39 protein-coding genes, 3 tRNA genes and 2 pseudogenes are annotated in these 57671 nt (G+C 72.0%); 21 read left to right on the forward strand and 23 right to left on the reverse strand.

All coding sequences use genetic code 11. From position 1 onward, the window contains the following. Positions 1-119 precede the first annotated feature (119 nt). The 6 genes from ABD340_RS38945 to ABD340_RS38970 all read left to right on the forward strand — a co-directional run bounded on the left by ABD340_RS38945 (position 120) and on the right by ABD340_RS38970 (position 14935). The gene (locus ABD340_RS38945; RefSeq protein ID WP_344596106.1) at positions 120-10961 is read left to right on the forward strand and encodes an amino acid adenylation domain-containing protein; all 10842 of its coding nucleotides are present in this window, start codon (positions 120-122) and stop codon (positions 10959-10961) included. A 45-nt stretch (positions 10962-11006) separates the two neighbouring features. Next, the gene (locus ABD340_RS38950) at positions 11007-11192 is read left to right on the forward strand and encodes a hypothetical protein (RefSeq protein WP_344596108.1); all 186 of its coding nucleotides are present in this window, start codon (positions 11007-11009) and stop codon (positions 11190-11192) included. Between the two features lie 88 nt (positions 11193-11280). After that, positions 11281-12213: an ATP-binding cassette domain-containing protein gene (locus ABD340_RS38955; RefSeq protein WP_344596110.1), complete on the forward strand. Its 933-nt coding sequence runs from the start codon at positions 11281-11283 to the stop codon at positions 12211-12213. Then, positions 12210-13751: an ABC transporter permease gene (locus ABD340_RS38960; RefSeq protein WP_344596112.1), complete on the forward strand. Its 1542-nt coding sequence runs from the start codon at positions 12210-12212 to the stop codon at positions 13749-13751. The genes ABD340_RS38955 and ABD340_RS38960 overlap by 4 nt, the downstream gene beginning before the upstream one ends. After that, positions 13748-14524: an ABC transporter permease gene (locus tag ABD340_RS38965; RefSeq protein WP_344596113.1), complete on the forward strand. Its 777-nt coding sequence runs from the start codon at positions 13748-13750 to the stop codon at positions 14522-14524. Before ABD340_RS38960 ends, ABD340_RS38965 begins: the two co-directional genes overlap by 4 nt. Before the next feature lie 261 nt (positions 14525-14785). Further along, the gene (locus tag ABD340_RS38970) at positions 14786-14935 is read left to right on the forward strand and encodes a hypothetical protein (protein ID WP_344596115.1); all 150 of its coding nucleotides are present in this window, start codon (positions 14786-14788) and stop codon (positions 14933-14935) included. Positions 14936-15599: 664 nt separating this feature from the next. Here ABD340_RS38970 and ABD340_RS38975 read toward each other — a convergent pair. Further along, a complete protein-coding gene (locus tag ABD340_RS38975) occupies positions 15600-15776 on the reverse strand; it encodes a hypothetical protein (protein WP_344596116.1) in 177 nt (58 codons plus the stop codon). Between the two features lie 174 nt (positions 15777-15950). On the opposite strand from ABD340_RS38975, the gene ABD340_RS38980 reads away from it, so the two are divergent. Then, the gene (locus ABD340_RS38980; protein WP_344596117.1) at positions 15951-16778 is read left to right on the forward strand and encodes a hypothetical protein; all 828 of its coding nucleotides are present in this window, start codon (positions 15951-15953) and stop codon (positions 16776-16778) included. A 48-nt stretch (positions 16779-16826) separates the two neighbouring features. Here the strand turns inward: ABD340_RS38980 and ABD340_RS48205 are convergent. The 4 genes and pseudogenes from ABD340_RS48205 to ABD340_RS39000 form a co-directional block, all read right to left on the reverse strand. Next, positions 16827-17147 (reverse strand): annotated as a pseudogene (locus ABD340_RS48205) (transposase); the annotation flags it as partial. Positions 17148-17230: 83 nt separating this feature from the next. Beyond that, positions 17231-19192, reverse strand: a complete 1962-nt coding sequence (locus ABD340_RS38990; RefSeq protein WP_344596118.1) for a hypothetical protein — start codon at positions 19190-19192, stop codon at positions 17231-17233. Continuing rightward, positions 19189-20349 (reverse strand): 5'-methylthioadenosine/S-adenosylhomocysteine nucleosidase, encoded by a 1161-nt coding sequence (locus tag ABD340_RS38995; protein WP_344596119.1) that lies wholly within the window; start codon positions 20347-20349, stop codon positions 19189-19191. The genes ABD340_RS38990 and ABD340_RS38995 overlap by 4 nt, the downstream gene beginning before the upstream one ends. Further along, on the reverse strand, positions 20346-21047 hold the full coding sequence (locus tag ABD340_RS39000) for an NUDIX hydrolase (protein ID WP_344596120.1): 702 nt from the start codon (positions 21045-21047) through the stop codon (positions 20346-20348). The genes ABD340_RS38995 and ABD340_RS39000 overlap by 4 nt, the downstream gene beginning before the upstream one ends. A 493-nt stretch (positions 21048-21540) precedes the next feature. Here ABD340_RS39000 and ABD340_RS39005 point away from each other — a divergent pair, with 493 nt between their 5' ends. Then, on the forward strand, positions 21541-22770 hold the full coding sequence (locus tag ABD340_RS39005) for an IS256 family transposase (protein WP_344596121.1): 1230 nt from the start codon (positions 21541-21543) through the stop codon (positions 22768-22770). Beyond that, a complete protein-coding gene (locus ABD340_RS39010; protein ID WP_344596123.1) occupies positions 22767-23264 on the forward strand; it encodes an HAD domain-containing protein in 498 nt (165 codons plus the stop codon). Before ABD340_RS39005 ends, ABD340_RS39010 begins: the two co-directional genes overlap by 4 nt. 533 nt (positions 23265-23797) lie before the next feature. On the opposite strand, the gene ABD340_RS39015 is transcribed toward ABD340_RS39010, so the two are convergent. Then, the gene (locus ABD340_RS39015) at positions 23798-24511 is read right to left on the reverse strand and encodes an aminoglycoside 3'-phosphotransferase (protein ID WP_344596125.1); all 714 of its coding nucleotides are present in this window, start codon (positions 24509-24511) and stop codon (positions 23798-23800) included. A 125-nt stretch (positions 24512-24636) separates the two neighbouring features. On the opposite strand from ABD340_RS39015, the gene ABD340_RS39020 reads away from it, so the two are divergent. After that, positions 24637-25023: a site-specific integrase gene (locus tag ABD340_RS39020; protein ID WP_344596126.1), complete on the forward strand. Its 387-nt coding sequence runs from the start codon at positions 24637-24639 to the stop codon at positions 25021-25023. A gap of 178 nt (positions 25024-25201) precedes the next feature. On the opposite strand, the gene ABD340_RS39025 is transcribed toward ABD340_RS39020, so the two are convergent. The 5 genes from ABD340_RS39025 to ABD340_RS39045 form a co-directional block, all read right to left on the reverse strand. Further along, positions 25202-25276 (reverse strand) — tRNA-Val (locus tag ABD340_RS39025). A 19-nt stretch (positions 25277-25295) separates the two neighbouring features. Then, positions 25296-25366 (reverse strand) — tRNA-Cys (locus ABD340_RS39030). A 42-nt stretch (positions 25367-25408) separates the two neighbouring features. Continuing rightward, positions 25409-25481 (reverse strand) — tRNA-Gly (locus ABD340_RS39035). Positions 25482-25522: 41 nt separating this feature from the next. Next, positions 25523-26485: a CHAP domain-containing protein gene (locus ABD340_RS39040; protein WP_344596128.1), complete on the reverse strand. Its 963-nt coding sequence runs from the start codon at positions 26483-26485 to the stop codon at positions 25523-25525. Between the two features lie 143 nt (positions 26486-26628). Further along, complete coding sequence (locus tag ABD340_RS39045; protein WP_344596130.1) at positions 26629-27417, reverse strand: universal stress protein; 789 nt, start codon at positions 27415-27417, stop codon at positions 26629-26631. A 102-nt stretch (positions 27418-27519) separates the two neighbouring features. Between ABD340_RS39045 and ABD340_RS39050 the strand changes: the two genes are divergently transcribed. Continuing rightward, complete coding sequence (locus ABD340_RS39050; protein WP_344596131.1) at positions 27520-28110, forward strand: YceI family protein; 591 nt, start codon at positions 27520-27522, stop codon at positions 28108-28110. Here the strand turns inward: ABD340_RS39050 and ABD340_RS39055 are convergent. After that, complete coding sequence (locus tag ABD340_RS39055) at positions 28107-29027, reverse strand: LysR family transcriptional regulator (RefSeq protein WP_344596133.1); 921 nt, start codon at positions 29025-29027, stop codon at positions 28107-28109. The genes ABD340_RS39050 and ABD340_RS39055 overlap by 4 nt on opposite strands. 386 nt (positions 29028-29413) lie before the next feature. Between ABD340_RS39055 and ABD340_RS39060 the strand changes: the two genes are divergently transcribed. Beyond that, positions 29414-31495 carry an ATP-binding protein gene (locus tag ABD340_RS39060; RefSeq protein WP_344596135.1) on the forward strand — a complete coding sequence of 694 codons (2082 nt, stop codon included), beginning with the start codon at positions 29414-29416 and terminating at the stop codon, positions 31493-31495. A 68-nt stretch (positions 31496-31563) separates the two neighbouring features. Here the strand turns inward: ABD340_RS39060 and ABD340_RS39065 are convergent, their stop codons facing one another. Further along, positions 31564-32328 carry a maleylpyruvate isomerase family mycothiol-dependent enzyme gene (locus ABD340_RS39065; RefSeq protein WP_344596137.1) on the reverse strand — a complete coding sequence of 255 codons (765 nt, stop codon included), beginning with the start codon at positions 32326-32328 and terminating at the stop codon, positions 31564-31566. A 75-nt stretch (positions 32329-32403) separates the two neighbouring features. Between ABD340_RS39065 and ABD340_RS39070 the strand changes: the two genes are divergently transcribed. From ABD340_RS39070 to ABD340_RS39080, 3 genes are all read left to right on the forward strand, one after another. Further along, positions 32404-33309 carry a MerR family transcriptional regulator gene (locus ABD340_RS39070; RefSeq protein WP_344596139.1) on the forward strand — a complete coding sequence of 302 codons (906 nt, stop codon included), beginning with the start codon at positions 32404-32406 and terminating at the stop codon, positions 33307-33309. A gap of 83 nt (positions 33310-33392) precedes the next feature. Beyond that, positions 33393-34475, forward strand: coding sequence for an LLM class flavin-dependent oxidoreductase (locus tag ABD340_RS39075; protein ID WP_344596141.1), 1083 nt, complete (start codon positions 33393-33395; stop codon positions 34473-34475). Positions 34476-34506: 31 nt separating this feature from the next. After that, positions 34507-36222 carry a hypothetical protein gene (locus tag ABD340_RS39080; protein ID WP_344596142.1) on the forward strand — a complete coding sequence of 572 codons (1716 nt, stop codon included), beginning with the start codon at positions 34507-34509 and terminating at the stop codon, positions 36220-36222. 4 nt (positions 36223-36226) lie between these two features. On the opposite strand, the gene ABD340_RS39085 is transcribed toward ABD340_RS39080, so the two are convergent. Further along, the gene (locus tag ABD340_RS39085) at positions 36227-36706 is read right to left on the reverse strand and encodes a MarR family winged helix-turn-helix transcriptional regulator (RefSeq protein WP_344596144.1); all 480 of its coding nucleotides are present in this window, start codon (positions 36704-36706) and stop codon (positions 36227-36229) included. Between the two features lie 68 nt (positions 36707-36774). After that, on the reverse strand, positions 36775-37347 hold the full coding sequence (locus tag ABD340_RS39090) for a TIGR03086 family metal-binding protein (RefSeq protein WP_344596145.1): 573 nt from the start codon (positions 37345-37347) through the stop codon (positions 36775-36777). A 148-nt stretch (positions 37348-37495) separates the two neighbouring features. On the opposite strand from ABD340_RS39090, the gene ABD340_RS39095 reads away from it, so the two are divergent. Next, positions 37496-39865, forward strand: coding sequence for a terpene synthase family protein (locus ABD340_RS39095; RefSeq protein ID WP_344596147.1), 2370 nt, complete (start codon positions 37496-37498; stop codon positions 39863-39865). Between the two features lie 55 nt (positions 39866-39920). On the opposite strand, the pseudogene ABD340_RS39100 reads toward ABD340_RS39095, so the two are convergent. Further along, a pseudogene (locus tag ABD340_RS39100) lies at positions 39921-41147 on the reverse strand (acyltransferase family protein); the annotation flags it as partial. 254 nt (positions 41148-41401) lie between these two features. Here ABD340_RS39100 and ABD340_RS39105 point away from each other — a divergent pair. After that, positions 41402-42040, forward strand: coding sequence for a TetR/AcrR family transcriptional regulator (locus ABD340_RS39105; protein ID WP_344596148.1), 639 nt, complete (start codon positions 41402-41404; stop codon positions 42038-42040). A gap of 2 nt (positions 42041-42042) precedes the next feature. Here the strand turns inward: ABD340_RS39105 and ABD340_RS39110 are convergent, their stop codons facing one another. Together ABD340_RS39110 and ABD340_RS39115 are read right to left on the reverse strand one after the other, a co-directional pair. Continuing rightward, positions 42043-44952, reverse strand: coding sequence for a hypothetical protein (locus ABD340_RS39110; RefSeq protein ID WP_344596150.1), 2910 nt, complete (start codon positions 44950-44952; stop codon positions 42043-42045). Positions 44953-45139: 187 nt separating this feature from the next. Next, a complete protein-coding gene (locus ABD340_RS39115; RefSeq protein WP_344596151.1) occupies positions 45140-46342 on the reverse strand; it encodes a M20 metallopeptidase family protein in 1203 nt (400 codons plus the stop codon). Between the two features lie 387 nt (positions 46343-46729). On the opposite strand from ABD340_RS39115, the gene ABD340_RS39120 reads away from it, so the two are divergent. From ABD340_RS39120 to ABD340_RS39130, 3 genes are read left to right on the forward strand one after another with little or no spacing between them, the layout of a single operon-like run. Continuing rightward, entirely contained in the window at positions 46730-49243 is a 2514-nt protein-coding gene (locus ABD340_RS39120; protein WP_344596153.1) for a hypothetical protein, read from the forward strand. Beyond that, the gene (locus ABD340_RS39125; protein WP_344596155.1) at positions 49243-52701 is read left to right on the forward strand and encodes an Hsp70 family protein; all 3459 of its coding nucleotides are present in this window, start codon (positions 49243-49245) and stop codon (positions 52699-52701) included. The genes ABD340_RS39120 and ABD340_RS39125 overlap by 1 nt, the downstream gene beginning before the upstream one ends. After that, on the forward strand, positions 52698-53876 hold the full coding sequence (locus ABD340_RS39130; RefSeq protein ID WP_344596156.1) for a hypothetical protein: 1179 nt from the start codon (positions 52698-52700) through the stop codon (positions 53874-53876). Before ABD340_RS39125 ends, ABD340_RS39130 begins: the two co-directional genes overlap by 4 nt. Positions 53877-53996: 120 nt before the next feature. On the opposite strand, the gene ABD340_RS39135 is transcribed toward ABD340_RS39130, so the two are convergent. Beyond that, the gene (locus ABD340_RS39135; RefSeq protein ID WP_344596157.1) at positions 53997-54743 is read right to left on the reverse strand and encodes a hypothetical protein; all 747 of its coding nucleotides are present in this window, start codon (positions 54741-54743) and stop codon (positions 53997-53999) included. A 460-nt stretch (positions 54744-55203) separates the two neighbouring features. Here ABD340_RS39135 and ABD340_RS39140 point away from each other — a divergent pair, with 460 nt between their 5' ends. Then, entirely contained in the window at positions 55204-56076 is an 873-nt protein-coding gene (locus ABD340_RS39140; RefSeq protein WP_344596328.1) for a proton-conducting transporter transmembrane domain-containing protein, read from the forward strand. Here the strand turns inward: ABD340_RS39140 and ABD340_RS39145 are convergent. The 4 genes from ABD340_RS39145 to ABD340_RS39160 form a co-directional block, all read right to left on the reverse strand. Then, entirely contained in the window at positions 56016-56153 is a 138-nt protein-coding gene (locus ABD340_RS39145) for a hypothetical protein (RefSeq protein WP_344596329.1), read from the reverse strand. The genes ABD340_RS39140 and ABD340_RS39145 overlap by 61 nt on opposite strands. Positions 56154-56373: 220 nt before the next feature. Then, on the reverse strand, positions 56374-56661 hold the full coding sequence (locus ABD340_RS39150; RefSeq protein WP_344596159.1) for an AMP-binding enzyme: 288 nt from the start codon (positions 56659-56661) through the stop codon (positions 56374-56376). Further along, complete coding sequence (locus tag ABD340_RS39155) at positions 56658-56984, reverse strand: hypothetical protein (RefSeq protein WP_344596161.1); 327 nt, start codon at positions 56982-56984, stop codon at positions 56658-56660. The genes ABD340_RS39150 and ABD340_RS39155 overlap by 4 nt, the downstream gene beginning before the upstream one ends. A 22-nt stretch (positions 56985-57006) precedes the next feature. Beyond that, a complete protein-coding gene (locus ABD340_RS39160) occupies positions 57007-57624 on the reverse strand; it encodes a TRIC cation channel family protein (protein ID WP_344596162.1) in 618 nt (205 codons plus the stop codon). Between the last annotated feature and the right edge of the window lie 47 nt (positions 57625-57671).

Here is a 57671-nt window from a genome sequence, read left to right on the forward strand (position 1 = left end):
TGCCGCTGAACCCGAACGGCAAACTGGACCGCGCCGCACTGCCCGCCCCGGACGGCGCCCGCCCGGAACTCGGCGGCCACGTCGCGCCGCGCACTGAGGCGGAGCGCGTCCTGGCCGAGGTGTGGGCGCAGATGCTCCGCGTCGAAGGCGTCGGGGTGGAGGACAACTTCTTCGAGCTGGGCGGCGACTCGATCATCAGCATCCAGGTGGTCGCGCGGGCGCGGGAACTTGGCGTGCACGTGTCGGTGGCGCAGCTGTTCGAGCAGCAGACCGTCGCGGGCCTGGCGGCGGTGGCGAGTGCGGAGAGCCTGATCGACGCCGAACAGGGCCCGGTGGTGGGCGACTTCCCGCTGACTCCGATCCAGCGGTGGTTCCTGGACCGTGAGACCCCCGACCCGGGGCACTTCAACCAGTCGATGGTGCTGGACATCGCCGAGCGGATCGAGCCTGGGACGCTGCGCGCGGCGCTGCACACGGTTCTCGATCACCACGATGCGCTGCGGTCGCGCTTCGTCCGGGACGGTGAGGAGTGGACGGGCCGGACCGTGGCCGTCGAGCCGGACGAACTGCTGCGGGTGGTGCACGACGGCGACGAGCAGGCCGTGGGCGCGGAGGCGCAGGCCGGTCTTGACCTGGCGAACGGTCCGCTTGTCCGAGCCGTGCTGTTCGAACGCGGCGACGGCGGTCAGCGGCTGCTGATCGTCGCGCATCACCTGGTGATGGACACCGTCTCGTGGCCGATCGTCCTCGAAGACCTGGCTCTCGCCTGCGAGCGGGCCGACCTGCCCGCCAAGACCACCTCGTTCACGGCCTGGTCCCGGCGTCTCGCCGAACTGGCGGATCCGGCGGAGTCCGGCTACTGGCGCGAGGTGGAGGCCGCCGTCGCTCCGTTGCCACGCGACCACGACGGAGTCAACTCCAACGCCCTGGTCCGCGAGGTCCGGGCGACGCTGGGACAGGGGCAGACCGAACGACTGCTGCGGGAGGTGCCGGGGGCCTTCCGGACGCAGATCAACGATGTCCTCTTGTCCGTCCTGGGCCAGGTCCTCACCGAGTGGTGCCGGACGCCGTCGGTCGTGGTGGATCTGGAGGGGCACGGGCGTGCGGACGTGGGCGCCGACATCGACGTGTCCCGCACCGTTGGCTGGTTCATGAGCATGTACCCGGTGGTCCTGTCGGGACAGGGAGACGGAGATCTCGGCGCGTTGCTGCGGCGTACCAAAGAGTACCTGCGGGCCGTCCCGCGAAAGGGCCTGGGCTACGGCCTTCTGCGTTACCTGCCCGCCTGGACGCCCGGGCCGAAGGCCGAGGTGAGCTTCAACTATCTGGGCCAGACAGGAGCCCAGGAGGCCGGTGGCTCCGGTGGGCGCTTCCGGCCGTCCGGACCGCCGCTGGGCGAGCCCGAGCCGGGGCAGGCCGAGCGCCCGCACCTGATCACGGTCAACAGCATGGTCGCCGACGGCCGCCTGGAAATGGCGTGGACGTACGGCGGCGAGATGCACGACGAGGCCACGGTCGGCCGGCTGGCGCGACGCTACATCGAGGTGCTCGGCGAGCTGATCGAGTACTGCTGCCGTCCCGGCGTCGGTGGCCGCACACCGTCGGACTTCCCGCTGGCGGGCCTCGACCAGGACGGCGTCGACCTGATCACCGGGAGCCTGCCGACGGTCGTCGAGGACGTCTATCCGCTCACCGCCCTGCAACAGGGCATGGTGTTCCAGGCAGAGCTGGCCGCGGAGCGGAGCATGTTCTGGGTCCAGAACGGGCTGCTGCTGGAAGGCGAGCTGGACCTGATGGCTTTGCGTCTCGCCTGGGAGCTGGTCTTCGCCCGGCACGAGGTGCTTCGCACGACCGCGGTGTGGGACCGGGTCCCCGAGCCGCTCGCGGTGGTGTCGCGGTCGGTTCCACTGCCCCTGCGGGTGCTGGACCTCTCGGAACTGGACGAGGCGGCACAGCGCCGGGTCATTGACGACGACCTGGCGGCCGACAGCGCACAGGGCGCCGACTTCTCCGCTCCGACGCTCGTCCGGCTGACGGTGCTCAAACTTGGTGACGGACGGCATCGGCTGTTGTGGGGCTACCATCATCTGCTGCTGGACGGCTGGAGCGTCCCGAACGTCCTGGGCGAGGTCCTGGAGGCGTACCACGCCTTCCGCGCGGGACGGCGGCCGCGACTGCCGAAGCGCCCGCCCTTCCGTGACTTCGTCGCCTGGCTGGCAGGGCAGGACCTGGACGAGGCCCGCGACTACTGGCGGGAACGGCTGGCCGGGATCGGCGAGGCGGCACCGCTGGGCACCGAGCACGCCACCGGAGGTGAGGGCCAGGGACAGGCACGGGTGCCGCTGCCGGCCGGCGGCGAGCTCACCGCCTTCGCCCGGCGGCACCGGCTGACGCTGAACAGCGTGATCCAGGGTGCGTGGGCGCTGGTGCTCGCGTGCTACTCCGGCAATGACGACGTGGTCTTCGGCGTGACCTCGTCCGGCCGTGGCGGCCAGATCGACGGCATGGACGCGATGGTCGGCCTGCTGCTCACCACCACGCCGGTGCGGATCGGCATCGACCGTGACCTGCCGGTGGCGGAGTGGCTGGCGGCACTCCAGGACGAGCAGGTACGCGCGCGGCGGTTCGAGCACACGCCGCTGACGACGATCGCCGCGTGCACCGACCTGCCGTCCGGCAAGGACCTGTTCAACAGCCTCTTCGTCTTCGAGAACTACCCGGTCGAGGCGTTGGAGGCGGGCCGGGAACAGTCCGCGGCCGGTGGCCTGCGGGCCGCGCTCGACCACGGGCGCGAGCAGGACGACTACCCGCTGAACCTGGTCGCCGCGGCCGGCCGCGAGCTCACGATCCGCCTGACCTACGACCGGGCGCGCTTCGCGGACGGCGCGATCGAACGGATGGCGGGCAACCTCGCCACCGTCCTCGCGGCGATCGCCGCGGACCCCGGGCAGCGCGTCGGTGACCTGCCGGTCCTGACGGATGCCGAACGTGCGGTGCTGGTCGATGAGTGGAACGACACTGCCGTGCCGTCGCCGGATGCGAGCGGGGTGCACGAGCTGATCGCCGCGACGGCCGAGGCTCGTCCGGACGCGGTGGCGGTGGTGTGCGATGGCGTCTCGGTGACCTATGCCGGGCTCATGGAACGCGCGGCGCGGCTCGCTCACCGGCTGCGCGGGATGGGCGTCGGCGCGGAGTCCCTCGTCGGCTGCTGCCTGGAACGAAGCGTGGACACGGTCGTGGCACTGCTCGCGGTGTGGCACGCCGGAGGCGCCTATCTGCCGCTTGACCCCGACTACCCGGCCGACCGCCTCGAATTCATGCTCGCCGACAGCGGCGTGAACGTGCTGATCGGCCATCGGGGCGCGCTGGAGCACGCGGGGGCGGACAACGTCGTCTGGCTCGATGACCCGGCGGTGCGCGCCGAGCTCGCGGCGGCGCCCGCTCTCCCCGCGGAGGCGGCGCATCCGGCGCAGCCGGCCTATGTGATGTACACGTCCGGTTCGACGGGCCGTCCCAAGGGTGTGCAGGTCACGCAGGGCGGTGTGGTCAACCAGCTGCTGTGGATGCAGGGCGAGTACGTGCTGGAGACCGACGACCGGGCGCTGCAGAAGACCCCGCTCAGCTTCGACGTGTCGGTGTGGGAGCTGTTCTGGCCGTTGATCACCGGTGCCGCCGTGGTGCTCGCCCAGCCCGGCGGCCAGCGCGATCCGGCATATCTGGCCGAGCTCATCGAGCGGGAGGGGATCACCGCTGCCGAGTTCGTCCCGTCCATGCTGACGGCCTTCGTGCGCCAGGATCGGATCGGGGAGATGACGCGGAGCCTGCGCCGGGTCTACTCCGGTGGCGAGGCGCTGCCGGCCGGGCTGGTGGCTGAGGTCGGCCTGCGCGTGTCCGCGCCGCTGCACAATCTGTACGGGCCGACCGAGACGACGATCGGTGCCACGGCATGGTCGTGCCCGTCCAGCGGTGGCCTCGGCGTCGTACCGATCGGCCGTCCGGTGTGGAACACCCGGGCGTACGTGCTGGACGAATTCCTGCGACCCGTGCCGCCGGGAGTGACCGGGGAGCTGTATCTGGCCGGGGTGCAGCTGGCGCGGGGCTATCTGGGCCGTGCGGCGCTGACCGCTGAACGGTTCGTGGCCTGCCCGTTCACCGACACCGGTGGTGAACGGATGTACCGCACCGGGGACCTGGCGCGGTGGACGGATGACGGCGAGCTGCTGTTCGCCGGGCGTGCCGACGAGCAGGCCAAGGTCCGCGGCGTGCGGATCGAGCCGGGCGAGATCGAGGCGGGGCTGGCCGCCCATCCCATGGTGGATTCGGCCGTGGTGGCGGCCAGGGAAGTGGACGGCGGCCAACGGCTGGTGGCCTATCTCGTTCCCGCCGCGCCTTCCGACGGCATCCCGTCGGTGAGCGAACTGCGGGCGTTCGCGGGGGAGCGGCTCCCGGCCGGCATGGTCCCGGCGGTGTTCGTCGAGCTGGCCGAGCTGCCACTGACCCCCAGCAGGAAGATCGACCGCGCCGCCTTACCCTCCCCCGAGGGCGCCCGGGCCGAGCTGGGCGGCTTCGTCGCGCCGCGCACCGAAACCGAGCGGGTGCTGGCCGAGGTGTGGGCGCAGGTACTGGGCGTCGAGCGGGTAGGGCGCGAGGACAACTTCTTCGAGCTGGGCGGCGACTCCATCATCAGCATCCGGGTGGTCGCGCGGGCGCGGGATCTGGGCGTTCATGTGTCCGTGGCGCAGTTGTTCGACCAGCAGACGGTCGCGGGCCTGGCCGCGGTGGCCGGCTCGGAGAGCCTGATCGACGCCGAGCAGGAGCTCCTGGCGGGTGACTACCCGTTGACGCCGATCCAGCGGTGGTTCCTGGAGCGGGAGCTGCGCGAGCCGTGGCATTTCAACCAGTCGATGGTGTTGGAGGTCGACGAGCGGGTCGAGCCTGAGCGGTTGCGGCGGGCCCTGCACATGGTGATCGAGCACCACGATGTGCTGCGTTCGCGGTTCGTCCGCGAGGACGGCGCCTGGACGGGCCGGATGGTCGCCGCCGAGCCCGGCGAGCTGCTGTGGGTCGCCGAGGGGGACGACTGGGCCCGCGGTGCCGAGGCGCAGGCCAGCCTGGATCTGTCGGACGGTCCGCTGCTCCGGGCGGTGCTCTTCGAACGGGATCTGCTGATCGTCGTGCATCACTTGGTGGTGGACGCGGTGTCGTGGCCGATCCTGCTTGAGGACCTTTCCCTGGCGTACGAGGGGGCCGAGCTGCCGGTCAAGTCGACCTCGTTCAGGGCGTGGTCGCAGCGGCTGACCGAGCTGGCCGATTCGATCGACGTGGCCGAGGTCGGCTACTGGCGTGAGGTCGAAGCCGCCGGTGCCGGTCCGCTGCCACGCGACCACGACGGACCGAACACCCTCGCGCTTGCCGCCGACGTGGATGTCTCCCTGGATCAGGAGCAGACGAACCGCCTTCTGCACGAGGTGCCAGGCGTCTTCCGTACGCAGATCAACGACGTGCTGCTGTGCGTTCTGGGCGTGGTCCTGACCCAGTGGGCGGGACAGCGGTCGGTTCTGGTCGACCTCGAGGGCCATGGACGCGAGGATGTCGGCCCCGACATCGACGTTTCGCGGACGGTCGGCTGGTTCACCAACGTCTATCCCGTGGTGCTGGGCGCGGCCGTTGATGGTGATCCGGGCGCAGCGCTACGGCGGACCAAGGAGTACCTGCGGGCCGTTCCGCGCAAGGGGCTCGGCTATGGATTGCTGCGCCACCTGACGGACGGGGCTTCGGCCGCGACCGCCGAGGTGGCCTTCAACTACGTCGGGCAGAGCACGCGAATGGACGGCCCCTCGGACGGCAGCGGGGGGTGGTTCCGGCCGAGCGCACGGCTGCTGGGCGAGACCCGTTCGGCGGAGGGCGAGCGCACCCACCTGATCGACATCAACTCCCTGGTCGTGGACGGTCGCCTGGAGCTGAAGTGGACCTACTGCGGTCAGGTCCACGAGGAGGCCACGATCGACCGGCTGGCGCGGCGGTACATCGAGGTGCTCGGCGAGCTGATCGACCACTGCCTGAGTCCCGGCGTCGGCGGCCGCACCCCATCGGACTTCCCGCTGGCGAACCTGAACCAGGAGGAGGTCGACCAGGTCACGGCCCAGGTCCCGACGGTGGTCGAGGACGTCTATCCGCTGACGGGGTTGCAGCAGGGAATGGTGTACCACACCCGGCTGGCCACCGAACCCGGCATGTACTGGGTGCAGAGCGGGCTGCTGCTGGAGGGCGACCTCGACCTGGCGGCCCTGCGTGGCGCCTGGGAGCTGGTCTTCGCCCGGCATGAGGTGTTCCGTACCACGGTGGTGTGGGACGGCGTTCTCGAACCCCTTGCCGTGGTGTCCCGTTCGGTCCCGCTTCCGCTGGAGGTGCTGGACCTCAGGGACCTGAACGAAGCGGACCGGCAGCGGGCCGTCGACGACCATCTCGCCGGCGACTGGACGCGGGGAGCCGACTTCACCGCGCCCTCGCTGGTGCGCATCGCGGTTATCCGGATCGGAGACGACCGGCACCAGATGGTGTGGAGTCACCACCACCTGATGCTGGACGGCTGGAGTCTGCCGATCGTGGTCGGCGAGGTGCTGGAGGCCTACCACGCCTTCCGCGCCGGCGGCCGTCCTCGTCTTCCCGCCCGGGTGCCGTTCCGCGATTTCGTCGCATGGTTCGCCGGACAGGACCTGGACGAGGCGCGGGAGTACTGGCGGGAGCGACTGTCGGGGGTCACCCGGGCGACGCCGCTGGGCGTCCAACGCGCCACCGGCGAGCAGGGCCAGGCCAAGGTCCAGGCCGACGTGCCCGGGACCGCTTTGATCGAGTTCGCGCGACGGCGCCGCCTCACCGTGAACACGGTCGTGCAGGGGGCGTGGGCGCTGGTGGTGTCGCTCTACTCCGGCGGCGACGATGTGGTGCTGGGAGTGACGTCGTCGGGTCGTGGCGGCCAGATCGACGGCATGGACTCCATGGTCGGCCTGCTGATCAACACCACTCCCGTGCGGATCGGCGTCGACCGCGACCTGCCGGTGGCGGAGTGGCTGTCGCGCCTGCAGGACGAGCAGGCCAGGGCGCGCCGCTTCGAGCACACCCCCCTGGCGATGATCACCGAATGGGTCGGCCTGCCCGCCGGCGAGTCGCTGTTCGACACGCTCTTCGTCTTCGAGAACTACCCCGTCCAAGAATTGGAAGAAGGACGGCGGAGCTCAGCGGCGGACGGCCTTGAGGCAGGCTTCAACCACGGACGCGAACGGGACAACTACCCCCTGACCGTGACCGCGGGCCTGGGACGCGACCTACGGATCAGCCTCATCTACGACCGGGCCGTCCTCGACGCGGGCACGATCGAGCGGATGTCGGATCGTTTCGCGTCCGTCCTGCGGGCGATCGCGGCGGACGCCGGGCAGCATGTCGGCGACCTGCCGTTCATGGCGGCGGCTGAACGAGATCGACTCGACCGGACCGAGCTCCCGGCCGCGGCCGACTCCCAGGTACCCGAAGCGCCGGACACCCCATACGTGGCCCCGCGTACCGAAGTGGAGCGGCAGCTCTGCCAGATCTGGGCGCAGATCCTGGACGTCGACCGGGTCGGCATCGACGACGGCTTCCGAGAGCTGGGCGGCCGCTCGCTGCTGGCCACCCGGGTGATCTCCCGGATCCGGACGGTGTTCGGTGTGGAGATCGAGCTGCCGGCGCTGTTCGATCATCCGACGGTGCGCGGCCTGGCCGAGGTCGTGGAGGAGACCACGCGAGAGGCGGCCGCCCCACCCGTGACCGCCGTGAGCCGGGAACAGCCGCTGCCGCTCTCGTTCTCGCAGCAACGCCTGTGGTTCCTGGACCAGCTGGAGCCCGGCTCGACCGACTACCTCGTGTCGACCCCGATGCGATGGCAGGGCGACCTGGACGTCGCGGCGCTCGGCACAGCCCTGGGGGCGGTGGTCGCGCGCCACGAGGTGCTGCGGACCAGGCTGGTCGCGGGCTCGGACGGCGTCGGGTACCAGGTGGTCGATCCGCCCGCTCCGAGCGACCTGCCCGTGGTGGACGTGTCCGCCGAGCCGGAGCCGTTCCGCGCCGCCGAACGGCTCGTCAGGGCGGACGCGGTGACGCCGTTCGACCTGGCGGCCGGGCCGCTCTTCCGCGCCCTCCTGATCAGGATCAGTCCGGCCGAGCACGCGCTGGCGTTGTCGATGCACCACGTCGTCGCCGACGAGTGGTCGGGGGAGATCCTGCGGCGCGAGCTGCTGGCTCTCTACGAGGCGTTCCGCTCGGGGCGCCCCGATCCGCTGCCGCCGCTGGCGGTGCAGTACGCCGACTATGCGCTGTGGCAGCGGCAGTGGCTGTCGGGCGAGGTCCTGGAGGGGCAGGTCGCCTACTGGACGAACCAGCTTGCCGGTAGCCCGGCACTGGAACTGCCGACCGACCGGCCGCGCCCGCCCGTACGCACCTCGGCGGGGGCGGTGACCCACTTCGCCGTTCCGCCGCAGACCGCCGAAGGCCTGCGGACTCTGGCGCAGCGGAACGGCGCGTCGATGTTCATGACGGCGCTGGCCGCGTTCTCGGTGTTGCTGGCCCGCTACAGCGGTCAGGACGACATCGTCGTCGGGACGCCGGTTGCGGGCCGCAACCGGGCCGAGACCGAGGACCTGATCGGATTCTTCGTCAACACGCTCGTGCTCCGTACCGACCTGTCCGGGGACCCGACGTTCACCGAGGTTCTGGCGCGGGTCCGCCAGACGGCGCTGGACGCCTACGCACACCAGGACCTGCCGTTCGAACGGCTCGTGGACGCCCTGGTCACCGAGCGCGACCGGTCCCGCAGCCCGCTGTTCCAGGCGCTCCTCAACTACTTCACCGATGAGGGAGAGGGCGCCGCCGAGGACGCCGAGGGCATCGAACTGCGCGACGTGGTCGCCGAGGTTGACCTGCGCCTCATCCTGACCGACGTGGGCCGTGGTCTGGCCGGGCGGTTCGAATACAGCACCGACCTCTTCGACGCGGCGACGACCGAGCGGATGGCCCACCACATGGTGGCCTTGCTGGAAGACGTGGCGGCCGATGCGGAGCGGCACGTCTGGGATCTACCGCTGCTCTCCCCGGCCGAGAGCGCGCTGCTGGATGAGTGGAACGACACGGCGGTGTCGTTGCCGGATGCGGGCGGCGTCCACGAACTGATCGCCGCCGAGGCCGCGGCGCGTCCGGACGCGGTGGCGGTGGTGTGCGACGGCGTCCGGCTCACCTACGCCGGGCTGATGGAGCGGGCGGCGCGGCTGGCCCATCACCTGCAAGGCGTCGGCGTCGGCCCCGAAACCGTGGTCGGGATGTGCCTCCCTCGCGGCGTGGACATGATCGTCGCGGTTCTGGCGACCTGGCAGGCCGGCGGAGCCTATCTGCCGCTGGATCCGGACCACCCAGTGGATCGGCTGGAGTTCATGCTGGCCGACGGCCGGGTGACCGTTCTGGTCGGCACCGGCGACCTGATCGACGACCTGCCGGTCGGACGACGCCGCCTGGTCACCCTGGACGAGCCCCTCACCCGGGCGAGCCTCGCCGCGATGCCGCCCATGCCACCCGAGACCTCGGCGCATCCGGATCGCCTCGCGTATGTGATCTACACGTCGGGTTCGACAGGACGGCCCAAGGGCGTGCAGGTCACGCATGGTGGCGTGGCGAACCTGGTGCTCGGACAGACCCCGTTGTTCGGCGTCGGCCGCGGCGACGCGGTCGTGCAGTTCGCCTCGTTCGGCTTTGACGCCGCCGTGTCGGAGGTGTGCGTGACGCTGGCCGGTGGCGGGACGCTGGTGGTGGCCACGGTCGAGCAGCGCGTGGAGCCGGGCGCGTTGGCAGGCCTGTTGCGTGCCGAAGGTGTCGCGGTCGCGACGGTGCCGCCGTCGTTGCTGCGGGTGCTGGAGCCGGGCGATCTTGATGGTGTGGGCACGCTGGTGGCGGCAGGAGAGCGGCTGGATGCGGGTCTGGCGGAGGCCTGGACTCGGCGGCATCGTCTGCTGAACGCCTATGGTCCGACCGAGGCGACGGTGTGCGCGAGCGCCGGTGTGGTGGAGGACGGGGTGCCCTCGATCGGGGCGCCGATCGCCAACACCCGCCTGTACGTGCTGGACGAACGACTCCAGCCGGTACCGGTCGGGGTAGCCGGAGAGCTGCTCGTCGCCGGGGCGCCGGTCGCACGGGGATACGGCGGACGGCCCGCCCTGACCGCGGAGCGCTATGCGCCCGACCCGTTCGCCGCCGACGGGTCGAGGATGTACCGGACAGGAGACCGCGTCCGATGGCTGCCGGAAGGGCGCCTGGACTTCCTCGGCCGTACCGACGACCAGGTCAAGGTGCGCGGCTTCCGCGTCGAGCCGGGGGAGATCGAAGCGGCGCTGACCGCTCACCCCCGGTTGAACTCGGCCGTGGTGACGGTGTTCGGTGAAGGCACGGACCGCCAGTTGGTCGCCCATCTGGGCCCGGCCGACCGGGCCGATGGGCTCCCAGACCTCTCCGAACTGCGCGCGTTCCTCCGTGCGAGCCTGCCCGACCACATGGTGCCGTCGGTGTTCACCGAGCTGGCCGCCCTTCCGCTGACCCGGAACGGCAAGATCGACCGGGCCGCGCTGCCCGCTCCGGACGAGTCCCGGCTCGGCTCGCGGGCCAGGTTCGTCGAGCCGCGGACGGAGGTGGAACGGGTGCTGGCCGGCATCTGGGCGGAGGTGCTCGGCCTGGCCCGCGTCGGTGTCGAAGACGACTTCTTCGAGCTCGGTGGGCATTCACTCCTGGCGACCCGGATGGTCTCCCGGATCCGGGACGAGCTCGGCGTGGAGATTCCCGTCGGCGCGATCTTCGACCGCCCCACGGTCGCCGCGAACGCCCTGGCCGTCACCCGTTCGGCACCGCACCTGGACGGCGAGACCGAGTATGAGGAGTTCGAGATCTAGCGGATCGGTGACTGGCCGCCCGGTTGCAGGATCCACTACCGGCTCGTGCTCCAGGACGCGCTCGGCGAGCCGGAGGAGCGGGTCCTGTTCCTCATCGACGTCGTGGTCGGAGCCTCGCTCCACCGGCTGGGCATGACCGGCGAGCCGATGGTCGAAGCCGACGTCGACGCCGACGGTCCCGGCCCTTTCTCAGACCCCGGTCACGTGGCCCCGGGCGCATCCCTCCTGTGAGGGATGCCGCCGTCCCCTACGGGGGGGATGGCAGGATCGCTCGCGACCGCGACGACGCTGAGACCCCCTTCTCCTTAGGGTTTTCGCCATGGAAGCAATGATCGAAGTCAATGGCCTGCGGAAACGCTTCGGCCAGGCTGTGGCGCTCGACGGGATGTCGTTCACGGTCGCGCCCGGCCAGGTCACCGGCTTCGTCGGCCCCAACGGCGCCGGCAAGTCCACCACCATGCGCGTCATCCTGGGCCTTGACTCGGTCGAGTCGGGCACGGCGCTGGTCGGCGGGAAGCCGTACCGCAGCCTGCGGCGGCCGCTGAACCACGTCGGTGCGCTGCTGGACGCCGGGGCGTTGCAGCCGAGCCGCAGCGCCCGCAACCACCTGCTCTGGCTGGCCCACTCGCAGGGCCTCGGCACCCGGCGGGTGGACGAGGTGATCCGGCTGGTCGGCCTCGAGGGGGCGGCCCGGCGCAAGGCAGGCGGCTTCTCCCTCGGCATGCGGCAGCGGCTGGGCATCGCGGCGGCGCTGCTCGGCGACCCGCCGGTGCTCATGCTGGACGAGCCGTTCAACGGCCTGGACCCGGAGGGCATCGTCTGGATGCGCGGCTTCATGGGATCCCTCGCCAGGGAGGGCCGCGCCGTTCTGGTGTCGAGCCACCTGATGAGCGAGTTGCAGGACACCGCCGGCCACCTGGTGGTCGTCGGGCGCGGCAAGGTCGTCGCCGACACCAGCGTGAGCGAGCTGCTGGCGGCCGCCTCCCGCGGCCGGGTGCTGCTGCGTACCGCCGCGCGCGAGCGGGCGATGACCCTGCTGGCGCAGGAGGGCGCCACGGTGGCGGCCACCGGGCCCGACATGCTCACCATCGCCGGGCTGCCCGCGGAGCGGATCATCGAGATCCTCAGCCAGGGCGGGGTGCCGTTCTCCGAGGTGTCGGCGCACCGCGCCACCCTGGAAGAGGCCTACATGGAGCTGACCCGGGACGCGGTGGAGTTCCGCGCCGGCACGGCGGAACGAGCGGCGCGATGACCGCCACGATCGCGTCCTACCGTCCGGAGACCAGGCCCGGCAGCGCGGGCTTCCGATCGCTGCTGCGCGCGGAATGGACCAAGTTCCGCACGGTGCGCGGCTGGGTGGTCGGCGCCCTCGTCGCGGTGCTGGCCATGGTGGCGTTCGGCCTGGTCGCCACGTCCGCCAGCCTCCCGCACGAAGCCGACAAGCTTCCGACGGGCCCCGGCGGCGAGCCGGTGAACGACAGCTTCTTCTTCGTCCACCAGCCGCTGAGCGGAGACGGCTCGATCACCGTCCCCGTGACCTCGCTGACCGGCACCGCCGACATCGGCGGTGAACAGCTCGACCGCGTCCAGCCGTGGGCGAAGGCCGGGCTCATCGTCAAGAAGGACACCAGCCCGGGTTCGTCGTACGCGGCGGTGATGCTCACCGGAACGCACGGTGTCCGGATGCAGTACGACTACACGCACGACCTCGCCGGGATGCCGGGGACTGCCAAGGCGGGGGCGCCTCGCTGGCTTCGGCTCACGCGCACGGGCGACACGATCACCGCCTTCGCCTCCGCCGAAGGCACCCAGTGGACGAAGGTCGGCTCCGCGCGCCCCGCCGAGCTGGGACAGACCGTGCAGGTCGGGCTGTTCGTCACCTCGCCACAGAACATGGAGTCCGTCTCACCGGGTGGCGCCACCTTCGACCCGGCGGCCGCGACCGCCGCGTTCGGCCGTCCCGCCCTGGACGGCCAGTGGCGGCCCGGCGCGTGGAAGGGCGAGCAGCTGGGAAGGGCGGGCACGGCGGGCAGCTTCTCGCCTGTACTCAAGCCCGGCTTCACCGAGGAGCAGGGCACGTTCACCCTCACGGGCGCGGGCGACATCGCTCCCGTCGTGGGGGGGCCCAGCCTGGGCAACGGCTACTCCATCGAGAACTTCCTCGTCGGCACGTTCGCCGGGGCGATCGCCATGATGGTCGTCGCGGCCCTGTTCGTGACCGTCGAGTACCGCCGCGGGCTGATCCGCACCACCCTCACCGCGAACCCGCGCCGGGGCCGGGTGCTGGTCGCCAAGTCCCTCGTGATCGGCTGCGTCGCCTTCGTCGCGGGCCTGTTCGCGGCCACCGTCATGATCAAGCTCGGTCAGAGCCGCGCGCCGGGCAGGGGATTCCACGTCCTACCGGTGTCGTCGGCCACCGAGATCCGGGTCATCGTCGGCACCGCGCTGCTGCTGGCGGCCACCGCGGTCCTCGCGCTGGCCGTCGGCGCCCTGATCCGGCGCAGCGCAATGGCGATCACCGCGGTCGTCGTCGTACTCCTGCTGCCCTACATCCTGTCCATCGCGTCGGTCCTGCCCGAGGGCGCGGCCAACTGGCTGCTCCGGGTGACTCCGGCCGCCGGTTTCGCGATCCAGCAGACCGTGCCGCACTACGACTTCGTGGCGGGCATCTACAAGCCGGCCACCGGTTACTACCCGCTGGCGCCCTGGGCCGGCTTCGCCGTGCTATGCGCCTGGGCGGCGGTCGCCCTCGGCGCCGCCGTCGTGACGATCAGCCGGAGGGACGCGTGAAGGACGCGCTGCACGCGGAATGGACCAAGGTCCGCACGCTCCGCGACACCCGCTGGCTCGTGGCGGCGACGATCGTGCTGACCGTGGCGCTGGGCCTCTCGGTGGCCTTCGGAGTCTCGTGCGACAAGGCCGCCTGCACCCAGGACACCACCAAGCTCAGCCTGATCGGCGTGATGCTCGGCCAGGCGGCGGTAGCCATCCTCGCGGTCCTGATGATCGGCAACGAGTACAGCACCGGCATGATCCGTACGACCTTCGCCGCGATGCCGGGCCGGTCCATGGTCCTGGCGGCGAAGGTGGTCACGCTCACCGCCCTGGTGGTGGTGAGCGGCACCGTCGCGGTCCTGGTGTCGCTGTTCGGGGCGCGGTTCGTCATGGCCGGCAACGGGTTCACGGCCGAGCACGGCGTCCAGGCGCTCTCCCTCGCGGACGGGCCGACGCTGCGCGCCGTCGTGGGCTCGGTGCTCTATCTCGTGCTGGTCGGGCTGCTCAGCCTCGGCGTCGCGGCCGTCTTCCGCGACTCGGCGGTGGCGATGGGCGTCGTCCTCGGCCTGCTCTACCTCTTCCCGATCCTTGCGCACGTGGTGCCGCCGGGGGAACTGCAGAAGCGGCTCGAGCAGATCGCGCCGATGACGGCCGGCCTCGGCATCCAGACCACCCGCGACCTGCCCTCGTTGCCGATCGGGCCCTGGGAGGGGCTCGGCGTGCTCGCCGCATGGGCGGCCGCGGCCCTTCTGGCCGCCGTGCCGCTGCTCTGGACGCGGGACGCGTGAGGGGCCAGTGCCATACGACTAGCGAGGGATTCGAGGATCCCTTCGGGGGCCTTGGTCCACACGAACGGTTTGGGGCCGCTGTTCCACTGCTCCACCCAGGCGCGAATGTCGGCCTCCAGAGCTTGGGCGCTGCGGGTGCCGAAAATATCGTCCGCGCAGGTGAGGGCCCATGCGGCCGGCGCTCATGCATCAGGTGTGGTACTGGTTGATCAGCTCCGAACGGCCGCGTCGGAGGTGATCGCCGCGGCATGATGGTCGGCTGTGCAGTTGCGATTGGCCTACCTGACGGCAACGAACGCCTTCGCGATCCTGCGCCTTCTTCCCGCGAGCGATCGGGACAAGGGCATCGAGATCGTGCTGCGTCATCAGCTCGCGGTGCTGTGGGCGGGCAGAAGGTGCGGTTCACCCTGACCGACCGCGCGTTGCCGGCGGCGCTGCTGCACCGTCTGACGCCTGAGGCGCTGCGCCGGATGCGGCTGCTGGTGCGTCCGGACGCGGTGTTGCGCTGGCACCGTGACCTGATCGCTGGCCGACATGCTGCCCGGTCCAGGCCGAAGCGACCTGGACGGCCACCGGTACGTTCCATCCGCGTCCTGCTGCTGCGCCTGGTCCCCGATTCGGGCACAAGGGTCTATTTCACTCAGAGTAACCGGCTCTGGCGGGGGTTCGGGGAGCCATGGTCGTCCCCGGGCTGGAACGACGAGCGAACATGGCGTTTGGACCGGTGCAAAACGGCCGGAAACACTCTCGGATCTGGGGAGAATGTGCTGCTCAGGTGCGGTGCGCCGTCAGGGACTTGAACCCCCGAACCCGCGGATTAAGAGTCGGATAACAGCGGATTCTTTCGTGATTCTGGCTGTCGAGCAATGCCACTCTGTTCGCATTCAGCGCTGTTTGCATGATACTCCGTTTTGTTGTCTGACGCACGGTACCGATGCCCCCGAGCGAACATGGTCCGCGCTGTCGGACCCGCAGTGGTGCGCCCGGCAGGGCCCGCGGTGTGCGCACTGATCGACTCGATGTTGCCGACAAGTACTCGCGGGCTGCACGAGCGACACAGAGGAAGATCTTCAGCTCAGACCTGTTGACCAGTTTTCGGCATGGACGCGCCGACGACGGTATGGGATGCATCGCTTTCCTGCTGCTGGCGCTGTTCGCCGAGATGGAAACGCACCTTCACCGCCGAGCGCGCCGCCCACGCACGCGCCGTCGCTGAGGCGCCGGCCGGAAAATCGGAGGGCTGATTGCCCACCCAGAAGAGTAGATCGAATACGCCCGGCAACAGGGTTCAATATGTCAACGAAAGCAACCGCTCAGCACCTACTTACGAAGAGGGACTTCATCCGACGGCAATCTGTGACGGCCAGGGGCCAATTACATTGGTACTCTGGCCGTCCGTTCGATCCCATCGGAAGGGATGGGCCACATGACGGTTCCCGGTGAGTTCTGGCCGGTGACCCTTACCGCGTCGCAGGCCAGTCACATTGACCTGGTCGCCCATGAGGAAATCATTGGCCAGGCTCGATGGGGTGACCCTCGCAACGTCACCGACGAATGCAAGGCGGTCGAGCGCGCCATCAGATCAGAGCGCCGGAACGAAAACGGGCAGATGGAAGTCGCCTTGACCGCGGGGCAGTGGGACGTCATGATCGCGGCGCTCGACAGGGCGGCCTTGTCGGCCATGTACCGCGGTGAACCGGACATGGCCGACTCCTCCATCCAGGCTCGCGACGCGGTGCTCGCCCAGGCCGCCGACCATTTGCCCGCCCATACCGGGCAGAGGGCCACCGCACGGCACCGTCTGGCGGTCGAGGACGCCCCCGGGTACCTCCTCCTGCAGCCCGTACGACGTGGACGATACCTCTGGACGGGGAACGCGCGGGTACCCGCCGACCTGGGCACGGCGCCCCTCACCACCATCGACCACAACAGGCTGGTCCTGGCCCACGCCGGCGCTCGCGAAGTGGACGTCGAGATCCAGGTCCTGCCTGAAGCACCCGATCCCGACCCCGCCTCCTGGGAGGCGATCACCGAGATCACCAAGCAGTGGAGCCCCTTCCCGTATCCCGAACTCGTGCTCGCTCTCCCTGGCCAAGAGGGCACGGTCCTGTGGAACCTCACCACCGAAGTGTGGCCACACGTCACCTACCGGGTACGGCTAAGTGTCAACGCTTCAGACCGTGCCGCAGAAGAGCACCTGCTGCAGATGTGGCCCGACCACACCGCACCACCGACGGTGCACAAGCAACGCTGAAACGCTGGCTGGAGGGTGTCTGAAAAGGGGGCACGGCGGGCGGTCAGTGAGGCGGCGTAGCAGGATCATGCTCATCGCCAGGTAGATGACGTTCTCGGAGGCGCTGGTCCGGTCTTCGTAATCCTTGGACAGGCGGCGGTGATTGCCCAGCCAGGCGAAGGACCGCTCCACCACCCAGCGGCGCGGTGGGATGATGCTTTTGACGCGGTCATTGCCGCGATGACCGCCCGCGCCGCAGTGCTGGGGCTCGGGGCGTGGCCCGATGCCAAACGTGCGAGCGCGGCGGCGACCGGGGGCTGGATCGCGCTCCCGACCTGCTCGTTGGACGCGCTGGTGTCTTGACCGACCGCGGGCAATCTTCTGCAACATGACCCCGCCATGCCGTGCCCTCACCACCGCTGAAGGTCCGATACACGCGGCGACACCGGACTGGTTGCGCTGCGGCACGGACGTTACCGATCGCCTTTTCGGTGACGTTCCTGGACGATCCACTGCTTGCCTTCCGCGGCGATTCCCTCCATGACGTGGAGGGTGTGGTGGAGTCCCGAGGCGTCCAGCGTTACCTCTGACACCACTCCGGGGGTTTCGTCGATCTGGAGTTCTTCCATCCCCGGGGTTATCACATCGACCTGGATCTGCTCCCCGTTGACGAGCGCCAGTTCGAATTTGCGTTCATCGTCGTCTGCCTGGTGTACCCGCACGGCTGCGACCGCTTCGTAGCGGTAGTTGGTCCGGTTCCAGCCCTGGAAGGTGCCCTGCTCGAAGTCGAGTTCCACGCTGAGTTGGCGTACACCGTCCGTGGTGAGGAGGAAGAGGAGTAACTGGTAGCGCGTGTAGCGCCAGGGGCCGTTTAGCACACGGGCGCGCCTGGCGCGGGAGGCGGGCGCTTCGATGAACGCGTGGGCGATCATGTGGCTCATGGTCAGCCCGTAATGGCGCAGCGCCTGGTCCAGCAGCACCTTCCTGTCGCGGTTCAGCCAGACGGCCATCTCCGGATCTGAGGGTTTGTCGGCCAGCTTCTCCTGCCAGCGCTCAAAGGCCGCCTGGCAGTCCTTCAGCGTCCGTGCGCTCTCGGTCTCGTCGGCGTTGTGCCGCCTGCGCTCCAGGATGATGCGCAGCCAGGCGAGGCTGGCGAGGACTCCGGCCGCAATCGCAAAGGTCGTCGAACGGGCCGCGCTCGAGGGTGCGACCTGTGCTGCGCTCTCCATCGTGCGGGTGGCGCCCAGGACGAGGATGGCGAGGCCGAGAAGTGTCCCCACCTTCGTGGTCAGGGGAGTCGCGAGTTCCTCCCGGTAGTTCCACAGCGTGTCGTTCTCCCACCGCTTCCTGACCTCGCCCACCCGGTACCGGATCAACCAGTCGATCTTTTCGACGCCGATCCGCCGCTCCCGGTAGACCTCGACGATCTCGTCGCGCAAGCTCTTGCGGATCCCTGCGGTCTCGGCCAGCCAGGTGGAGCGGCTCGTGTGGCGTGGAACGTACTTGGCGAAGTAGTGGTCGAAGCGCTGGTCGACCCGGTTGGCGAAGCCGCCGGACGGTGCACGGGCCGTGCGCTTCGGAGGCGGCCCGTGCTCCTCGTCCTTTGCGCGGCGCCGTTCGGTGCGGAAGCGCCATTCCAGGCCGTCGCGCGCGGCATAGTAGCCGCCGACGACGCTCACCAGGTGCATGAACAGCGCGAATACCTGCAGTTCCCGTGCCAGCAGGTAGCCGATGTGGAGCACCGCCGCGGCAAGGACGACTGTCGCCGCCACTGCCTGGACCCAGGTCCCGGCAGGGATGTCAGGCGGTCGCGGCTCACGGGCGCGGGGCCGGGCAGGCTTCGGCTCGAAGAACTTCCAGACACGATGGGCGCGGTCACCCGCCATCTGGTTTTCCCTGGCGCTTCGCAAGGCGCGGTGCCACATCTGATCTTCGAGCGGCCCGTCCAGGAACAGCTCCAGATGACGCAGGATCATGGCGCGCTGGGTCTCGTCGAGCCCGTCGAAGTCCTTGAGCAGGGGGCGTAGGTCCGCGTCGGGCCGCCGCGCGGAATCCAGTAGACGGCATACGGTCTTCACCCCGTCTGCCCACGCGTCGCCACCGGTGACGCGGCAGACCACGGGCGTCTGCCGCAGCATCTTGGTGTCCTCCTCCGGCATCTCTCGCCGCGTCCTGCCGCTGACGAGAGCCAACTGCCAGTGAAAGCAGACCCTGTTGCCGGTGTGGCCGGCCATGACGGCTTCGTGGATGAGCTGCCGCGCCTTTCCGGGAATGCCGCCGTCGAGCAGCCGGACGCCGGCTTCGAATTTCTCCGCGGGGGAGGCGTCCGCGGGCGGTGTGTAGATGTGGACGCCGCCGTGTACGGTCGCCGCCTGCACTCCGACGTAGGCGGAATCTGTGGCGTAGTTCGTCGTGGTGGCACCCGACTCGGTCATGTCAGGCCTTGGACCAGTGCGATGACGCTTGCCACCTCGGCGGCAAGGGTGGCCACGTCCCCGACGAGCCCGCGCACCTTCTTGAGCGCCAGCGTCACGGAGCCCGTGTCCTGTGGCTTGGTCGTCCGCAGTGTCTCGCGGGCGGTGGCGAGCTCGGCTTGAGCTTCCCGATAGGTGTCCTCGTCCAGATGTCCTGCCGCCCGTGCTTGCTGGAGCCGGACGGTCAGGCCGGCGATCGCCTCGGTGGGATCGGTCGGCGAGTCCTGCGCACCGGACACCCGGACTCCGCCGTGTACGTGGCCGGCCTGCACGATCACTCGCGCGTTGTCTTTCGCGACGTTGCGGATCGTCTCACTCATCTCCGAGCTCCTCGTCGTTCCGGTTGCATCGAACCGATCGCGGTCCAGTTCTTCGGCGGCAAGGCTTTCGGCCAGGGCTGTGGTGAACGCCGCCGCGTTGGCCACCGCCCGCGCCTGCCACTGCTCGCGATCGGTGGTCTCCTTGGTGCCGTCGGCCCGGTCGCTGACGCCCCGGACCACGACTACCGGCAGTGCCCTGTTCAGGTGCGCGGCCTGGGCCACGCCGGCCCCTTCCATCTCGATCGCGAGCGCGTCGTTGTAGTTCCGCTGGATCCAGCGGGCGTGCGACGACACCGTGGAGTTCAGGACGACTTCGCCGGCCGCGATCGGTCCGAAATGCACTTCGGGTGTTCGACGATGAGCGCGGGGATCGCCCGCCCAGGAGCTGCCGCGTGCGACATGGCGGGCGATCTGGTCGGCGCCGTGGGAGACCTCCCATACACGGGGGCGGCTCTTGAACCCGTCGTCCTCGCTCGTCCCACCGTGGAAGGCATAGACATGGGTGGCGACCACCACGTCGCCGAGGGCGATATGGGTGTGCAGTGCTCCCGCCACCCCGACGAAGAGCAGTGCCGTCGGGGCGAACTCGGCGATGGCGCGTTCGGCCAGTACCGCCGCGGACTGGTTGCCCTTGCCGACCAGCCCGAGAGCGATCCGGCATCGGCCGTCCACAAGTCGGCCGACCTCGAAACGGGTTCCCTGCGGGTGCCGATGCAACCGCGGGCCGTCCAGCTTCTCGCGGACGGCCTCGTACTCCACGTCCAGTGCTGTAAGGACGACGATCAGACTGCCGCTCATTCTTCCGGTCCCTTCGCGTTCGACGGCTCGACCGGCCGGACCATCGGCGGATTCAGGACCTTGCACGGGCCGGCCCTGAACAATCGGGCCGGGCGCCCGGTCGTGACCTTCCGCTCCGGACCCGCCGCGACGATGAATCCGCTGGTCTTCTGAACTTTGCGATAGAAGTTGCGGGGATCCAGCGAGATCCCCCACACCGCTTCGTAGACCTGCTGGAGGTCGCTGATCGTGAAGGTCGGTCCGCAGAACGCCGTCGCGAGTGCGGAACGCTCAAGCTTGGCGCGGGCGCTCTCGACCCCGTCCCAGACGATCTGCCAGTGGTCGAAGGCGAGCTTCAGATCCCCGGAAAGCACTTGGTCGACCCGCTGCCACCGGGCACCGGCCGCGTCCGTGCCAGCGGTCGGCTCCGGCAGCCCCGGTGCGATCGCCAGGTAGGCGACGGACACCACGCGGCCGCGTGGGTCACGTCCGGGGGTGCCGTAGACGCCCAGATGCTCCAGGTGCAGCGTTTCGACGTTCATGGCGGCCTCCTCCGCCAGTTCTCGGTGGGCGGCGGCGGTGAGGTCTTCTTCGGCGTGCTGCAGAAAGCCGCCTGGAAGTGCCAAGGCGCCCTTGAAGGGCTCGACACCGCGCTCGACGAGCAGGACGTGCAGGCGCCACTCGCGCAGCGTCAAGATCACTAGGTCGACCGCGAGCATCACGGCGGGTGGTGTCCAGCGGTCCTCAGCCATGCAGCGACACTAGCTTTTTGTCAGTCTGACAAAAAGTACCTTCAGGCTCCCACGCCGGTCATAGCCTCGTTACCCATCGGCAAGGCCTGCTGGCCCGAGAGCCTGCGTTTACCGGGCATGGCCTGCGATGGAGAGAATTCGTCTGGTCGTTCGGCTGGATTGCCCTGCTGGTCCGATCAGAAGCGCCGAAGTACGAGGCGATCCCGGTGTTACAGAGTGAGGTGTCGGTGCTACGGCGCTGGGTGAGCGGATCGGGCTGTGCTGTCAGCGTGGCGGTGGACACTAGCCGGACCTGGGTGAACCCGACCCCCGGGCGCCGTGCACGGCTGAAGTACTCCCCGCTCAGCGTGAGCAATGATCGAAACCTGTGGATCCGCCGGGAAGGGGGTGTACCTTCCCGGATCACTTGCAGGTTCTCGCTCAGGCTGGCGTTGCCGCGCCGGCTGGGAAGGTACACCCGATGCTCAACGCAGTCCCCGACCCGTCCGGGTGCGATCAGACCGATGAGATCGTGCGGGAGGGGGCCCGTCGGATGCTGGCCGAGGCTTTGCAAGCCGAGGTCGACGCCTACATCGCCCAGTACGCCGAGCAGCGCGACGAGCATGGCGGTCGCCTGGTGGTGCGCAACGGCTATCACCAGCCTCGCGAGGTGCTCACCAGCGCCGGGGCGGTCGAGGTTAAAGCGCCGCGAGTCAACGATAAGCGCACCGACCCGGCCACGGGTGAGCGGTTCTCCTCGGCGATCCTGCCGCCCTGGTGCCGTAAAACCCCGAAGCTGACCGAGGTTCTGCCCCTGCTCTACCTTCACGGCCTGTCCAGCGGGGACTTCGTGCCCGCACTCGGGCAGTTCCTCGGCTCCACCGCCGGACTGTCGGCCTCAGTCATCGCTCGGCTCACCGAGCAGTGGAAGGCCGAACAGCGCACGTTCGCCGCCCGGGACATGTTCGGCGTCGACTATGTCTACCTGTGGGCCGACGGCGTGCATGTCAACATCCGGCTAGAAGAGCACAAGCCGTGCCTGCTTGTGATGATCGGAGTCCGCGCCGATGGCCGGAAGGAGCTCATCGCACTGACCGACGGCTACCGGGAGTCGACCGAGTCATGGGCTGATTTGCTACGTGACTGCAAGCGCCGCGGCATGCGCGCTCCGGTGCTCGCGGTCGGCGACGGGGCACTCGGCTTCTGGGGCGCGCTGCGCGAGGTGTTCCCTGAGTCTCGCGAACAGAGATGCTGGTTTCATAAGATCGCGAACTGTCTCGGGGCGCTGCCGAAGTCGGCGCACCCCGGCGCGAAGAAGCACCTGGCCGAGATCTGGAACGCCGAAGACGCAGGCCGGGCGGTGATGGAGTTCGAGGCCGCCTATGGGGCCAAACATCCCAAGGCCGTCGCCAAGATTCTGGATGACCTGGACGAGTTGCTGGCCTTCTACGGCTTCCCGGCCGAGCACTGGGTGCATCTGCGCACCACCAATCCGATCGAGTCGACCTTCGCCACGGTTCGACACCGCACCAAGGTCACCAAGGGGCCCGGCTCCCGGGCCGCCGGCCTGGCTATGGCGTTCAAGCTCATCGAGTCCGCCCAAGCGCACTGGCGCGCGGTCAACGGACCCCATCTGGTCGCACTCGTGCGCGCCGGGGCCCAGTTCGAGCGCGGCGGCCTGATGGAACGCGAACAGGTCACCGCGGCATGACCGGCAACCAGAACCGGCCGCTGCTCTTCCTTGATGTCGATGGGCCGCTCCTGCCGTTCGGTGATGACCCGCAGCGCGAGCCATCAGGAACCGGGTCGACCGCGCATCTGGCGCGGCTCGACACGCAGGTGGGGATTCGGCTGGCGGCGCTGCCGTGCGATCTGGTTTGGGCCACGACCTGGGAAGACGAGGCGAACGCTGTGATCGCGCCCCGGATCGGGTTGCCACAGCTCCCCGTCGTGAACTGGCCCGAGCCCTCCGATGGGGACGAACGCGAAGACCAGTGGTTCGGGCTCTGCTGGAAGACCAGAACACTGGTGGCGTGGGCGAACCAGCGTCCATTCGCCTGGATCGACGACGAGATCACCGACGCCGATCGGGACTGGGTGTCCCAACACCACCCCGGCCGAGCCCTCCTCCACCCCGTCGCGGCGCCCCGCGGCCTTACCGACGATGACTTCGCAGCCCTCGATCACTGGTTACGAACACTCTGAGGCGCCGAAGATCCACAGGATTTGACAATTGCTCGGGCATATTGTGGGCGGGCGACGCAAACGAACGCCTGGTCACCATCCGATCTCGTGGACTTTGCGGATCTCGACTCCATCGGGGCCCCTTGACCCCAGTACGTCGAAAGCACCGTGTCCACGGCATCGGCGAAGCACCCGGACTCGACCTGGTCGATGAACTCTTCCAGCAGTGTGCCTTGCAGGGCCGGACGCCGTCTCTGCGGACGTCGTCCAGCGACGGCGCCGCTGCGATCTCGACCTGTGACACAGGCCCGGCGTCGACCGGCCATGGCTCTCCTTCTAGTCCCTGTTCCTAATACCTCAGCCGACCTCTGGTACCCACGTTGCCCGTACCTCCCGCGCCGCGTCCAGCGCGGCCTGTCCCACCGCCCTGCCGGACTGGTCGTCCGAGGACAAGATCAAATTTTTTGTGCTGTCTGCCCATTGCACTCATCTCTGCTCGAGGATGCTCGTGTTGGGCCAGGAGGAGGCATGGCAAGCGGAGCGCCTCGGAGTGCTCAGGCCATGTCCCACAGCAGGCGGTAGTAGTCGATGCGCTCAGGGTCCGGGGCGATCCCGTACGCCTCGTACAGGACGCCGTCGTAGCCCGGGCCATAGTTCCACTCCGTGCTCCATGCCGCGACTGCGAGGTCGGCCCACCGGTCGGCCATCCCAAGCGAGCCGAGGTCCACGTGCGCGGCGAACGCGCCGTCGTCGTGCAACAGCGTGTTGGGAACGCACGCGTCCCCGTGACAGACGACGAGCCGGTCGATCTCAGGCGGATCGCCGATGCATGCCCGGGCCTTCGCGAGCTCCAGGTGCCGGTACTCGGGCGACCAGTCGGTCGGCCCCTCCCCGTCGGCGATGCGCTCATCGGCGCGCACCAGCCGTCCCTCGACGCTCCAATCGAACGGGCATTGATCGACGGGCAGGGAGTCGTGCATCAGGCGCAGCCCCCGCCCGATCCCGGCCGCCGCCGTCGCCGGCTCGGTGATCCACCGAGGGTCCACCGCAGAGCGGCCGAAGACCTCCGCCGTGACCAACCACGCGCCCTCATCATCCGCACCGTGCTCGATGACCCGCGGAACGGTCACCCACCGCTGCGCCCAAGCCAGCCGCTCCGCCTCCCCGGGCAGATCGATCTCCGGCGTGCCCGCGGCGACCCACTTGACGTACCTGACCGCCTCGCCTTCAAGACGGAACGTCAGGCCCCCGAGCTCATTGCGCCACACCGGAGTGACGGTGTCGCCTCCGGCAAGAGCCGCAACGACATCGGGAACACCCATGGGGCCGGTCGGAGTCTCGGCAGTGACAGGACGGCTCATAGGACCATGATCGTCCCGGGTGCTCTGCACAGGTGACAAACAGTTTCCATCCGCTCGTCACCTTCTTCCCGGTCCCCGGTGGCCAGAATCTTGGTAGCGGCGTGCACCGCTCCCACCACGCCGTGATCACGCTGGGCCCGCCCAAGAGCCAGGCCGCCGCCCGCCGCATCTGGCGACCCGCCTGCGACGGCGACGCCAGGCTCTCGGTGCCGCCGGTCCTGCCCGGTGCGGTGTTCCACGGGCTCCGTCACCACCACAAGACCATCCTGGACGAACTGGACGTGCCCGAGGTGATCAGACACGAGTGGATGGGCCACCAGATGAAAGGCATCCAAGGCGTCTACAGCCACGTCACCGACCCCATGCGCCAACGCCGCTGGACCACCCTGAACCGCCGAACCGGCCAGGACAAGCGGTGACGACCGCCACGGCACGGACGGGTAGGCCACGGGTTGGGAGCAGACGCTCCCGGCCGACCACTACCCGAGATCAGGTAGTCCACAACGGCCCGTGGAGCAGCGTGCTCCCGATTCCGTCCCCAATTGCGCCAAAACCGAAAGGCCCAAGCCGCCGTCCATAGGATGACCTGGGCTTACATGGTGGGCGATACTGGGATTGAACCAGTGGCCTCTACCGTGTCAAGGTAGCGCTCTCCCACTGAGCTAATCGCCCTTGAAAAAGGGGGGAGGTGAGGTGGAGACGGGATTTGAACCCGTGTACACGGCTTTGCAGGCCGTTGCCTCGCCTCTCGGCCACTCCACCGAGCGAGGCCCTTGGCTTCGCTGGGCGTCAAGGCCTCCTCAGAGCGGACGACGGGATTCGAACCCGCGACCCTCACCTTGGCAAGGTGATGCTCTACCAACTGAGCCACGTCCGCTTGTGCCCCCGGGGTCGCCCCCCGGGCTCGCAGGGTTAACTCTAGCGGAAGGTTGGGGTGGTTGCGTACTTCCTTTGCTCGGCGTGGGTGCTGGAGAGGGCGGCGTCGGCGTGGAGGGAGTTCCAGAAGGCGAGCTCGGAGTCCTCTTCCAGGTGGGCGATGCGGCCCCAGAATTCGCGGTCCTCGGCCTCGTGGGCGGCGGCCAGGGAGAGGGCGGGCATCACGGTGGTGCCGGCGTCGGCCGCGTCGAGGTCGGCCGGGGTGATGTCGGCGGGGAGTTCGACGGGGACGCGGTGGTGCTTGCCGCGCTTGCGGACGCGGATCGGGGAGTTGCTGGGGGCCTTCGCGGCGGCGGCGCGGCCGGCGGCGAGGGCGACGGTGCCGCACAGGACGAACGCCAGGACGCCGGTGAGGAGGACCTCCTGGGAGGGGAGGTCGGCGGTGGAGGTCGTCTCGTGGGTCTGGGTCTTGGGGGCGGCGCCGGTGAGGGACTCGACCTTGGGGGCGGGGGCGGCGTGTTTGGGGGTGTACTTCGCCTGCTTGACCTTGCCCGGATAGCCGAAGCCGACGACCGAGTCCATGTCGCGGGTCTTGCGCATGAGCTTGTAGCCGTCGGCGTTGGCCTCGATGGTGTGCAGGGTCCTGCCGTCGATCTTCTCGACGAGGCCGACGTGGTCGATCTGGTCGAGGTCGCCCGAGCCGTTCCAGTCGTAGAAGACCAGGGCGCCGGGGACGGGCTCCTTGCCCCAGGCGTCGTGCTTCTTGAACCATTTCGCGTGCTCGACGGTGGCGGCGAACTGGCCGGCCTGCTCGGTGACCCCGGCCTGGTCGGCGGCCCACGCGAGGAACATGTCGCACCAGGGTGCGGTCTTGTAATAGGGGTTGTGGTCGGCGTCCATCTTCTCGGTCCACCAGTTGCCGAACTTGGTGTAACCGTCGCCTTTCTCGGTATAGCCGAGATTCTCCTCGGCTATGTCGAGCAACTTCCTGCCGATGGGGTCCATGACGCTCCCTCCCTGGCGCGGGCGGCGCCCCCCGACCCGGCCGGGCCGCGACCCGGTGCAAGGTCACGTTCCCATATCGACGGAATGTAGCCGAGGTAAAGGGGGGCGGCAAGCCGTTCCTAAAAAACGGTCAATTCGGGCTATCAGGAGTAGCCACGCGGAAGAACGGTGACCGGACAGGGGGCCGCTCGGAGGACCTTGAGGGCGATCTCGCCCAGGAAGACGCGGTGCGCGGAGGCGTCCTCGCTGCTCGCGCAGACCAGCAGTTCGCCCTCGGTCCAGCCGGTGCCGCCGATCGCGCCGGCGACGTCGTCGCCCTCGGCCAGCTCGGCCTCGGCCTCCAGGCCGGAGGTCTCGGCGGCGAGCCGCACGGCCAGCGCGAGGTCGTCGCGGAGGCGGTCCTCGGAGTCGTCGCCGACCGCCAGGGTGAGCAGGCGCAGCGGGACGTCCAGGCGGGCGGCGGCGAGGGCGGCGCGGACGACGGCCTCGTCGCACTGGGGGCGGCGGACGTAGGCGACGGTCAGCCGGCCGGGCAGTTCGGGCGGCACGTGGCCGGCGGGGGCGATCATTACGGCCTCGGGGGCGGAGTGGAGCAGCTTGTCGGCGGTGGAGCCGACGGCGATGCGGCCGTGGGCGCCGCCCTCGGTGGAGCCGACGACGATGAGGTCGGCGCCGATCCGGCTGGCCAGGACGGAGAGGCCGCGGCCGACGCCGCGGCCCTCCTGGACGGTGGTCTCGGCCTCGGGGGCCTCGGCGGCGGCCTGTTCGAGGAGGGTGCGGGCCTCGCCGGCGGCGGCGGGGCGGTCGGGCGGATGGACGGTGGCGACGGTGAGCCGTCCGCCGGTGAGCGCGGCGATCCGGCGGGCCAGGGCGAGGGCCTCGCGGCCGCCCGGCCCGGCGGCGAATCCGGCGAGGACGTGCTCTCCGATCATGTCCGCATCGTTCCCCCGAACGGGGACCGGGTCACGTCCCCTTTATCGCACTTCGGGTACATTTTGTCCTCTTGACCGAATTGATCTGGGGGGATCAGTACAGTGACCACTGCGGCACCGGACCTCGCCGCCGGCCGGTGGAGCATCGATCCGGCGCATTCGGAGATCACCTTCACCGTCCGGCACCTGATGACGACGGTCCGCGGCTCGTTCACCGGCTTCGAGGGCGAGTTGCGGGTGGCCGATGACCCGATGGCCTCGGCGGCGCGGGCGGAGATCTCGATGGCCTCGATCGACACCCGCAGCGCCGAGCGGGACGCGCACGTCCGGTCGGCGGACTTCCTGGACGTGGAGCGGTACCCGTCGATGACGTTCACCGGCACGGGTGTGGAACGCGCCACTGTGGGCCGCAGGGCCCGCACCCCCCGCTTCCACCTGGACGGTGACCTCACGATCCGCGACGTCACCCGCCCCGTGCGGCTGCTGGTGGAGTTCCACGGCGTGGAGGGCGACCCCTGGGGCGGCACCCGCGCCGGATTCACCGCGACGGCCAGTATCAGCCGCCGCGACTTCGGGATCGAGTTCAACGTCCCACTCCACGGGGACAAGGTCATGCTCGGCGACACCATCGCCATCCAGCTGGAGATCCAGGCCGTCCTGGACGTCCCGGCCGGCACGTTCGACGGCCTCTAACCCCCGGCCCCGGCCCGTGACCGCCGGGTCAGGGCCAGGAGGTCCCTGGCCGGTCCGGTGGGGCGCCGCCCGGACGGCCAGACCGCGCGCAGCGGCCGGTTCAGGTCGAGGCCGTGAACGGGGATCGCCACGAGCCGCCCGCCGGAGAGCTCGTCGGCCGCCGCCAGTTCGCTGACCACGACGGGCCCGGCGCCCGCCACCGCCGCGGCCTTGAGCGCCGTGGTGGAGGCGGGCCGGAGCAGCGGGGGAGCGGTGCCGCCGAACGAGGACAAGGCCCTGTCGAGCACTTCGCGGGTGCCCGCGCCCCCGTCGCGCAGGATCAGCGGGGTGCCCGCCAGTTCCTCGGCCGTCACACCGTCGCGGCGGCGGGCCCAGGGATGCCGGGGGGCGACCACCACGACCAGCTTGTCGGCGGCCACGACCGTGCCGCTGAGCCCGGCCGGTGTGCGGGCGCCCTCGACGAACCCCAGGTCGGCCCCGCCGATCCTCACCTGCTCGGCGACTTCGGTGGAACCGGCCGCGCGCAGCGTCACCGCCGTATCGGGGTGCGTCTCGCGCAAGGCGACCAGCCAGCCGGGCATCAGGCACTCGGCGACGGTGAGGCTCGCCGCGATCCGCAGCCGCGGATCGTGCCGCTCCCGGAGGGCGGCGATCCCGGCGTCCATCGCCTGGGCGGCGTCCAGCACCTGCCGGGCCCACTCGGCGACCAGGGCCCCGGCCTCGGTGGGACGGGAGCCGCGCGCGGAGCGTTCGAGCAGCGGCACGCCGACCTTGTCCTCCAGCGAGCGGATCCGGGCGCTGGCGGCGGGCTGGGTGACGCCGAGCTCGGCCGCCGCACGGCCCACGCCGCCCAGCCGGACGACGGCCAGCAGCAGCTCCAGAGCGCCGAGATCGGGCACGCGGCGGGTGTCGGCCATGGCTCCGTATCCTACGGGTGGCCATAAGGCCGCCTTATGTGTCTGCGGGGCTGGATCCTGGTGGCGCGGGCGCTCGCTCCTTGGTCGGAGCCGCGCGTTTCATCATGACAAGGATGTTGACTCCGGCTCCGCCGGTGTCGGGTGCCGCCGTTGTGGCCGGACGCGGTCACCGTCCCGGTGGGGCCTTGACGGCGGCCCGATTCCCCGTCGCGCGCGGAGCCGTCGGCGGTGCTCGGACCTGCCGCGGTGCCGCACCCGACGTCTGACAGAGGGCCTTACCAGGGGCCGTGGCGGAACGGTTGCGAGACGTTCCGCCCTCGGTACGATGCTGCCTGACGTCCCGGGGAGGCGCCGGCCCGGTCCGGCGGGAGGCGAGCGAGGCGGCGGTGTCGCTGACCACATCGGAGCAACGTTGGGGCCCGTTGCCGGCCGAGCCGACGAGCTTCGTCGGCCGGCTCGGCGAGCTGGCCGAGATCGCGGAGCTGTTCGCGCGGTGCCGGCTGGTGACGCTGATGGGGCCGGGCGGCGTCGGCAAGACCCGCCTCGCGATCCGCGCCGCCGGGCGGCTGGCCGCGTCGTTCGAGCACGGGGTGTGCTTCGTCGACCTGTCCGGCCTGCGCGAGTCCACCCTGCTGCCGCAGGCGGTCGGAGCGGCGTTCGGCCTGCCCGACCAGGCCTCGGACGTAGCGCTGGACGCGCTGGTGGACTACCTCGGCGACCGGCGGGTCCTGCTGGTCCTCGACACCTGCGAGCACCTGATCGACGGGTGCGCGATGCTGGCCGAGGTGCTGCTGCAGAACGCGCCCGGCCTGCGCATGCTGGCCGTCGGCCGCCGGCCGCTCGACATCTCCGGCGAGTACACCGTCATGGTCGCGCCCCTGGCCGTCCCAGCGGAGCCGCCTGGCGCGCCGTGCGACGCCGTGACGCTGTTCGCCGAGCGCGCCGCCGCCGCGGTCTCCGGATGGACGCTTAACGAGGGGAACACCGCGGCGGTGGCGCTGCTGTGCCACCGCCTCGACGGCATCCCGTTGGCGATCGAGCTGACCGCGGCGCGGTTGCGCGCGCTGCCGGTCGAGCAGCTGGCCGATCGGCTCGGCCGGCGCATCCCGCGGCCGCGCGGCGGCGCCGGTACGACGCTGCGCGCGGCGATCGACTGGAGCCACGAGCTGTGCTCGCCCGGGGAGGGGCTGCTGTGGGCGCGGCTGTCGGTGTTCGCGGGCGACTTCGACCTGGAGGACGCCGAGCACGTCTGCGCCGGTGGCGAGCTGCCCGCCGGGGAGATCGCCGGGCTGCTGGCCGGCCTGGCCGCCCAGTCGATCGTGGTGCGGTGGGAAGGCGACGGCGCCGTCCGCTACCGGCTGCCCGGCGCCCTGCGCGAGTACGGCGCCGAGCACCTGGAGCGGCTGGGCCAGGCCGAGACGGTGCGGAGCCGGGCGTTCGAGCGTTTCAGCGGCGTCATCGGGCGGGCCGCCGCCGAGCTGGCCACCGGCGCGCAGCCGCGCTGGCTGGAGTGGTTCCGCCGCGAGCAGGCCAACGTGCGCGCCGCGATGGAGCACGGCCTGCGGACGGCGGCCGACGAGGACCTCGCACGGGCCGTGCTGGGCCTGGGCCGGATCCTGGCGCTGCAGGGCCTCATCGGCGAGGCGCGCTACTGGGGCACCCGCGCGTTCGCCGTCCGCGACCTGGGGGCGCTGCGGATCCGCGAGTCGGCCGAGCTCCCGGCGCTGTTCGGGCTGCTGGCCGTCCTGCAGGAGGACCTGGCGTCGGCCCGGGAGCTGATGGATCTGGCCGAGGTGCGCGCCCGCGCCGCCGGCGACGACGTGCGCGGCCTCGCCTACGTCCGCGAGGTGCAGGGCATCGCGGCGCTCAGCGCGGGCCGGATGGCCGAGGCGTCCCGGCTGCTCGGCGAGGCCCGCGACCTGCACCGGCTGGCGGGCAACGACGACGTGCTGGCCCCGGTCAGCGACGTGTTCCTCGCGGCCGCCGGCGCCCTGGCGGGCGATGTCGAGAACGCGGTCCGCTACTGCACCGACGTCATCGCGGCCACCGAGGCCGCCGGTGAGCTGTGGTGCCGCTCGTACGGGCTGTGCGTGCGGGGGCTGGCGGTGACGCTGGGCGGCGAGCCCGAGCGCGCCCTGGACGATCTGCGCGCCGGGCTGCGGATCAAACGCGACCTCGGTGACCGGCTCGGCATCGCGCTGGCGTTCGACATGATCGGCGTGGCGCTCGTCGGCCTCGGCCGGGCGGCGCCGGCCGCCCGGCTGTACGGCTCGGGCGACGCGGCGCTGAGGTTCACCGGGGTGTCGCTGTTCGGTCTCAGGCACCGGCTGCGTGAGGTCCACCGGCGCCGGGGCGAGGAGCTGATCGGCGAGGGGGCGTTCCGGCGGGCCTACGAGAGCGGGGCGGCGCTGCCGCTCGACGCGGCGGTCGCCGAGGCGCTCGGAGAGCCGCCGGGACAGCACAGCTAGGGCGTGTCTTACGGAGCTACGTTCTGTTGCACGACGAACAAGACCCATCAGACACGCCCTGGCGGTGGTCAGAAGGCGGTGCGCGCGAGCCAGTGGTCGAGCAGCGCCCCGTCGCCCTTCACCGTGACCCGGGGATCGTCCGGCGGGAGGCGGCGGGAGAAGACCAGCAGCAGATCGCTCACGCGGGCGTGCAGGACGACGTCGCCGGAGCCGGGGGCGCCGCGTTCCCAGGCGATCCCCTCCGGGGTGCGGGTGATGATCCAGCCGTCGCCGCCGGGCGGCTGGAGGCACAGCGTCTCGCCGTCCCCGCGAAGTTCGGCCAGCGCGGGCCGCTGCCGGGCCGCGCCCGGCCAGGACAGCAGCTCCAGCCCTTCGCTGATCGCGTCGGCGGCGAGGTCGTCCGCCAGGGCGAAGGGCCGGCCGAGCGCCAGCGCGGCGTCGGCGTGGTGCACCGAGGTGTCGTGCAGTATCCGGCGCAGCCAGAACGCCGCGGGCCGCGGGCCGAGGAAGGTCCACACCCGGGTGCCGGCCTCCCGCAGGCCCTCCTCGGCCAGCCGGTCCGCGCCCTCGCGCAGCCAGGACGCCCAGTCCGCGGGCGGCACGTCCACGGCCGGCGGGACGAGCGACTCCGGCCCGGCGGCGCGGCTCGCGACCAGGTCGGACGACCAGCGTTGCGCCGCGCCGACGTGCTCGACCAGGTCTTTGACCGTCCATTCCGGGCAGGTCGGGACGGGGTGGCCCGGTTCGGCGCCCGCGACGGCGTCGGCCAGGGCGCCGGTCTGCTCGCGCAGCCCGGCGGCGAGCCGGTCCGCCGGGGGTGTCGACGCGTTCATGATCGCCTCCAGAGTTCGGGTGGGCCTGGTGACCCGTACGGTAGGAGTTCCAGCCGGGTGGAGGTTCAAGTGGCCGTGAGCGACGACACGATCGGGATCGGGGAGCTGGCCCGGCTCGCCGGGCTGCCGGTGCGGACCGTGCGCTTCTACTGCGATGAGGGCGTCCTGCAGCCGCGCCGCAGCGCGGGCGGGCACCGGCGGTTCGACCAGGCCGCGGTCGAGCGGCTGCGGCTGGTGCGGCGGCTGCGCGCGCTCGGGCTGGGCCTGGCCGCCATCACCCGGGTGCTGGCCGGGGAGCGGGCGCTGGCCGAGGCGGTCGCGGCCGAGCGCGCCGCGGTGGACGCGGAGATGGCCGCGCTCGCCTGGCGGCGCGCGTCGCTGCGGGCGGTGGAGGAGGCCGCGCCTGCCGAGCGGGCCGCGCGGCTCGACCTGCTGGCCGTCGTGGAGCGGGGCGGCGGGGCGGCGTACGAGGCGGTGCGGGAGTTCTGGCGGGAGCTGATGGTGGCTCCGATGCCGCCGCGGAGGCTGGAGGACTTCGTGGACGGCATGGTGCCCGTCCCGCCCGCCGATCCGACGCCCGGGCAGGTCGTCGCGTACGCCGAGCTGGTCGTGATGGCCGCGGACCGGCCGCTGGTGCGGCGGCTGCGCGAGCGCGGGAAGGCCAACGCTCCGCACATCGCCGACGAGGCCGCGCTGCTGGGCGGGATCGCGGAGGCGTGCGCGATGGCGGCGCCCGACGTGCGGGGCGGGCTGGACCCGCGTCCGGGCCCCGCGCTGGACCGGCTGGTCGGCGCGTACGCCGAGGCGCGGGGCGGGCCGGACACCCCGGAGTTCCGCCGGCGCCTGCGCACCAGGATCCTGGCGGACGACGTCCCGGAGGTACGCCGCTACTGGCGGCTGCGGGGGGAGGTGACCGGTGATCCGCTCACCCTCGGCGCCGTGCACGAGTGGTTGGTGAAGGCGCTGGCGGCGCCGGTCTAGGCCGGTCCGGCCGTCCGGAATGGGCGATGGGGGTATGTCGTTCCGGTAGCATAGTTGAAACTTCTACTATTTGAGGAGGCGGCGTGCAGTTCGGAATCTTCTCCGTCGGCGACGTCACCACCGACCCGACCACCGGCCGCACGCCGACCGAGGCGGAGCGGATCAGGGCGATGGTGACCATCGCCCTGAAGGCCGAGGAGGTCGGGCTGGACGTCTTCGCCACCGGCGAGCACCACAACCCGCCGTTCGTGCCGTCGTCGCCCACCACCATGCTCGGATACATCGCCGCCCGCACCGAGCGGCTGATCCTGTCGACCTCGACCACGCTGATCACCACCAACGACCCGGTGAAGATCGCCGAGGATTTCGCCATGCTCCAGCACCTGGCCGAGGGCCGGGTCGACCTCATGATGGGACGCGGCAACACCGCGCCGGTCTACCCCTGGTTCGGCCAGGACATCCGGGAGGGCATCCCGCTCGCCATCGAGAACTACCACCTGCTGCACCGGCTGTGGCGGGAGGACGTGGTCGACTGGGAGGGCAAGTACCGCACCCCGCTCCAGTCGTTCACCTCCACCCCGCGCCCGCTGGACGGCGTCCCGCCCTTCGTGTGGCACGGCTCCATCCGCAGCCCGCAGATCGCCGAGCAGGCCGCCTACTACGGCGACGGCTTCTTCGCCAACAACATCTTCTGGCCGAAGGAGCACTTCATCCGCCTGATCGAGCTGTACCGCGGGCGGTACGAGCACCACGGCCACGGCCGGGCCGACCAGGCCATCGTGGGCCTGGGCGGGCAGGTCTTCATGCGCGCGAACTCCCAGGACGCGGTGAAGGAGTTCCGGCCGTACTTCGACAACGCCCCGGTGTACGGGCACGGCCCGTCGCTGGAGGAGTTCACCGCGGAGACGCCGCTCACCGTCGGCAGCCCGCAGCAGGTGATCGACCGGACGCTGTCGTTCCGCGACTCCTTCGGCGACTACCAGCGGCAGCTGTTCCTGATGGACCACGCGGGGCTGCCGCTCAAGACCGTCCTGGAGCAGCTCGACATCCTGGGCGAGGAGGTCGTGCCGGTGCTGCGCAAGGAGTTCGAGGCGCTGCGGCCCGCGGACGTCCCGGCGACGGCCCCGGCCCACGCCGATCTCGTCGCCGCCGCGATGACCGGCTGATCCCGGCACCGGCCGCTGGCATCCTGGGCGCATGCGGGAGACGGCGAAGGACCCGGGACTCGTGCCGCCCGTCCTGTACCTCCTGGAGGACGCGGACGTGGAGGAGCGGGGCACGCCCGGGATCGCGGTCTCCGCGTGGGCCGCGGAGATCGCGGGCGGCGGCGACGTCCGGGACGCCGACCGCCGGGCGACCGCGCTGCGGGCCCGATGGGCGGGCACATCCGGGCCCGCCGCGCGCCTCGGCGTCCTGCTCGCGATCGGGGAGTTCGCGCGCGGCTGCTCCGCCGCCGTCCTGCCCGAGATCCTGATCTGGCTGCGCGGGCTGCGGGACGCCGGCGACGATCCGCACGTACGGCTCGCGGCCGCGATGGCGCTGGCCCATGCCGTCGAGGCCGAGCGTGCCGAGACGGCCCGCGACCACCTGGCCGAGGCGGCGGACGTCGAGGTGTGGCGCGATGTCCCCTGGGTGGGGGCCATGCCCGACGAGCTGGTCGGGGTCCTGGGTGGGACGGGCGCCGCGCTGGTCCGATGGGTCGGCGACGCGCTGGGCGTGGCCGACCGTGCTGATCTGTGCTCGGCGCTGGCCGGGCACCCCGACGGCGACCGCCGGACCGGCGCCGTGCACGTGGCCGCCAAGCTGATCGCGCGGTGGCGTTCACCGGCCGTGCCGCTGCTTCCCGCGCTCGCCGCGTGGACGCGGGACCCTCTCGTGGCGGTCCGCGAATACTCGACCCACATCCTGGCCGCGCTCGGCGAGCACGCTGACGTGCTCGCGGACCGCCTGGACGACCATGCGGCCCTGTTCCCTCAGCTGGGCTACCACATCGGCGACATCGCGGCGTGGGGACTGGCCAGGCAGGATGACCCGCGATGCGTGCCACACCTGGTCGAACGGCTCGGCGGCCCGGAACTCGACCGTGTCCTCGGCTCCGCCGAGAGCTTGAGCACCAAGTGGCTCTCGTCGCGCAGACCGGGTCTCGGCGAGGCTCTGGTGCTGATGCGCGCGCATGCCGGGACGTTCCTGCCGCTGATCCGCGCACGGTTGACCGACTGCGCCCCGCGCGCGGCGGCCGCGCTCCTGCGCGTCCTGGAGGAGTGGCGTGACGACGCGGCCGACGCCCTTCCGGAGATCATGCCGCTGCTGGAGACCGAACTGCACGGCGCGGCGGTCGACGCGCTCGCGGCCACCGGCGCCGCGGACGCGGTCCCGGCGCTGGAGCGCCTCGCCCGCCGTCCGCCCGACGGCCTCCCCGCATGGGCTCCCGGCCTGTCGCGGCTCCGGGACGCGCGGGCGTACTGGAGGCTCACCGGGGATCCCGAGCACTACCTGGCCGCCCTCGAAGCGGCGTTCCGGCCCGAGCACGTCCAGGCGCAGTGGCGGTACTTCGCCGACCTCGGCCCGCACGCCGCCGCTTTCGCCGGCCGGCTCCGGCCGCTGCTCCGGCATCGGGACGTGCTCAAACGGGTGGCCGCCGCCTACTCCCTCTTCCGCATCACCGGAGACCCGGACGAGGTCAGGCACGTGCTGTGGGAAGCGGTCCATCCGATCGCCACCCGCTCCCACAACAGCGTCACCTGGTCGGCATTGCACCACCTGACCGAGATGGGCCCGGCAAAGCCCAGAATGCGGCCCGTCCTGGAAGACCTCCTCGCCTCGGACCGGCGCCACTGCAACAACGGCGGCGTCGAGGCCATCGACGAGGACGCCGCCCTCCGCGAGTACGCCGCGACCCTCCTTGCGAACTGAGGCGTCAGGCGGGTGCGACGGCCGCGTCCAGGCGTTCGGTCATCCTGCTCAGCAGCCCGTGGAGGGTGCGCAGCTCGTCGAGGTCGAGGCCGCTCGCCTCCGCGATCCGCGGCGGGATGCGGACGGCCTGCTCGCGCAGCTCCCCGCCCTTCGCGGTCAGGTGGACCGACACCGAGCGCTCGTCGCGACGGCTGCGGCGCCGTTCCACCAGGCCGGCCGCCTCCAGCCGCTTGACCAGCGGCGACAGCGTGCCGGAGTCGAGCCGCAGGCGCGTCCCCAGCTCCTTGACGGTGGGCCCGTCGGACTCCCACAGCGTCAGCATGACCAGGTACTGCGGGTAGGTCAGGCCCAGGTCGCGCAGCAGCGACCGGTAGAGCGCGTCGAACGCCCGCGAGGTGGCGTGCAGGGCGAAGCACACCTGGTGGTCGAGCCGCAGCATCTCCCCCGGGGAGAGCGCGGCGAGGTCGGATTCGCGGACGCTCATACCCGTGATTCTACAATTACCCTGAGCGGCGACTGAATTGTCCGCAATTAAACCGGACTGGCAGGGGCTCAGGGCGTCCAGAAGGGATCGCGGCCCGTCAGTCCGATGAGCCGGTCCAGCGCCGGCGCCTCCGGCGGGACGGGAACGGCCGCACCGAACGGCCCCGGCTCCGGCCCCGACTGCGCCTGCGACACGAACTCCAGGCAGGCGTCGATCTCCTCCTGGGGCACGTCGTAGGGCCGGTCGGTGGCGCGGGCGATGTCCCAGCCGTGGACGACCAGCTCGTCCAGGGCGACCAGGCCGGCCACCTCGCCGGGCAGGTCGACCCCGCCCGCCTGTGTCATGCCGGTCCAGGCGTCCGGGGCGCGCCAGGCCGCGGCGAGGGCGTCCAGGCGCTCGGGGTACAGCTTCTGCCAGCCGCTCTCCAGCCGAGCGGCGTCGCCCGAGGGGCCCTGCGCGGACAGCGCCGTCCTCGCGTCCTTGGCCGCGGCCCAGGTGAACGCCAGCGCCAGCCCGCCGACATGGTCGACCAGATCGCCGAGGGTGTACTCCCCGCACGGGGTGCGGGCGCCGAGCGCGTCGTCGGGCACGGCGGCGAGCAGCGCCGCGGTACGCCGTGCGGCCGGGGTCAGATCGATCATCGTTGACTCCTTCGAGGTGGTTCCGACGATATCGACCGCCGGAGGCGCGGCAAGTCATCGAAGCCATCAAAGTATTACTTTCTGTCGCTGAACGGGTGCCGTACGTTGCTGAACTGACCCAGCGCAGAGGAGAGGTCGGAACCGACTCATGCAGCCGTTCGAGCTTCCGGAGTTCTACGTCGTCCACCCCGCCCGGCTCAACCCGAACGCCGAGGGCGCCCGCGCGCACAGCACGCGGTGGGCCCGGGAGATGGGCATGCTGGACGACACCCGCGACCCCGGCACCCCGGAGATCTGGAGCGAGGAGCAGCTCGCCGCGATGGACTACGCGCTGCTGTGCGCCTACACCCATCCCGACTGCCCGGGTCCCGAGCTCGACCTGATCACCGACTGGTACGTGTGGGTGTTCTACTTCGACGACCACTTCCTGGAGGTCTTCAAGAAGACCCGCGACCGGGACGGGGCGAGCGCCTATCTCGACCGGCTGTGCTCGTTCATGGGCCCGGAACCGCCGGAGCCGCGGAACGCCGCCGAGCGGGGCCTGGCCGACCTGTGGGCGCGCACCGTGCCCGCGATGTCGGACGAGTGGCGCGCCCGGTTCGCCGAGAGCACCGAGAACCTGCTGCGCGAGTCGCTGTGGGAGCTGTCCAACATCTCCGCCGACCGGGTGCCCAACCCGGTCGAGTACATCGAGGTGCGCCGCAAGGTCGGCGGCGCGCCCTGGTCCGCCGACCTGGTCGAGCACGCGGTGGCCGCGGAGGTCCCGGCGCGGATCGCGGCCACCCGGCCGATGCGGGTGCTCAAGGACGCCTTCTCCGACAGCGTCCACCTGCGCAACGACATCTTCTCCTACCAGCGCGAGACCGAGCGCGAGGGCGAGGTCAACAACTGCGTCCTGGTCGTCGAGCGGTTCCTGGGCGTCGACCCGCAGCGCGCCGCCGGGATCGTCAACGACATGCTCACCTCGCGGATGCGGCAGTTCGAGAACACCGCCCTCACCGAGGTGCCGCACATCGTCGAGGAGCACGCGCTCGATCCCGCCGAGCGCGCCGCCGTCCTGGCCTACGTCAAGGGCTTGCAGGACTGGCAGTCGGGCGGCCAGGAGTGGCACATGCGCTCGAGCCGATACATGAACAAAGGAGCCGCGGAGAGGACGGGCGGCCTGCCCGGAGGGCCGACCGGGCTGGGAAGCGCCGCGGCGCGGCTGAGGCCGGTGCTGCGGGCCTCCAGGCCGAGCCCGCTGACCGTCCCGCGCCGGCCGGTGGGCCCCACGCCGCTGCCGGAGTTCGCCGAGCCGTGCGAGCCCCAGGCCAACCCGCACCGGGAGCGCGCCGCCCGGAACGTCGTCACCTGGTGCGGCGACATGGGGATGTACGAGCCGGTGGCCCGCCACCCCGAGCCCATCTGGACCGAGCCCCTGCTGAGGGAGTTCGACTTCGCAAACTGCGCGGCCTCGATCGACCCGGACGCCACCGCCGAGGAGCTCGACCGGACCACGCGGTGGCTGACCTGGGGCACCTACGCCGACGACTACTTCCCGGCGATCTTCTCCCGGGATGGGGACATGGCCGGGGCCAAGGTCTTCGTGGCCCGGCTGCCGCTGTTCATGCCGCTGGACCTCGGCCCCACCCCGCCCCCCGCCAACCCCGTGGAGGCGGGGCTCGCCGACCTGTGGCCCGGCGCCGCCGCGCCGCTGCCGAGGCGGGCGCGCGAGGCGTTCCGCGCCACCGTCGAGCAGATGACCGAGAGCTGGCTGTGGGAGCTGCACAACCACCTCCAGAACCGCATCCCCGACCCGGTCGACTACCTGGAGATGCGGCGCCACACCTTCGGCTCCGAGTTGACCATCAGCCTCATGCGGCTCGGGCAGGGTGACCGGATCCCCGCCGAGGTGTTCGAGACGCGCGTCGTCAAGGACATCGAGAACGCGGTCATGGACTACGCCGTCCTGACCAACGACGTGTTCTCGTACCAGAAGGAGATCGAGTTCGAGGGCGAGCGGCTCAACGGCGTGCTGGCGGTGCAGCACCTGCTGGACTGCGGGCGCGACGCGGCCGTGGCGATCGTCAACGACCTGATGACCTCGCGGTTGCGGCAGTTCGAGCGGATGGCCGCCGACGAGCTGCCGGCGGTGTTCGGGGAGTGCGGCCTCGGCGATGCGGGAGGGGAGATCCTGGAGGGCTATGTGACCGATCTGCGGAACTGGATGGCCGGGATCCTCAAGTGGCACCGCGAGACCCTCCGATACGAGGAGGGCCCGCTGCGGGAACGGTACGGCGACCGCGGGGCCCGCCCGGCCGGCGCCGCCGTGCCCGGGACGCCCCGCGCGCCGCTCGGGCCCAACGGGCTCGGGACCTCCGCTACCCGCGTCCGGCTTCCGCGCCCTGCGGTCGCCGCCGCGCCGATCCGGCCCCGGCCGGCTCCGGTGCCGTCCGCTCCGGCGCCACCGGCTCCGCCGGTGCCCGGACCCGGTCGCGTTCCGCACGGCGCGTGCGCTGGTCGCGGCGCATCCGGATGATCCGGCGGCCCATGCGCTGTGCCGGAAGCTCGATGTGGCGGTGCGCCAGCGCGGCGATGACCACGACGGAGACGATCAGCACGGCCAGCCACAGGACCCGTACCGGAACGCTCAGGGCCTCCGGCTCGCCGGTGATCCGCCAGATGAGCTGCAGCACCGGGAAGTGCAGCAGGTAGAGCGAGTAACTGATCACGCCCAGCCAGGGGAGCACGCGGGGGAACCGGCGGCGGCGCAGCGCCAGCCCGGCCAGGAACGTCAGCCAGGCCGCGGCCACCGCCGCCGGCCAGCCCCACACCCCGGTGGCCTGGTAGGCGAACGTGCGCTCGGTGGCCGCCAGCCCGGCCCCGGCCGCGACCGTGAGCACCGGGACCAGCGCGACCATCAGCACGGCGCGGCGGCCGCGCGCCTGGCCGTGCTGGATGCGGTAGATGGCGGTGCCGGCGAACATGGTGGCGAGGATGGCCAGGCTCTCCACCCCGCCGACCCGGCTGTTGACGACGACCAGCCCGAGCGCCAGCGCGCCGAGCACGGCCACGCCGCAGTGCCGGGCGGCGCGGCGCCCGCTCATCACCGCCAGCAGGCCGCCCGCCGCCAGCAGCGCCGCCGCCACGATCGTGCCCTGCGGGAATCGGGCGCTGACCAGGGCGGTCGGCAGCACGGCGCCCAGGACGGCGGCGCCGGCCGCCAGCGACACCGCGGCCTTGCCGCTGGCCCGGTGCACGCCCACGACGAACATGGCCGTCACGAGCAGGTAGAACACCATCTCGTACGACAGCGTCCAGAAGACGTTGACGGCGTTGGGCACCGCCAGCAGTTCCTGCAGCATCGTGAGATGGGCGAGCGCGGACAGCCCGGGGCGCTCGGTGAGTTGCTGCGGCAGGCTCCAGCTGAGGCCCGCCAGCCCGATGCCGATGCCGATGATCGCGGCGAAGGCCCACACCGGGTAGAGGCGGAACATCCGGCCGATCCAGAATTGCCGGACGCTGCCGTGCCGTTCCAGGGAGGCGGGCACGATGTAGCCGCTGACGATGAAGAAGACGTACACGCCGTAGCGGCCGAAGTCGAACCAGGGGCCGGTGCCCTTGTGGATCTCGGGGAACAGCACGCTCAGGGAGTGCTCGAAAACCACGACGACGGCGGCGAGGCCGCGCAGGGCGTCCAGCCATTCCAACCGCGGGCCGCCGCGTCGTGACGGTGCCCGCGCGGGCGCGTCGGAGGCGGGTGCGGTGGACGTGGCGGGCGGGACGGCGGCGGTGGCGGAGGGCGTTGGGGTTGCGGGCATCCCGGCCACGTTAGGGGATGTCACTCAGTGAAACCTTTGGTGAACCTGAACACTTCCTGAATCCTGACCTTCCCTGGGGATGATCGGTGGTCAGGTTTCAGGACGGCTCAGAAGGTATCGCCGCGCCCCGGACCTGGGGGAACGGTGCCGGAAAGATTTTGGAATCCGATTCGGTAATCTGGTGGCGGGACCGCGGGCGGCGGCACCCCGGCGGCGGCCCGGAACCGGGGACGAGACCTGACAGGGGGATCTGATTGGCACGCAAGCCGACCGCCCGTACGGGCCAGAACTCCTGGCGGTGGAGCCGTACGGCGGAGACCCGGAGGGTGATGCTGCGGGCGGCCCGCGAGGTGTTCGTCGAGCGGGGCTTCGCCGAGGCCGGAGTCGCCGAGGTCGTGGAACGCGCCGGATCCAGCGTCGGCAGCCTCTACCACCACTTCGGCGGCAAGAGCGAGCTGTTCTTGGCCATGTGGGAGGACCACCAGGACGAGCACGAGAGCAGCGCGGCCGCGGCCGTCGCCACGGCCCGCGCGGCGGGGGAGGACGACCCGCTGGAGCTGTTCGTGCACGGTGCCCGGGCGTTCCTGCGGGACTGCTGGGAGCGCCGACACCTGATCCGGCTGTTCATGGACGGCGACGCGCCGCCGGGGTTCGAGCTGATGCGCCGTACCCGCGGCCGCGACTGGATCAGGAAGAACGCCGTCCTGCTGGGGGCGGGCACCGGACCGCAGGACCGCGTCATCGTGACCGTTCTCACCACCGTCATCGGCGAGGCCGGCCGGGAGGTCGCCGCGTGCGAGACGGCCGAGGAGGCGGGCGCCGTCGTCGACACCGCCATCCATCTCATCCGCCGCCTCGGCCCGCCGGACACCACCGGCGAGCACGCCGGCTAGCGTCAGCCGTCCTCGTACCGGCTGCCGACGGTCTCCCACCATTCGGCCGCGCCGTCGAAGTCGGGGCCACCGGTCCACAGGTCGGCCGGGTCGGCGGGCATCAGGACCTCCCGCAGCTCGCGGTCGAGCCGGTAGGAGCGCTTGCCCTTCCTGAAGGGCTCCCCGGTCTCCGGATCGGTGAAGAGGGCGAGGATCTCGTCCGGGTAGAGGGGGCGCTCGTTCTCCCGGCCGACGAAGAACGGGAAACCGAAACAGGCCGAGGCCACTTCGCCGAGGAGCAGCCCGGTCCGATCGGCCAAGGCCCGGACGCCCGCGACGTCGTACGGCGCGGGCCCGCGCTGGGCGAGCAGCCGGTCGAAGGCCGCGATCGGCTCCGCGCCGCCCCAGCCCTGCGGTGTGACGGGCCGGTAGGGCGCCCAGCCCGGGAAGTCGAACGGCTCGAACCGCCCGTCGGGCGAGTACTCGATCGCCGTCGCCTCCCGGTGGGGACGGCCCTGGAAGTAGAGCACGACCATGGACCCGTTCGGGGTGCGCCAGAGCTCACCCGCCGGCTGCTGGTTGCCGCCGTGGGAGGTGAACGACAGCTTGCGCCACCGCCCGCTCCCGTCGCCCCAGGCCGTGTCGCCCCAGGCGTGCAGGCTGTCGAGCAGGCGGGGCCGCTCGTAGTGGGGCGTCCAGGGCCACGCGGCCGCGAGGGCCTTGCCGCCCAGTTCCCCTAAGGTGAACCAGAGACCGCCGGGACCCTCCGGCAGCGGGACCTTGCCCACCGGGTACGCCGAGCCGAGGCGCTCGCCGTTCGCCGCGGCCTCCACCATGACGCCGGCGAGCGTCCGGATGGCCATGACCTCGGCGATCCGCCGTCCCGCCCGCAGCCCCGACTCGCTGCGCACCAGCGCGGGGAGCGACGCCGGACGGTCGGTGCCGAGCCGGTCGTGCAGCCGCAGGACGTCGGGCAGGCACCCGGCGGCGCGCCGGACCAGATCGGCCACGCCGTCCTTCAGCCGCGGCTCGGTGATCCAGGGCAGCCGCCGGTCCAGCTCGGCCGCGCCCTCCTCCCGGCCGCGCAGGGCCGCGTCGACCAGCGCCTCGACGGTCTCCCGCTCGATGCCGCGCAGCGCGGCCGAGCCGGTCGGGTCGAGCGGACGGAGCCGGGGCCACCACCCGGGCGGCGGCAGCACCGAGCGCTCCCCGGCGGGCTGCCCTGCCGGGGCGAACCGGATCCGCGCGGTCACCGCGCCGCCCGGGGCGCTCAGATGGATCATGCCGCGGTGCAGCCGGACCAGGCTGGGCGCGGTGGCGCCGGGGAAGGTCACCTCGGCGGCGGCCGGGGACCGCGGCCAGCGGGACAGGGCCGCGGGATCGACGGTCATCTCGCCGTCACCGGCCGCGCGGAAGGTCTGCCGCACGCCGTCGTGCAGGCGGGAGAGCAGGCACGCCTCGCCGTCGAACCAGGGGAGGAAGCCGTGCGCGGGGCCGATGCCGCCGCGGTGGACGACCCCCTCGGGCGAGCGGACCTCGAGCGTGCCGTCGCCCGCCGTCAACGTGAGCAGGTCATCGTGCTGGACGACCGTGACCGGCCCGCCGCCGTCGCCGGCCTTGACCGTGAGCCAGGCCAGTTCCTCGGGGATCCCCGTCCGCAGCGCCTGGAACAGCGCCTCCACCGGATCGGTCAGGCGGAGCGCGGCGAACTCCTCCGGGGCGATCTCGGCGAAGTCGGCCTCGGCCAGCGGGACCAGGCGGGGCACCGCGATCTCCACGCCGAGCACGTCGCCGGTGCCCGCCTCGGCCGTCCACTCCCGCACCCGCTCGGCGAGCACCGCGCGCAGCTCGGGCCGCGCCCAGAAGCGGCGCAGCGCGGCGGGGTAGTCGATGTTGCCGTAGTGGCCGAGCGCGCGGACGAAGGCGTCGAGGTCGCGGTCGAAGCCGGCGGGGTCGTCCCGCAGCGCCTCGACAAGGCCGGTGAGATCGTCCAGTCGGTACCAGGGAGGCCCGCCCTCCTTGCCCCACTCGACCTTCTGCCGCCGGAACGCCAGCGGATCGGCGGCCGGCGCGGAGACCACCGGATCGGAGCCGGCGTCGGGGCGCACTCCGGTGGCGGGCGGGAAGAGACCTTCGCCACTCTGCCGGGCGAGGCCGGCCAGGACGCCGGCGGGGGCGGGACCGAGTCCGGCGAGCCGGTCGCGGGACAGCCGGGAGCCGGCGCCCGCGGCCACGAGCCGGTCCAGCCAGGCGCGGCGGAGCCGGTCGTCGAGGGCGGGGTCGTCGTAGACGTCGCCCGCGGGTTCGGCGTCGATCAGCAGGTCGACGAGTTCCGCCGAGTCCTGGCACAACCGGCGCAGTGCGGGGCCCGCGGCCTCCCAGACCGGCAGCGCCGCCCGCCGGAGCAGCCCGCCGCGCAGCAGCCGCTCGGCGACGAAGTCCTCCTCGGCGTTTCGGCCCGCTCCGGCCGCCACGGCGACCCGGACCAGGTCGGCCATGACGCCGGGGTAGGGGAGGATCCCGTGGTCGAAGAAGGCCGCGACGATCTCGCGGGCCTCGGTGTGCGCGGCGGCGCGGTCGGGACGCGCCGCCAGCCGGGCGAGATGGTCGTGCAGCAGGCTCGGTGTGAGCACGCCGGTCGGCACCAGCTCCAGCAGCGTCCGGTGCGCCCGTGCCGTGTCGGGCGCGATGCCGAACAGCACGCCGTGGGTCTCCTCGACCTCGCGGGCCCGGCCGAGGAAGGCCGAGGCCACCGCGGTGCGCCCGGCGGACCGGAAGGCGCGGCAGGCGTGCTCGAAGAACTCCGGCACGGATCGGACGGGCAGGTCGGCGGCCAGCGCGACCACCTGCTCCTCCGCCGCGCGCGGATCGTCCTCGGCGGCCCGCACCGCTCGGGAGAGATCCGGCCAATCCGTTCCGGTCGCCTCGGCCACGCACGCCCCCTTCGCGATCGCCTCCGGGGAGATTAGCGGCCGGGGCCGACGACCAGGCCGGAACGGGAGGAGCCGCCGGTCCCGCTACATGGCAGCGCTGCGGGACCGGCGGCGAGCCGGAGGCGGATCCCGTAAGGGGCCGCGCTCGCTGCTTAACCGATCCGATCCGCCTCAAACAACCGCGACCTCAACGGGCCTCGCGGGTTTCCGGCGCGACCGGCCGGACGTGGGTGTCGCAGGCGGCGAGGTAGCCCACCAGGTACGCCTCGGCGACCCGTCCGACCAGCGCGTCGTCGGGAAGGAACCCGCTGTGGTGCAGGCCGGGGGCGTCCGGGGAGACGTCCTTGGCCGTGCCCACGAAGAGCATGAGACCGCGCGTCAGGTGGCAGTAGTGGGAGAAGTCGTCGGCGCCGAACGAGCGGAACGAGGTGTCGACCGGGATGCCCAGGCCGGCCAGCCGCCGCGCGGCCTCCAGGGCGAGCGGCGGGTCGTTGTGCAGGGACGGCTGCAGCTCGTGGATCCGCACCCGCGCGGTGCATCCGTGCGCGGCGGCGGTGTGCTCGGCGACGTCGCGGACCAGTTCCGCGGCGATCCGCCGGTCCTCGTCGCCCATCACCCGGATGCCGCCGCGCGCCGAGGCGCTCGCCGGGATGACGTTGGCGGCGCTGCCCGCGGTGATCTGGCCGACCGAGCACACGGCGCCGCGCACCGGATCGAAGCGCCGGCTCACCACTTGCTGGAGCGAGACCACGGCCTGGCACAGCGCCGGCACCGGGTCGCGGGCGATGTGCGGGTATCCGGCGTGCCCGCCGCGCCCCTCGATGATGATCTCGAACTCGTCGGCCGCCGCGTTCACCGGCCCGGGCACGGACGACACCACGCCTTCGGCGAGCCGCGGCTGCACGTGGACGCCGATGACGGCGTGTGCGCCGTCCAGCACACCGGCCTCCACCACGTCGGCGGCGCCGGACGGGAAGGTCTCCTCGCGCGGCTGCAGCAGCGCCGCGAGCGGGACGGGCGCGCCGATCCGCGCCGCCGCCCGGCTCACCGCGACCACCGCGGCCAGGTGGACGTCGTGCCCGCAGGCGTGCATCGCGCCGGTGGCGGACGCCCAGGGCGCCCCGGTCCGCTCGGTGATGGGCAGGGCGTCCAGCTCGGCGCGGAGCACGATCGGCGGCCCGCCGCCGCCGATCCGCACGATCCGGCCGGTGCCCGCGACGGGGACGCCGGGCCCGGCGTCCAGGGCCCGGACGACGGCGTCGGCGGTGTCGCCCTCGTCGCCGGAGACGCGCGGATCGGCGTGCAGCCGGTGGCGCAGCTCGATCGCGGCGGGCAGCTCGTCGGCGATCGCCGAGCGGAACTTCTCGACCTGCACCCTCTCCACTCGCACGCCGTTCACCTGCGCCTTTCGCTCTGGGGGTGGCCCGGCACGGGCCGAGAACCACGGTAGGGCGGCGCGGCGGCGTCGAGACGACGGGACGCGTGAATCCGGACACCTCGTAACACAGAATTCACATGACGCTGACCGGGGTCACCTGCGTCGATATGAGATCGAATATCGGTGCGGGCCGAGATCGCGGCGGGACGGACCCCGCCCGGGCGGCGGCGCTCGCCCGGCGGGCCGACGTGGCGGTCGTGGTGGCCGCCGACGCAGTCCCGATCCGGCCGGATCGGGATGTTGCCGCTCTGCGTCACATAGAGGCAGATGTCATGCGTAAGCCGATACGGTCGGTGCCGTACCTAGTCGTATCGGCCAGTGGTCCGCGGGGGTTCCAGCATGGAGACGAGCAGCCGGGCGGTCGCGGGCGATCCCGCCGAGGCCGCCGCCGAGATCGAGCGGCTGCGCCGCGCCAACGACGCCCTGGTGTCCAGGGTCGCGGCGGCCGGTGAGCTGCCGCAGGGCGCCGCGGAGGCGCGGCAGGCGTTCCTCGACCGGGCCGAGCTGGTCCGCCGCTGCGCCGACGAGCCGGTCACGGTCGGCGTGCTGGGGGTGCACAGCACCGGCAAGACGCTGCTGCTGAACATGCTGCTGGGCCGTCCCGACCTGCTGCCCAGCGGGTACGCGCCGACGACCGGGAACGTCACCGTGCTGCACCTGCGGCCCGCCGAAGGGGAGGCCGGGGAGTCCCGGATCACCGGCGCGCGCGTGGAGTTCCTCAACGAGACCGACCTGGCGGGCTGCCTCACGGCGCTGTTCGACGCGGTCCGGGAGACCGGGCGCGGCTCGGGCAAGCTCGACGACCGGGCCCTGCACGAGCTGGACGGGCTGCTGCCCGAGGGCCCGGCCCGCTTCACCCCCGAGGGCTGGGGCGGGCTGGTGCGGTGGTTCGAGGAGCGCGGCTGGCCCACCGAAAGCACCGCGCTGCGGCTGCGGATACTGGAGCTGCTGGCCTTCCGGACCTCCTGCCTGGCCGGGCGGGAGGTGCTCGGCCGCGAGGAGCAGGTCGACTTCGGCACGCTCAGCGCCAGCGCGATCCGGCTCGACACCGACGTGCTGGAGACCGCGCGGGGCGATCTGCCGCCGCGCCCCGGCCCCGGGCTGCCGATCCGGCCGGGCGCGCGGCTGACCGAGGAGGCGCTGGCCGAGGGGTTCGCCTTCGTTCGCCGGATCCATCTGGACGTCGAGGTGCCCGCCTCGGTGTGGCGGCTGGCGCGGCTGGGCGCCGAGTCGGTGAGCCTGGTCGACTTCCCCGGGCTGGGCAGCCTGGCGTCCAAGGAGCGCGACGCCTACCTGGCCGACCAGGAGATCGACCGGCTCACCTCCATCGTCATCATGCTCGACGCCGAGTCCCCCTACGACGAGGCGCCGCTGGAGCTGATCACCCGTTTCCAGCGGACCCGGTCGGCGAAGCTGGCGCCGTCCTGCCTGGTGGTCGCCAACCGGCTGGACCGGCTGCCGGGCGGGCTGAACGGTGCCGAGGCGGCGCCCGACCCGCTGCACTCCGAGGCGGTGCTCGGCCACTCCGACGCGCTGCGCACGCTGCTGGGCATCGCCGAGCAGGCGGTCACCCACGCCCACGCCGACCGGGTCACGCTGACCTCCGCCCTGTGGGCGCGGCTGTGCCTGGAGGGCGAGTCGTCCCCGGTCGAGGTCGGCGACGCCCAGACGACCCGGGCGTGCGCGGAGGGCTGGCGGCGGCTGGCCCAGCGGCTCAACGCCGGCGACCCGGGCCGCCCGCTGGGCGCCCTGCTGGAGGCGGCCGCCGCCGACGGCGGCATCGGGCGGCTCCGCGACACCATCGCCCGGCACGTCGGCGAGCACGGCATGCCGCTGCGGCTGGACCGGATGAACCGGCTCATCGCCGACCGCGCCGACGTGCAGCGCGACCTGGCCCGCGCGCTCCGCCCCGACGACCGCCGCCCCGCCGGCCGGCCCACCCCCGAGCAGCGCGAGCTGCGCCGCCTGCTCGTCCAGACCGCCCGGAACGCGCGCGGGATGCTGCAGCACGTCAGGCCGCAGATGGACCAGGCCGAGGGCGACGCGGGCCTGCGCGCCGCCGTCGAGGAACGCGTCGTCGGCGACGTCTTCCGCTGGCCCGAATGGCGGCACCTGCTGGAGGCCGTCGAGCGCGGCGTGGTGCCGATCCGCCGGCTCGACCGCCGGGAGCTGCGGCCCAACGACACCGCCGAGCTGGAGAAGAGCTTCGACGCCGCGCTGGACCGCCTCGGATCGCAGATCGTCGACCTCGACCGGACCCTGCTGGACCGGTGGATCAGGGCGCGCGACGACGACGCCCGCGAGCTGCGGCGCCAGATCAGGGCGCTGGTGGACGGCGCGGACGGCGAGGGCGATCCGGCGGCGCTGGACTGGGTCGAGCCGTTCCTCACCTTCGGCTGGGTCCGGCAGGACGTCGAGCGCGCCCGCCGGGCCGCCGCCGCGGAGCTCGAGGAGCCACCGCCGCAAACCAGACCGCCCGAGGAGAGCGCCCAGGTGCAGGACTTCCCGCTCCGCCGCGAGCACGGCCTGCCCTGGCATCCGGACTACCCGGCGCCGCACGGGTGGCCGGCCGACGAGCTGGAGAAGCGCCGCCACCAGATCCAGGTGATGGCGGTCCGCCGGGAGCTGGTCAACGCGCTGACCCGCAAGGTGATGCTCCAGGCCGAGCAGCGGCGGCGCGCGCTCGTCGACGACGTCCGCGCGGCGCTCGTCCGGCGGATGGAGGCGCTGCCGGAGGGCGACTACGGCAGGCTCGCGGCCGAGGCGCTCGGCCAGGGGCGGCGCTCCGACGGCGCCGCGCTCGGCGCGCTCGCCGACGCCCTGCTCGACGACCGGGGAGAGGGGGAGCTCTGATGCCGCTCATCGTGCGGATCGCGCCGCCGGCCGGCGCGCCGGGGCCGTGGACGGGCGGCCCGCTGGAACTGACCGAGCAGGGCGGCCGGTACGTGCTGCCCGACCTGCTGGTCACGCCGACGCATCCACCGGTGTGGCTCACCGGGATCGCCGCCGACCTGGAGGCGGGGCGGGGCACGCGGGTGCTGCGCGAGGTCGTCCGCAACGCCTACCGCGCGTCGCGGGTCCCGGCCGAGCCGCTGCACGCGCAGATCAGGGTGCCGGGCCCGGCGATCCCGGCGATGGACGTGGAGTCCGCGGGCCCGGTCCGGCTGGTCCTGGACGTGGTCTACCGGGGGCTGCCCGCCGCGGGCAAGGGCGACCCGGGGATCGAGATGTCCCAGCGGGTGGCGTGTGACGTGGTCTTCCGGCCCGCGCGCGGGCAGACGCCGCCGGTTCCCCCGCCGCACGTCCAGTCGGCGCAGGCCCCGCCGCCGCCCGCGCACAGCACGTACGCGCCGCCGCCGTCGGTCGTGCAGGAGTTCCCGATGGCGGGGCAGGCCGACCGGCCGCAGCGGCCCGCCGAGGCCGCCCAGCCCGCCGAGCCCGCGGCCCGCGAGGTCGTGACCGACGGGCACCACGGGTTCGCCGCGGTGGACCTCGGGACGACCAACTCCACCGTCACCCTCCTCGACAGCGAACTGGTCCAGCGGGTGTCGATGTCGGCCAACCAGCAGGAGGAGCTGCGCGACCGGCTCGTGGCGCTGCTGGAGTCCGTACCGGACGAGCGGCACGACCCCTACGGCGACGCCGCCGACGAGTGGCAGGAGCTGCTGACCGAGACCGCCGAGGCCCTGCTGCCCGGCGACGGCGACCTCGCCGACCCAGTGCGGGAACTGGTGTCGGCGCTGCGGGCGCGCCGCTCGACCAGCGACGAGCTGCTGCACGAGATGCTGCGCAGGCTCGACCTCGACCTGCAGTTCACCGGCGACCAGCTGCGGTCGTGGCTGGCCGTCCGGCTGCACCGCTGCTACGACGCGGCGTTCGCGGTGCCCGCCCTGGACACCCGGTCGCTGCACCAGATCGTCCTGGACCCCAACGAGGGCGACACCGTCCTGTCCAGCCGCGCCGAGGTGACCTCCGCCGACCCGCCGCGGGTGCGGCTCGGGCCGGCCACCGTCGACGTCCCCGAGGCCGAGGGCGCGGGCGACGGCGACGAGGGCCCGCGCGTCTTCTACGGCGTCAAGGCCCGCTTCGACCGGCTGGACCAGGTCGAGACCACGCTCGACGGCCGCGAGCTGACCGTCCGCGAGCTGATCGGCGCCTCCTACGCCGACCTGATCGACCGCACCAACCGGCACCTCACCGACCGCCGCGAGCACCGCAGGCTGATGGACCGGCGGCCGGTGAACCGGGTCGTGGTCACCTATCCCGCGATGGCCTCGCTCAAGGTCCGCGGCGAGCTGCGGCCGATCGTGCGCAAGGCCCTCGGCATCACCACCGTCTACACCAGCTACGACGAGGCGGTCGGCGCGGCGTTCTTCTTCCTGATGAAGGACGTCGGCGCGCGCTCGGGCAGCGGCATCGAGGCGCTGCGGGCGCGCTGCCGCCCGCTGCCCGGCCGGCCCGGGCACTGGCAGCGCAACGTGCTGGTGGTCGACATCGGCGGCGGCACCACCGACATCGCGCTGATCACGTTCGTGCTGAGCGACGAGACGCCGCCGCTGCCCGGGAGCGACCCGCGCTTCACCGGCCGCTACTACCGGATCGTCCCGACGCTGCGCGGCTCCAGCGGGCACGCCAACCTCGGCGGCAACCTCGTCACGCTGCGCGTGTTCCACTGGCTCAAACTGACCCTGGCCGACGCGCTGCTGGCGCACGACTCGCAGCGGCTGGCCGCCTCGCTGCCCGACGACCTGCGCGGCTCCGACGGCCTCTACCTGGCCGGCAGCCTGCCCATGCACGTCGGCGACGAGCTGCCGCTGCCCGGCGAGATCACCGAGCTGGTCGAGGACATCGTCCCGACGCACTGGAAGCGGCACCCGCGCCGCCGGCGCGCCTTCGAGCTGCTGTGGGACGAGGCCGAGAAGGCCAAGCGGGAGCTGGGCGCGGCCGGCGGATCGGGGTCCTACACCGTCTCCACGGCGGTGCTCGGCCGGATCCTGCGCGCCCTCACCGACTCGCGGGCGCGGATCCCCGAGCAGGGCGTGCCCGAGCTGGTGCTGCAGAGCGCCCAGTTCGAGGACCTGGCCCGGCCGTCGGTGCGGCGGGTCGTCGAGCTGGCCAACGCGCTGGTCGAGGAGCGGCTGCGGGACCGCGACGAGCGGCTGGACGAGCTGATCCTCACCGGCAACGCCAGCGCGCTGCCGCTGGTGGAGGAGGAGTTCGCGACCCGGTTCGGGGCCCGTCCCGGCGGGCACGAGACCTTCGCCTGGTCGGCGCACGACATCAAGGTGGAGCGGACGCTGCCCAAGAACGCCGCCTCGATCGGCGCCTGCTGGGCCGAGAGCCTGCGGCAGTTCGGCCACGACCAGCCCGCCAACGCCGCCGCCCGGCTGCGCGAGGACGACTCGGTCATCGACGTCGAGGTGGAGAACCTGTTCCGCGGGCTCCCCAGCTCGTTCGCGCTGGCCGGGCAGGACGGCCAGGAGCTGGTGGTGCTGTCGGCCGGGGACTCCCTCGACATCGTCGACGCCGACCACGGCACCCGGGTCCGCACCGCCGCGACCGGCCCGCTGGTCCGCAGCTTCCAGATCATGCGCAAGGTGGAGGGCTCGGCGTCGCTGCGGTGGGGCTCGTTCAGCTACGAGAGCCGCCCGGACACCGAAGGGCTCGGCTCCTCGGTGTGGCCCGACGAGATCCGCACGATGCTGGACATGAGCCACGAGCTCGCCCCGACCCTGCACCTGTGGCGCGGCGACCAGCCGCACTACGTCGTGGAGGGCGAGAGCTTCGGGAACGTCCTCGACGTGCTGGCCAACATGGGCGGCGCGGTGCGCGGCGAGGAGCCGGGGGCGCGGTTCCAACTGGTCGTCGACACCCCGCCGGAGGACCCCGCCGGCGGGTCGGTGGTGTTCGCCGACCTGGCGGTCGGCCCCGACGGCCGGATCTACCCGGCGGCGCTGCCCGACCGGTTCCGGGGCCGGGACGGCCAGGCCCGCTCCGGGCTGCTGTCGCAGCTGCCGCTGCGGCGGCCCCCGCGCAACGGCACATGGACCTTCCACCTGCGCTTCACCAACAGCAGCGACGTGGTGCGGGTGGGGGTGGGCAAGCCGCCGCCCGAGGCGCCGTACGTCGCCTGCTGGGTGTCGTTGGACGAGGACGGGCAGCTGCGGCTGCACCCCGGCGGGCCGCCGTTCGTCCGCGCGGACGGCCTGCAGCACGTGGAGCAGGACCCGGGTGCGGTGTTCAGCACCGAGCTCGCCGAGCCCGACCTGCAGCTCGACGAGGCGCGCGACCCGTTCAGCGGTGAGCAGTGACCGCGCCGGACCCGGACCGGGAGACGGCTCCGTTCCACCGCCTGCTCGCCACCGCGGACTCCGAGCTGGCCGGCACCCTGCGCGACGGGCTGCGGCTGCTGAGCCGCGCCCTGGACCACACCGCCCTGCTCCACCCGGGCGATCCGGGCGCCGAGGCGTTCGCGGACGTGCACGCACGCCTGCGCGAGCTGCTGGAGGAGGACCCCGCGGGCCCCGCACCGGCGGCACCCCCGCCTCCCCAGGCGCTCGTGGAGCCCGTGCCCGAACTCGTTCCCGAACCCGTTCCGGAGCCCGTGGCGGACCCCGTCACCGTCCTGCTCGACCGCTTCTACGCCGACCGTGCCGTGCGGGAGCACCTCGGCGAAGTCCGCCGCCAGCACGAGCCGGCGCTGCAGTGGGTCGCTTTCAACTGCGCGCTGCTGCGCCTGCCGCGCAAGACCGCCGAGTCGTGGCGGGTGCAGGCGGCGCAGGCCGTCCCGGTGGCGCCGGACGGCACGCCGCCGACGCTGCTGCCGGCGCTCGACTCCGAGTCCGACTCTGAGGAGGACCTCCTCCTGCCCTGGCCCGAACAGGGCATCCGCGGGGTGCGGACGGCGATCGGCGCGCCTCCCCTCCCGGAAGTGGCCCGGGCCCTCGCGCCGCTGCCCGTCCAGGACCCGACGAGCGCGGCCCTGGCCGCGCTCGCCTCGCAGGTGCTGACGATCGCCGCCCTCGACCCGGAGGCCCTCTACTTCGAAAGCCTGACGCCGCAGCCCCGTCCCTTGACCCAGCCCGCGGCGCTGGCCGACCACTCCGGGGAACTGCTCACCAGGCTCGCCGCCTACCCGGAGGCACTGCACGGCGGGACGCCGCGGGCGCTCGAAGCGCTCGTCGCGGTCGACGAGGCGCTGTGCTCGGTCGCGCACCTGCCCCCGGCCGCCGACCCCGCGTCCTGGTGGAACGGACTGGCCGCGCGTTCGCACGAGCTGGTGTTCGGGCTGGCCGGACGGGTGCCGGGACAGGCGCGGGTACGCGAGCCCGCCCGCCGCTTCCGAGACGTCCGCGACCTGACCGAGGACGACGTCCCCATGGTCAGCCGGGCCCACCCCGGCCGGGTGATCTGGTGCCTGCGGCTCTACTCCGAGATCGAGGGCACCGCCCGCCGCGGCCGCGTCATCTACGGCGTGGACCGGTAGCCGCGCTCGGCCGGGTCGCTCTCACGAGTGAGGACAGCGGGCCGGGCGGTGCCGGAGGAGCGGCGCCGGGCTCGACGACGGTGGCCTTCGGGGCGGCCTGCAGCTCTTCGCAGGTCGGCATCACGCGACTCCGGCGGGGACGTAGCGGGCGCCGTAGCCGTCGGCGTAGGACCGGGCGGTGGTCTCGGCGTCCACACCCCACATGTCGGGCTCAACGAGGCACACCTTGGCCAGGCGGCCGTGGTGGCGCGCCACGACCGCCAGGACGCCGAGCAGCTCGTCCGGGTTGTGGTTGGGGATCGCGGCCCGGGCGGTGACGGGGTCGACGCGCTCCACGGTGATGGTGTGCGGCCGGTCGGCGAGGCCTACCTGCTCGTCGGTGATGAGTGGGTAGGCGGGGCCGGGCGCGGCGGCCAAGACCTCGGCGAGACGGTAGTAGTCGGCGCGGCCGATCGTGACGCGGACCAGGCGCCCGATGACCATCAGGGTCCGGTCGGTCTCCCGGATGCCCGCGTTGGTGGCTACGGTCGGGTAGTCGCGGACGGGGATGAGGATCGCGTCGCCGGACGGTGCGCGGGGGTCGGTCTCCACGAGTGGGTCCTCTCGGTCGGTGGCCGGGGTCTTGGCTACGGGGGTGAAGTGGTGGTGGCGGACGTGGAGAATGACGCGGCGGCCGTAGGCCCCGGCGGGTTCGTCGTAGGCGAGCTGGTGGCGGCTGGGCCAGTCTTCGTCGCAGCCGTCGCTGAAGTCGGCGGGGTTGCCGGTTTCGTCGCAACCGCAGATGCCGTCGTAGATGTATTCGCCGTGCAGGTCGGTGAGGGTGCCGTGGTAGCGGACGCGGGTGCCGGGCGGAAGACGGACAGGCATGGCGGGCTTCTCAGTAGTCCGGGCCGGACGTGGGTGTGGTGGGGGCGGGGTTGCGCCCCCGGCGCGTGCGGTCGGACAAATTCGGACAAAACGGGCTAAATGAAGCGGTGGCCGTCTTCGCGCGGTGCGGTGAGGACGACGCCGGGCTGTGCGCCGCACACGTCACGCAGCAGGTGGGCGAGGTTGATCTCGACGGCGGGTATCGGCGCCGAGCGGTGGCGTGTCGAACAGATCGACGATGACGGCCCGCCGGGGCGTCTGGGTGTGCGGGCAGGCGGGCGGGGTGACGGGCGGCGGCGAACCACTCGACGAGCCGGTCCCAGTCGGCGTCGGGTAGCCGGGTCGCGTCGTCGACGGTGCCGCCGGTCTCGGCGATCCAGGTGCGGAAGCGGTCCCACAGGGGGTGCATCGAGTTCATGCGCATCGGGACGGTCTTTTTCGGGTGTAGACAGCCCGGCGTCTGGCCTACTCCACCATCAGCCATGTCGGGCTGCTGCTCATCGGCGTCGCGGCCAAGACCCCGGACGCCCTGGCCGGGACGGCGTACTCCCTGGCCGGGCACGCCGGGGTGAAGGGTGCGCTGTTCCTGGCCGCCGGCGCGCTGCTCAACCGGCACGAGACCGTCGACGAGCACGACCTGCGCGGACGCGGGCGCGGCATGCCCGTCGCCAACGCCACCTTCCTGCTCGGTGCCCTCATCCTGGCCGGGCTGCCGCCCTCCGGGCTGTGGGCCATGCACGCGATCACCGAGCACGCGGCCGGACGGCTCGGCTGGTGGTGGTTCACGCCCGTCGCCGTCACCGCGTCCGCGCTCACCGCCAGCGCCGTCCTGCGGGTCTGGCTCCGCGTGTTCCGCGACGCGCCCGCCGGTGACGGCCGCACGCACGACCACGAGGATCCCGAGACCCGCACGCCCCTGCGCTCCCTGCCCTGGACGATGAGCGCGCCCGGCGCCGTCCTGCTCGCCGCGGCCCTGGTGCTGGGCCTGCTTCCCGGCGGGCCGATCGCACAGGCGTCCGCGGTGTTCACCGACCAGGCCGGGTACGCGGCGCTGGTCCTGGACGGTCAGGTCGCGCACCCGCACGCGACGCCCGCCGACCCGTGGACCCTCTCCGGGCTGCTGGGCCCATTGCTCTCTCTCGTCCTCGCCGTCCTCATCGCCGTGCACGCTGTGCGGCGTCCCACCTCCGGAACACGCCCCCACCCCGTCAGGCGCGCCGCCGACGCCGCGGCCGGGCGCCTGCACGCCCTGCACTCTGGCCACATCGGCGACTACGCGGCCTGGCTGACCGCCGGAGTCGCCGTCCTGGCCCTCCTCACCGCCGGACCCTGACCTGCCGGCTTGTCACTGGCGCCGAGACCCCTGAGGTCGGCCGCGACGACGGTGAATTCCTCCGCGAGCGCGGGCATCACAAACCGCCAGCAGTACCAGAACTGCGGCCAGCCGGGCAGTAGCAGCAGCGGCGGGCCGTCACCGCCGACGACGGCGTGCACGGCGAGCCCGCCCAATTAACGGTGCGGCTCGTGAACGTGTCGGTGAATCCGGCGGGCAGATCCGGCACCGTGTCCACAGTGAACGGCATTGTTCCTTCCTCAAGTCGATGTTGTTCGGACGCGTGGCCCCTGACGATCAGTCGAGTTCCGCTTCTCCGACCAGCCAGCGTTTGAGCAGTTCCCTGCGCACCTTTCCGTTGCCGTTGCGGGGCAGTCTCGGGATCAGTGACAGGCGGGTCGGCTGGTACCACTGGGTCATCCCCAGGTCGTCCAGGTGTTTGCGCAGTTCGGCGAGGGTGACGGGCGTCGAGCGGGCCACCACGACGGCGCAGACCTGCTCGCCGAACTCGCCGCCCGGATAGCCGACCAGGGCCACGTCGTCGACCGCCGGGTGGGTGCGCAGCTCGGCCTCGACGTCGATCACCGGGAGCCGGCCGTTGCCGATCCGCTCGGATGCCCGGCCGACCACCCGGATGCCGCCCCGGCCGTCCGGAACGGCCAGGTCGCCCGTGTCGTACCAGCCGTCATCCTGCTCGGCAGGACGACGAGCTCGCCGCTGTCGCGCCCCAGCGTGGCCAAGGCCAGAACGCCGCCTCGGACGAAGAGGCGGGCAGGCCGCTCGGCGGTGATCTCACCATCGGAACGCAGGTCCAGCTCCACCCCGGGGCCCGGCCGGCCGGCACTCTCCGCGGCCCAGTCGAACGGATCCTCGGCCCGGGTCCAGGTGCCGCCGCCGAGTTCGGTCATCGACCACGTGACGCCTCTGATTTCAAGACGCCCTGTCGGTACGGCCGCTCCCCGGGTCACGGAACTCCGGCGCCCCATCGGGGACCGGGCGCGGAGGCACAGCAGTGTTCGGGCGCGCCTCCCTCAGGTCGGGGAACCCCACCGGTGCGGGCGATACGCCGGCAGCGTCAAGCGGGGCGACCAGCCGCCCGTCGGGTGCCGCGGGCGGGACGGAGTTCCCCGGCTGAACCGCCGGCTGCGTATGCGTCCGTCCTGGCTCGGGGAACCGTGACCCTGCTGAAGGCACGGGAGAACCGAACTGAAGCGTCGGTTGCTCGTCGTACACCGGCCAGGCCCCGGGGACGGGTATCGGTTCCTGTGGCGCCGGTACCTGGCGCATCCCCGCGAACGGGTTTCGCCAGACATAGGCGCGCAAGGTGTGCCACCGGTAGCGCAACGCCAGCAGCCGGATGACGAGGGCCACGATGACGGCGACACTCGCGGTGACCACGTCCAGAACGCCCATGGCGGACAGCAGGGCGACCGTCCCGGCACCGACCAGAGCCGGCAGGACATAGAGGTCGCGGTTCCAGCGCAGTGCGGCGGGCAGTTCGTTCGCGACGACACTGGCCAGGATCCCGCCGCCCACGGCGCTTCCCACGCCGAGTCGTCGCGGCGAACAGGTTGAGACCGTAGCTGAGCGCCTTC

It is taken from the genome of Actinomadura vinacea, from assembly GCF_039532545.1.
Taxonomy (GTDB): Bacteria; Actinomycetota; Actinomycetes; order Streptosporangiales; family Streptosporangiaceae; genus Spirillospora; species Spirillospora vinacea.

What these genes read in the sequence shown, in the direction of transcription:
- ABD340_RS38955 (WP_344596110.1), top strand. Translation starts at nt 11,281, where the DNA reads ATGGAAGCAATGATCGAAGTCAATGGCCTGCGGAAACGCTTCGGCCAG.
- ABD340_RS39135 (WP_344596157.1), bottom strand. Translation starts at nt 54,743, where the DNA reads ATGCCTGTCCGTCTTCCGCCCGGCACCCGCGTCCGCTACCACGGCACC.
- ABD340_RS39145 (WP_344596329.1), bottom strand. Translation starts at nt 56,153, where the DNA reads ATGCCCGCGCTCGCGGAGGAATTCACCGTCGTCGCGGCCGACCTCAGG.
- ABD340_RS39005 (WP_344596121.1), top strand. Translation starts at nt 21,541, where the DNA reads ATGCTCAACGCAGTCCCCGACCCGTCCGGGTGCGATCAGACCGATGAG.
- ABD340_RS38960 (WP_344596112.1), top strand. Translation starts at nt 12,210, where the DNA reads ATGACCGCCACGATCGCGTCCTACCGTCCGGAGACCAGGCCCGGCAGC.
- ABD340_RS39040 (WP_344596128.1), bottom strand. Translation starts at nt 26,485, where the DNA reads ATGGACCCCATCGGCAGGAAGTTGCTCGACATAGCCGAGGAGAATCTC.
- ABD340_RS38990 (WP_344596118.1), bottom strand. Translation starts at nt 19,192, where the DNA reads ATGACCGAGTCGGGTGCCACCACGACGAACTACGCCACAGATTCCGCC.
- ABD340_RS39090 (WP_344596145.1), bottom strand. Translation starts at nt 37,347, where the DNA reads ATGATCGATCTGACCCCGGCCGCACGGCGTACCGCGGCGCTGCTCGCC.
- ABD340_RS39080 (WP_344596142.1), top strand. Translation starts at nt 34,507, where the DNA reads ATGCGGGAGACGGCGAAGGACCCGGGACTCGTGCCGCCCGTCCTGTAC.
- ABD340_RS39125 (WP_344596155.1), top strand. Translation starts at nt 49,243, where the DNA reads ATGCCGCTCATCGTGCGGATCGCGCCGCCGGCCGGCGCGCCGGGGCCG.
- ABD340_RS38995 (WP_344596119.1), bottom strand. Translation starts at nt 20,349, where the DNA reads ATGAGCGGCAGTCTGATCGTCGTCCTTACAGCACTGGACGTGGAGTAC.
- ABD340_RS39085 (WP_344596144.1), bottom strand. Translation starts at nt 36,706, where the DNA reads ATGAGCGTCCGCGAATCCGACCTCGCCGCGCTCTCCCCGGGGGAGATG.
- ABD340_RS38980 (WP_344596117.1), top strand. Translation starts at nt 15,951, where the DNA reads ATGACGGTTCCCGGTGAGTTCTGGCCGGTGACCCTTACCGCGTCGCAG.
- ABD340_RS39155 (WP_344596161.1), bottom strand. Translation starts at nt 56,984, where the DNA reads ATGACCGAACTCGGCGGCGGCACCTGGACCCGGGCCGAGGATCCGTTC.
- ABD340_RS39120 (WP_344596153.1), top strand. Translation starts at nt 46,730, where the DNA reads ATGGAGACGAGCAGCCGGGCGGTCGCGGGCGATCCCGCCGAGGCCGCC.
- ABD340_RS39000 (WP_344596120.1), bottom strand. Translation starts at nt 21,047, where the DNA reads ATGCTCGCGGTCGACCTAGTGATCTTGACGCTGCGCGAGTGGCGCCTG.
- ABD340_RS39055 (WP_344596133.1), bottom strand. Translation starts at nt 29,027, where the DNA reads ATGGCCGACACCCGCCGCGTGCCCGATCTCGGCGCTCTGGAGCTGCTG.
- ABD340_RS39010 (WP_344596123.1), top strand. Translation starts at nt 22,767, where the DNA reads ATGACCGGCAACCAGAACCGGCCGCTGCTCTTCCTTGATGTCGATGGG.
- ABD340_RS39065 (WP_344596137.1), bottom strand. Translation starts at nt 32,328, where the DNA reads ATGAACGCGTCGACACCCCCGGCGGACCGGCTCGCCGCCGGGCTGCGC.
- ABD340_RS39095 (WP_344596147.1), top strand. Translation starts at nt 37,496, where the DNA reads ATGCAGCCGTTCGAGCTTCCGGAGTTCTACGTCGTCCACCCCGCCCGG.
- ABD340_RS39045 (WP_344596130.1), bottom strand. Translation starts at nt 27,417, where the DNA reads ATGATCGGAGAGCACGTCCTCGCCGGATTCGCCGCCGGGCCGGGCGGC.